The organism is Streptomyces sp. NPDC001415 (assembly GCF_053597395.1).
Genome location: NZ_JBSFIE010000004.1, coordinates 221,256 through 278,926 on the forward strand (window position 1 = coordinate 221,256; position 57,671 = coordinate 278,926).

The 57,671-nt window shown below is 70.8% G+C and carries 44 protein-coding genes (1 of these 44 only partly in view); 27 read left to right on the forward strand and 17 right to left on the reverse strand.

The genetic code is table 11. The features are described 5' to 3' along the window. The first annotated feature begins 217 nt into the window (after positions 1 to 217). The 3 genes from ACWC2B_RS07220 (at position 218) to ACWC2B_RS07230 (ending at position 4,112) form a co-directional block, all read left to right on the forward strand. On the forward strand, positions 218 to 1,222 hold the full coding sequence (locus ACWC2B_RS07220) for an urea transporter (protein WP_450715441.1): 1,005 nt from the start codon (positions 218 to 220) through the stop codon (positions 1,220 to 1,222). Positions 1,223 to 1,331: 109 nt separating this feature from the next. Further along, positions 1,332 to 3,410, forward strand: coding sequence for an MDR family MFS transporter (locus tag ACWC2B_RS07225; RefSeq protein ID WP_450715442.1), 2,079 nt, complete (start codon positions 1,332 to 1,334; stop codon positions 3,408 to 3,410). Positions 3,411 to 3,494: 84 nt separating this feature from the next. Continuing rightward, complete coding sequence (locus tag ACWC2B_RS07230) at positions 3,495 to 4,112, forward strand: TetR/AcrR family transcriptional regulator (RefSeq protein WP_450715443.1); 618 nt, start codon at positions 3,495 to 3,497, stop codon at positions 4,110 to 4,112. Positions 4,113 to 4,122: 10 nt separating this feature from the next. Here the strand turns inward: ACWC2B_RS07230 and ACWC2B_RS07235 are convergent, their stop codons facing one another. Together ACWC2B_RS07235 and ACWC2B_RS07240 are read right to left on the reverse strand one after the other, a co-directional pair. After that, the gene (locus tag ACWC2B_RS07235; protein WP_450715444.1) at positions 4,123 to 5,370 is read right to left on the reverse strand and encodes an FAD-dependent oxidoreductase; all 1,248 of its coding nucleotides are present in this window, start codon (positions 5,368 to 5,370) and stop codon (positions 4,123 to 4,125) included. A 130-nt stretch (positions 5,371 to 5,500) separates the two neighbouring features. Continuing rightward, positions 5,501 to 5,920 (reverse strand): YchJ family protein, encoded by a 420-nt coding sequence (locus tag ACWC2B_RS07240; RefSeq protein WP_450715445.1) that lies wholly within the window; start codon positions 5,918 to 5,920, stop codon positions 5,501 to 5,503. Between the two features lie 452 nt (positions 5,921 to 6,372). Here ACWC2B_RS07240 and ACWC2B_RS07245 point away from each other — a divergent pair, with 452 nt between their 5' ends. From ACWC2B_RS07245 to ACWC2B_RS07260, 4 genes are all read left to right on the forward strand, one after another. After that, positions 6,373 to 6,585 carry a hypothetical protein gene (locus ACWC2B_RS07245; protein ID WP_450715446.1) on the forward strand — a complete coding sequence of 71 codons (213 nt, stop codon included), beginning with the start codon at positions 6,373 to 6,375 and terminating at the stop codon, positions 6,583 to 6,585. A gap of 20 nt (positions 6,586 to 6,605) precedes the next feature. After that, complete coding sequence (locus ACWC2B_RS07250) at positions 6,606 to 7,853, forward strand: hypothetical protein (RefSeq protein ID WP_450715447.1); 1,248 nt, start codon at positions 6,606 to 6,608, stop codon at positions 7,851 to 7,853. Positions 7,854 to 8,128: 275 nt separating this feature from the next. Continuing rightward, a complete protein-coding gene (locus ACWC2B_RS07255; protein ID WP_450715448.1) occupies positions 8,129 to 8,734 on the forward strand; it encodes a GOLPH3/VPS74 family protein in 606 nt (201 codons plus the stop codon). 180 nt (positions 8,735 to 8,914) lie between these two features. Beyond that, positions 8,915 to 9,574, forward strand: coding sequence for a hypothetical protein (locus ACWC2B_RS07260; RefSeq protein WP_450715449.1), 660 nt, complete (start codon positions 8,915 to 8,917; stop codon positions 9,572 to 9,574). Here ACWC2B_RS07260 and ACWC2B_RS07265 read toward each other — a convergent pair. Further along, positions 9,504 to 10,814: an RNA-guided endonuclease InsQ/TnpB family protein gene (locus ACWC2B_RS07265; RefSeq protein ID WP_450715450.1), complete on the reverse strand. Its 1,311-nt coding sequence runs from the start codon at positions 10,812 to 10,814 to the stop codon at positions 9,504 to 9,506. The genes ACWC2B_RS07260 and ACWC2B_RS07265 overlap by 71 nt on opposite strands. 239 nt (positions 10,815 to 11,053) lie before the next feature. Here ACWC2B_RS07265 and ACWC2B_RS07270 point away from each other — a divergent pair, with 239 nt between their 5' ends. Then, entirely contained in the window at positions 11,054 to 12,829 is a 1,776-nt protein-coding gene (locus ACWC2B_RS07270) for a hydroxysqualene dehydroxylase (RefSeq protein ID WP_450715451.1), read from the forward strand. Positions 12,830 to 12,859: 30 nt separating this feature from the next. Here ACWC2B_RS07270 and ACWC2B_RS07275 read toward each other — a convergent pair whose 3' ends face one another. From ACWC2B_RS07275 to ACWC2B_RS07285, 3 genes are all read right to left on the reverse strand, one after another. After that, complete coding sequence (locus ACWC2B_RS07275; protein WP_450715452.1) at positions 12,860 to 13,666, reverse strand: SAM-dependent methyltransferase; 807 nt, start codon at positions 13,664 to 13,666, stop codon at positions 12,860 to 12,862. Positions 13,667 to 13,736: 70 nt separating this feature from the next. Continuing rightward, the gene (locus ACWC2B_RS07280; protein ID WP_450715453.1) at positions 13,737 to 14,003 is read right to left on the reverse strand and encodes a DUF397 domain-containing protein; all 267 of its coding nucleotides are present in this window, start codon (positions 14,001 to 14,003) and stop codon (positions 13,737 to 13,739) included. Beyond that, positions 14,004 to 14,864, reverse strand: coding sequence for a helix-turn-helix domain-containing protein (locus ACWC2B_RS07285; protein WP_450715454.1), 861 nt, complete (start codon positions 14,862 to 14,864; stop codon positions 14,004 to 14,006). It lies immediately after the preceding gene. A gap of 207 nt (positions 14,865 to 15,071) precedes the next feature. Here ACWC2B_RS07285 and ACWC2B_RS07290 point away from each other — a divergent pair, with 207 nt between their 5' ends. Next, positions 15,072 to 15,545, forward strand: a complete 474-nt coding sequence (locus ACWC2B_RS07290; protein ID WP_450715455.1) for an ATP-binding protein — start codon at positions 15,072 to 15,074, stop codon at positions 15,543 to 15,545. Positions 15,546 to 15,652: 107 nt separating this feature from the next. Further along, on the forward strand, positions 15,653 to 16,021 hold the full coding sequence (locus ACWC2B_RS07295; protein WP_450715456.1) for a hypothetical protein: 369 nt from the start codon (positions 15,653 to 15,655) through the stop codon (positions 16,019 to 16,021). A gap of 12 nt (positions 16,022 to 16,033) precedes the next feature. Here ACWC2B_RS07295 and ACWC2B_RS07300 read toward each other — a convergent pair whose 3' ends face one another. From ACWC2B_RS07300 to tdh, 3 genes are read right to left on the reverse strand one after another with little or no spacing between them, the layout of a single operon-like run. Beyond that, positions 16,034 to 16,948, reverse strand: coding sequence for a LysR family transcriptional regulator (locus tag ACWC2B_RS07300; protein ID WP_450715457.1), 915 nt, complete (start codon positions 16,946 to 16,948; stop codon positions 16,034 to 16,036). 21 nt (positions 16,949 to 16,969) lie between these two features. Next, positions 16,970 to 18,151 carry a glycine C-acetyltransferase gene (locus ACWC2B_RS07305; protein WP_450715458.1) on the reverse strand — a complete coding sequence of 394 codons (1,182 nt, stop codon included), beginning with the start codon at positions 18,149 to 18,151 and terminating at the stop codon, positions 16,970 to 16,972. 42 nt (positions 18,152 to 18,193) lie between these two features. Then, positions 18,194 to 19,222, reverse strand: a complete 1,029-nt coding sequence (gene tdh / locus ACWC2B_RS07310) for an L-threonine 3-dehydrogenase (protein ID WP_450715459.1) — start codon at positions 19,220 to 19,222, stop codon at positions 18,194 to 18,196. 412 nt (positions 19,223 to 19,634) lie between these two features. On the opposite strand from tdh, the gene ACWC2B_RS07315 reads away from it, so the two are divergent. Then, the gene (locus tag ACWC2B_RS07315; protein WP_450715460.1) at positions 19,635 to 20,549 is read left to right on the forward strand and encodes a siderophore-interacting protein; all 915 of its coding nucleotides are present in this window, start codon (positions 19,635 to 19,637) and stop codon (positions 20,547 to 20,549) included. A gap of 76 nt (positions 20,550 to 20,625) precedes the next feature. Here ACWC2B_RS07315 and ACWC2B_RS07320 read toward each other — a convergent pair whose 3' ends face one another. Beyond that, complete coding sequence (locus tag ACWC2B_RS07320; RefSeq protein WP_450715461.1) at positions 20,626 to 24,333, reverse strand: AfsR/SARP family transcriptional regulator; 3,708 nt, start codon at positions 24,331 to 24,333, stop codon at positions 20,626 to 20,628. Between the two features lie 767 nt (positions 24,334 to 25,100). Here ACWC2B_RS07320 and ACWC2B_RS07325 point away from each other — a divergent pair. Continuing rightward, the gene (locus ACWC2B_RS07325; protein ID WP_450715462.1) at positions 25,101 to 26,348 is read left to right on the forward strand and encodes a hypothetical protein; all 1,248 of its coding nucleotides are present in this window, start codon (positions 25,101 to 25,103) and stop codon (positions 26,346 to 26,348) included. 51 nt (positions 26,349 to 26,399) lie between these two features. On the opposite strand, the gene ACWC2B_RS07330 is transcribed toward ACWC2B_RS07325, so the two are convergent. Beyond that, complete coding sequence (locus ACWC2B_RS07330; protein WP_450715463.1) at positions 26,400 to 27,371, reverse strand: alpha/beta hydrolase family protein; 972 nt, start codon at positions 27,369 to 27,371, stop codon at positions 26,400 to 26,402. Between the two features lie 227 nt (positions 27,372 to 27,598). On the opposite strand from ACWC2B_RS07330, the gene ACWC2B_RS07335 reads away from it, so the two are divergent. After that, the gene (locus ACWC2B_RS07335; RefSeq protein WP_450715464.1) at positions 27,599 to 28,192 is read left to right on the forward strand and encodes a TetR/AcrR family transcriptional regulator; all 594 of its coding nucleotides are present in this window, start codon (positions 27,599 to 27,601) and stop codon (positions 28,190 to 28,192) included. A gap of 48 nt (positions 28,193 to 28,240) precedes the next feature. Here ACWC2B_RS07335 and ACWC2B_RS07340 read toward each other — a convergent pair whose 3' ends face one another. Both ACWC2B_RS07340 and ACWC2B_RS07345 read right to left on the reverse strand, forming a co-directional pair. Beyond that, the gene (locus tag ACWC2B_RS07340) at positions 28,241 to 30,388 is read right to left on the reverse strand and encodes a tetratricopeptide repeat protein (RefSeq protein ID WP_450715465.1); all 2,148 of its coding nucleotides are present in this window, start codon (positions 30,386 to 30,388) and stop codon (positions 28,241 to 28,243) included. A 115-nt stretch (positions 30,389 to 30,503) separates the two neighbouring features. Beyond that, positions 30,504 to 31,280: an MmyB family transcriptional regulator gene (locus ACWC2B_RS07345; protein ID WP_450715466.1), complete on the reverse strand. Its 777-nt coding sequence runs from the start codon at positions 31,278 to 31,280 to the stop codon at positions 30,504 to 30,506. Between the two features lie 263 nt (positions 31,281 to 31,543). On the opposite strand from ACWC2B_RS07345, the gene ACWC2B_RS07350 reads away from it, so the two are divergent. From ACWC2B_RS07350 to ACWC2B_RS07380, 7 genes are all read left to right on the forward strand, one after another. Continuing rightward, positions 31,544 to 32,209 carry a helix-turn-helix domain-containing protein gene (locus ACWC2B_RS07350; protein ID WP_450715467.1) on the forward strand — a complete coding sequence of 222 codons (666 nt, stop codon included), beginning with the start codon at positions 31,544 to 31,546 and terminating at the stop codon, positions 32,207 to 32,209. A 225-nt stretch (positions 32,210 to 32,434) separates the two neighbouring features. Continuing rightward, a complete protein-coding gene (locus ACWC2B_RS07355; protein ID WP_450715573.1) occupies positions 32,435 to 32,956 on the forward strand; it encodes a toxin-antitoxin system, toxin component in 522 nt (173 codons plus the stop codon). A gap of 3 nt (positions 32,957 to 32,959) precedes the next feature. Further along, positions 32,960 to 34,147: an MAB_1171c family putative transporter gene (locus ACWC2B_RS07360; protein WP_450715468.1), complete on the forward strand. Its 1,188-nt coding sequence runs from the start codon at positions 32,960 to 32,962 to the stop codon at positions 34,145 to 34,147. Next, complete coding sequence (locus ACWC2B_RS07365; RefSeq protein ID WP_450715469.1) at positions 34,144 to 35,571, forward strand: FAD-dependent monooxygenase; 1,428 nt, start codon at positions 34,144 to 34,146, stop codon at positions 35,569 to 35,571. The genes ACWC2B_RS07360 and ACWC2B_RS07365 overlap by 4 nt, the downstream gene beginning before the upstream one ends. Positions 35,572 to 35,639: 68 nt before the next feature. Next, positions 35,640 to 36,923 carry a VWA domain-containing protein gene (locus ACWC2B_RS07370; RefSeq protein ID WP_450715470.1) on the forward strand — a complete coding sequence of 428 codons (1,284 nt, stop codon included), beginning with the start codon at positions 35,640 to 35,642 and terminating at the stop codon, positions 36,921 to 36,923. 35 nt (positions 36,924 to 36,958) lie between these two features. Beyond that, complete coding sequence (locus tag ACWC2B_RS07375) at positions 36,959 to 37,729, forward strand: hypothetical protein (protein ID WP_450715471.1); 771 nt, start codon at positions 36,959 to 36,961, stop codon at positions 37,727 to 37,729. 389 nt (positions 37,730 to 38,118) lie between these two features. Then, positions 38,119 to 39,009 carry an NAD(P)-dependent oxidoreductase gene (locus tag ACWC2B_RS07380; RefSeq protein ID WP_450715472.1) on the forward strand — a complete coding sequence of 297 codons (891 nt, stop codon included), beginning with the start codon at positions 38,119 to 38,121 and terminating at the stop codon, positions 39,007 to 39,009. Between the two features lie 37 nt (positions 39,010 to 39,046). Here the strand turns inward: ACWC2B_RS07380 and ACWC2B_RS07385 are convergent, their stop codons facing one another. Next, positions 39,047 to 41,284 (reverse strand): glycosyl hydrolase, encoded by a 2,238-nt coding sequence (locus ACWC2B_RS07385; RefSeq protein ID WP_450715473.1) that lies wholly within the window; start codon positions 41,282 to 41,284, stop codon positions 39,047 to 39,049. Positions 41,285 to 41,802: 518 nt separating this feature from the next. On the opposite strand from ACWC2B_RS07385, the gene metG reads away from it, so the two are divergent. Beyond that, on the forward strand, positions 41,803 to 43,527 hold the full coding sequence (gene metG, locus ACWC2B_RS07390) for a methionine--tRNA ligase (protein WP_450715474.1): 1,725 nt from the start codon (positions 41,803 to 41,805) through the stop codon (positions 43,525 to 43,527). Positions 43,528 to 43,592: 65 nt separating this feature from the next. Here the strand turns inward: metG and ACWC2B_RS07395 are convergent, their stop codons facing one another. The 3 genes from ACWC2B_RS07395 to qcrB form a co-directional block, all read right to left on the reverse strand. Then, positions 43,593 to 45,656, reverse strand: coding sequence for a phosphocholine-specific phospholipase C (locus tag ACWC2B_RS07395; RefSeq protein ID WP_450715475.1), 2,064 nt, complete (start codon positions 45,654 to 45,656; stop codon positions 43,593 to 43,595). A 215-nt stretch (positions 45,657 to 45,871) separates the two neighbouring features. Further along, on the reverse strand, positions 45,872 to 46,543 hold the full coding sequence (locus tag ACWC2B_RS07400) for a DUF6445 family protein (protein WP_450715476.1): 672 nt from the start codon (positions 46,541 to 46,543) through the stop codon (positions 45,872 to 45,874). A gap of 319 nt (positions 46,544 to 46,862) precedes the next feature. After that, complete coding sequence (gene qcrB / locus ACWC2B_RS07405; protein ID WP_450715477.1) at positions 46,863 to 48,506, reverse strand: cytochrome bc1 complex cytochrome b subunit; 1,644 nt, start codon at positions 48,504 to 48,506, stop codon at positions 46,863 to 46,865. Positions 48,507 to 48,784: 278 nt separating this feature from the next. On the opposite strand from qcrB, the gene ACWC2B_RS07410 reads away from it, so the two are divergent. The 6 genes from ACWC2B_RS07410 to ACWC2B_RS07435 all read left to right on the forward strand — a co-directional run. Then, entirely contained in the window at positions 48,785 to 49,909 is a 1,125-nt protein-coding gene (locus ACWC2B_RS07410) for a polyprenyl synthetase family protein (RefSeq protein WP_450715478.1), read from the forward strand. A gap of 199 nt (positions 49,910 to 50,108) precedes the next feature. Then, the gene (locus ACWC2B_RS07415; protein WP_450715479.1) at positions 50,109 to 51,449 is read left to right on the forward strand and encodes a sugar phosphate nucleotidyltransferase; all 1,341 of its coding nucleotides are present in this window, start codon (positions 50,109 to 50,111) and stop codon (positions 51,447 to 51,449) included. A 65-nt stretch (positions 51,450 to 51,514) separates the two neighbouring features. Then, positions 51,515 to 52,249 (forward strand): SDR family oxidoreductase, encoded by a 735-nt coding sequence (locus tag ACWC2B_RS07420; protein WP_450715480.1) that lies wholly within the window; start codon positions 51,515 to 51,517, stop codon positions 52,247 to 52,249. Positions 52,250 to 52,290: 41 nt separating this feature from the next. Continuing rightward, a complete protein-coding gene (gene glgX, locus ACWC2B_RS07425) occupies positions 52,291 to 54,396 on the forward strand; it encodes a glycogen debranching protein GlgX (RefSeq protein ID WP_450715481.1) in 2,106 nt (701 codons plus the stop codon). Further along, on the forward strand, positions 54,393 to 56,552 hold the full coding sequence (locus ACWC2B_RS07430; RefSeq protein ID WP_450715482.1) for an AGE family epimerase/isomerase: 2,160 nt from the start codon (positions 54,393 to 54,395) through the stop codon (positions 56,550 to 56,552). Before glgX ends, ACWC2B_RS07430 begins: the two co-directional genes overlap by 4 nt. Before the next feature lie 59 nt (positions 56,553 to 56,611). After that, positions 56,612 to 57,671, forward strand: the 5' portion of a protein-coding gene (locus tag ACWC2B_RS07435) for an IS701 family transposase (RefSeq protein ID WP_450715483.1). The gene runs 140 nt beyond the window's last position; the window shows 1,060 of its 1,200 coding nt (coding positions 1–1,060); the start codon lies at positions 56,612 to 56,614; the stop codon falls past the right edge of the window.

Here is a 57,671-nt window from a genome sequence, read left to right on the forward strand (position 1 = left end):
CGCCCCCTCCGCGCTGTCGTCGTATACAAACCTTTCCGGCGGCGCGGATTCCGGGCGCTTTTATGCCACATTCTGGTGATGTATGTCCCTTGCTAAGTCCCCTATGCCACCCCTTACTGTGCGCTTGGCTGTTACGGGCCGATTTCTTAGCCGTCAGGTTTGCCGGTGGTCAGATTTCTTGGTGGACAGGTCTCTTGGTGGTCAGGGGGAGGGTCACGTGCGGATACCGCGGGCACGACGAGGGAGGCTGTTCGCGGTGCAGGTGCTGCGCGGCCAGGCGCAGGTGGAATTCATGCCGAGTGCGCTGACCGGGGCGATCTTCACGGTGGCGCTGTTCACCGCGGGCTGGCGGTACGGCCTCTACGGGCTGATCGGCACCGCGATCGGCACGGGTACCGCGCGGCTGCTCGGGGTGGACCGGGGCAGGGTGTCGGCCGGCCTTGAGGGGTTCAACGCCTGTCTCGTGGCGGTCGGCTTCGCGGTGTTCCTCGGGCCCGGGTACGCGTCCACGATGGTGCTCGCGGCGGGCGGCTGCGCGGTGGTCACCGTGGTGACCGCGGCCGCCACGACCCTGCTGCGCGGCTGGGGCCTGCCCTCCCTGACGCTCCCCTTCTGCCTGGTGGCGAGCGCTATGACGATCGCGGCGCCCGCCTTCGAGCGGGTGTGGCACGGCGGTCCGGCGACGGCCGAACTGAGCCGGGCCGCGAAGGGGACGGTCGCCCTGGCCGTCGACGACGTGGCTCGCGCGTTCTTCGCGAACATCGCGCAGGTCTTCCTCATGCCGCAGTGGTACGTGGGCCTGATCTTCCTCGTCGGCATCTTCGCGGCCAGCCGGACGGCGGGGGCGATGGCCTGCGTCGGCAGCGCGGTCGGAGTGCTGACCGCCTGGGTGCTCGGCGCCCCCACCGCCAGGATCGTGGACGGCACCATGGGCTACAACGCCGTGCTCGTCGCGATGGCGCTGTGCGGGGTACTGCTCGCGGCCGACCGCTGGAGCCTCGGCTTCGCGGTGGCCGGGGCGGCCACGGCGACCGTGCTCGGGCCCGCCCTCAACGCGATGTTCGCACCGGCCGGCGGGCACTCCTTCACGTGGCCGTTCGTTCTCACCACCCTGGTGTTCGTCGCCTCCGTACCCGCGCTGCCAAGGCTCCACCGCACCGGGGCGCCGGCCGTCCTGCCCCTGACCGAGCCGGTCGGCTCCGACGTCGTGCTCGGCGCCTGAGAGCCTGCGCCCGAACGTTCGGACACGGGCTCTCAGGAAGCCCTCCGGCGCTTCACTCACCCGGCCTACACCGCATGCGTGTCACCTGCGGCGGTGTGAGGGTGCCAGTGTGACCACCGCCAGCGGTACAGCACCCGTGTCCTCGCCACCCGTGCTCGATGTCCGGCAGCGGAACATCGTGTTCGGGACGATCATGCTCGGGATGCTGCTCGCCGCGCTCGACCAGACCATCGTCGGCACCGCGCTCCCCACGATCGTCTCGGACCTCGGCGGCGCCGCGCACATGTCGTGGGTGGTCACCTCCTACCTCCTGGCGGAGACCGTCGCGACCGCGCTCGTCGGCAAGTTCGGCGACCTCTTCGGCCGCAAGGTCGTCTTCCAGGTCTCCGCGATCACCTTCATCACCGGCTCGTTCCTGTGCGGTCTCGCCACGAACATGTCGCTCCTCATCGCCTGGCGGGCCCTCCAGGGCATCGGCGCGGGCGGCCTGATGGTGACCGCGATGGCGTTGATCGCCGATGTGATCCCGCTGCGCGAACGCGGCAAGTACCAGGGGGCGATCGGCGCCGTGTTCGGCGTCTCGACCGTCATCGGGCCGCTGCTCGGCGGGCTCTTCACCGACCACCTGAGCTGGCGCTGGGCGTTCTACGTCAACGTTCCCATCGCGATCCTCGTGGTGATCGCGGCGGCCCGGAACATCCCCTCGGTCCGCTCCGTGGCCAAGCCCGTCATCGACTACCTCGGCATCGGTCTGGTCGCGGCCGGGGCCAGCGCCCTGATCCTGGCGACGAGCTGGGGCGGCAACGAGTTCGCCTGGGGCTCACCCACGATCATCGCCTTGTTCGCGGGCGGCCTGATCGCGCTCGCCCTGTTCTGCTGGGTGGAGACCCGGGCCGTCGAACCGATGCTGCCGATGCGCCTCTTCCGCAACCCGGTCTTCACGGTGTGCTCGGTGCTGAGCTTCATCGTGGGCTTCGCGATGCTCGGTGCGATGACGTTCCTGCCGACCTATCTCCAGTACGTCGACGGCGACTCGGCCACCGTCTCGGGTGTGCGCACCCTTCCCATGGTCATCGGCCTGCTCATCGCGTCGATCTTCAGCGGCAACGTGGTGAGCAAGACCGGCCAGTACCGGATCTTCCCCGTCGTCGGCGCCCTCGTCATGGGTGTGGGCCTGTACCTGCTGTCGCTGATGGGGCCGGGCGTCAGCGCTTGGCTGGAATCGCTCTACATGTTCGTGCTCGGCCTGGGCATCGGGCTGTGCATGCAGGTCCTCACCATTGCCGTGCAGAACACCGTCGACTACGCGGACCTGGGCACGGCGACCTCCGGTGTCACCTTCTTCCGTACGCTCGGCAGCTCGTTCGGCACCGCCGTCTTCGGCACCATCTACGCCAACACCCTGAAGCCGAACCTCCAGGACGCGGTGGCCGCGGCCGCGAGGCTCAGCGGCGCGAATCCGGCCCAGCTCGGGCAGGCCGCGCAGTCTCCGGGCGGGCTGCACCAACTGCCCCCGGCGACGGCCGCCCCCATCGTGCGGGCGTACTCGGACAGCCTGCACACGGTGTTCCTGTGGACGGTGCCGGTCGCCGCGGTGGGTTTCCTGGTGGCGCTGTTCCTCAAGCAGGTCGAGCTGCGCGACACCGTGCGGTCCGCCTCGACCGACATGGGCGAGGGCTTCGCGCAGCCGACCACGGGCGACTCCGCGAAGGTGCTCGAACTCGCCGTCGGCAAGATCGTGCGGGGCGCGGACATGACCACCGCGCGGCGGATCGTGGCGGCGTCCGACACTCGGCTCGACGTGGCGGGGGCCTGGGCGGTCATGCAGGTCGAGCAGTACACGCGCATGGTCGGGCACGCGAGCCTCGGCCTGATCGCATCTCGCCGCCATGTGCCACCGGAGGTGCTCGTGCCGGTGTTCCAGCGGATGGTCGACGAGGGGTTCCTGAGCCGCGAGGGCAACTACTTCTCGCACACCCCGGCCGGTGAGCGCGAGGTCGCGGCCATCACCGAGTCCTGGTCGACGTGGCTGAACGAGCAGTTGGAGAAGGACCGCGGCCGCCCGCGCAGCGCGGAACTCCGCGCCGCCGCCGACGCCATCGCCAAGCGGCTGCTGGCCGAGGACCTGGCGAACGGACTGCCCTCCGTCCGCGAGAAGGTGGGTGCGGGTGCGGTAAGCCGCGTCTGAGCGGGTCGGCGGCGCCCGGACGGCGCCTGATACGGTCGAGGGAAACGGCAGGTCAGGGAGTTCGGAGCAAGGGGTGGTGGCGCGATGTGCGCTCGTCGGAGTGCCGATCCGGACCGGCCCACCTTCACCGAACAGGCCCGCCGCCGCCAGCTGATCGAGGCCACCATCGACTCGATCGCCACCCGCGGTTACCCGGCCACCTCGCTCGCCGCCATCGCCGAACAGGCCGGCGTCTCCAAGGCGGCCGTCCTCTACCACTACGCCTCCAAGGACAAGCTGACCGAGGCGACCCTGGCGCACGTCCTCGGCCAGTTCATGGCGTACGTCACCGAACGCGTCGAGCGCGAGGCCGACCCGAAGGCCGCCCTCGTCGCCTATGTGCGAGCGATGATCGGCTACCAGCAGGCCAACCGGCGCCATGTGCGGGTGATCGTCGAGATGCTGCTCGACGACCAGGGCGGCACCAAGCTGAAGACGCCGGGCTCGCACGACACCGCCGGCCGCTGGCAAGGACTGGCAGACCTACTGACGAAGGGTCAGGAGACAGGCGGTTTCCGCGAGTTCGACACGCGTACGGTGGCGCTCGCCATCGGCGGGGCGATCGACGGCGTCATCGCGCACTGGCTCGTCCACCCCGAGCTCGACCTGGACGCGGCCGCGGCCGAACTGGTGACCTTCACGCTGCTCGCCGTGGAACGCTGAGACCCCTCAACTAGCCTTTACTACGGGCGTATTGGGGTGCGTGCTCGGGCCGTACACCGACGCCTCCGAGGTACGCGGTCACGCCGCGCAGCACCGGGAACCGCCGGACCAGGCGCAGGGGCAGCGGAAGCCGGTCACCGCGGAGCGTCCCGTCAAGGGCGGGCTTCAGCAGCAGGTCGTGCTCGCCGCGCTGCTGCTTCTGCACGACGGTCACGGGCAGCCCGCGACGACGCTGGACGCGCCCCAACTCCCGTACGGTGACGGCCCGTTGACGTAGCGGGCGGGCGAGTATGCGGGCGGCGGCGACCGCGTCCTGGACGGCCAGGTTGACGCCGACTCCGCCCACCGGGGACATGGTGTGGGCGGCATCGCCGATGCACAGCAGACCGTCCCGGTACCAGCGGGGCAGCCGCCCCATCGTCACGTCGAGCAGTTTCACATCGTCCCAGGAGCGGATCGCGGCGGTCACTTCCGCGTCCCAGCCGAAGAGTTCACCGAGTCGGTCGCGCAGCCACTGAATGTCGTGGCCGCGCAGCGCCTCGTCCTGCCCCTTCGGGATGAGGTAGGCGGTCTGGTAGTAGTCGCCCCGGTCCATGGTGACGGCCGCCTGACCGCCGCCGAAGCGGGCGAAGACACGGCCCTCCTTGACGCCTCCCCCGGGTGCGGGCACTCGCGCCTGCCAGACGTCCATCGGCACCTCGAACTCGTCCTGGAACAGTCCGGCTCGGCGGGCCACGACCGAGTCCCGGCCGTCGCAGGCCACCGTGAGATCGGCGGCCAGTTCGCCGGGGCGGCCGTGTTCGTCCACGTACCGCACTCCCGTGACGCGGCCGCCGTCGGTGCGCAGGCCGGTCACCGCGGTGCGCATGCGCAGCGTGAACGACGGTTCCTTGGACGCCGCTTCGGCGAGCAGGCCGAGGAAGTCCCACTGCGGCACCATCGCGATGTACTTGTGCGGGCCGGGGATGCGGCGGAAGTCGGCCATGACGACGGTGGTGTCACCGATCTCCATGCGCATCTCCTCCAGCCTGCGCGCGGGCAGCGCCGCGAAGCGCTCTCCGAGGCCGAGTTCGTCCAGGAGGCGCAGGGTCGAGGGGTGGACCGTGTCGCCCCTGAAGTCCCGCAGGAAATCGCCGTGCTTCTCCAGGACCGTCACGTCTATGCCGGCCCTGGCGAGCAGCAGTCCGAGCATCATCCCCGCCGGCCCCCCGCCGACGATGCAGCAGGTCGTTCGCTGCCCAGGCTCCGCAGCCCTCACGTTCACCACTCCCTCTCCCGTGATGCGGATGTGATCGGGCTCGACTCTAACCGACCGGTCAGCAGTCTGACCGATCGGTAGGCAAGTTGGGGAGGCCGGGTGCGGGGTGCGCTCTCAGGCCCGCTTCGGGTCAGTCGGTGAAGACGGCGTCGAGGTAGACCCAGGCCCCGTCGACCCGCGAGAACCGGCTCTGCTCATGCAGGGAGCCGGGCTCGCCGCCGTGGGTGTAGTGCGCCCGGAAGGTCACCGTGCCGGTGGAGTGGAAGGCGCTGCCGTCGGCGGTGTCCAGGATTTCCAGTCGGGTCCAGCGCATGCCGGGGTCGAAGTCGATGCCGGTGGGCCGAGTGTCCGGGTGCCAGGTGCGCATCAGGTACGGCCCGTCCTGCACCGCGAAGGCACTGAACCGCGAGCGCATCAGCGCCTCGGCGGTGGGGGCGGCGGCCGTGCCCGAGTGATAACGGCCACAGCACTCGGCATAGGCGGCGGGCAGCCCGCAGGGACAGGACTTGGGGACGGCGGAACGTGCGGGGCGCTTGGTGCGACGGGACATGGCCTCATCTGATCACAGGGGCCGGCTTCAGCGGCATCGTCATCGGGGCACGTGCGGCCGGGCCGCCTCCCCATCTGCCTCGGCATCGGCATCGGCATCCGCTCCCAGCCGGGGTGAGTCCCCAAAAAGGGGCGATGGGATGATCTAGTCGTGGTGAGGGTCGGGAAAGCGGGTCTTCTCGTGTCTCGCTCGCAGGTACCCGGCGGGGCTCTCACCTCTGGGCCGGGACGCCGTCTCGGTGCTGCCCTGGCCGGCGCTTTTCGGGGTTCGTCGGCTTCCTTGGACACCTCGGGTTGCCTGGGTTCCTGGGATTCCTGGTCGCTGCGCTCGCGACGCGGGCACGCGCTCGGGAGGCCGCCGGGTGTGTGATGTGCGTCTCGTGGGTCAACCGAGCACCCCCTCCCAGGCGTAGGCATGTCAAAGAACCGATCACGCGAGGAGCTGGGCCGCTGTTGACCGAGGAGGAGTTCACCGAGTGCCGCACCGTCCCGGCCCTGCCGCGCCTCCTCGGTCCGAGGCCTGCCCGAGGCCGGTTCGTCCTGACCGGCGCCGCGAGCACGGACCGGGGCCTGCCGGCCGTACGGCATGGTCTGTGCGCCGCGCCGTACCACGGCTGCGACCCGCCGGCCCGCCCGTCCGCATCGCTCGACGCCCGACCACGCTGACCGCCTACCAAGAAAGCCTCATGAAGACTTCGACGACCACAGCGATCAGCGCCCAGCGAATATCGCCGGAAACCCAGCACACCGCTCCCGCCGCCCCGACCGCCCATCCCCCCAAGGGCGCGCCCCGCACCCCCGCCAGGAACACCTGGCCGCACAGAGCCTGGCACGCGGCAGGGCCGGGGCTGGTGATCTACGGCGCTTCCGCCGTCCTGCACCTCGTACTCCTTGCGCTCATGAGCCCGCCCGGCGCACCCGGCGTCCACGACAAGCTGCTCTCCTGGGACGGCGATCTCTACCGGGCCATCGCCCAGGACGGCTACCCCGACAGCTTCACCCATGACGCCGACGGAAAGGTCGCCGGAAACAACCTGGCGTTCTTCCCCGCCTACCCGGCCCTGATCCGCGCCGTCCACGCCCTGACCGGTCTCGGCTACGGCACCGCGGCACTGGTGGCCGCTCACCTCGCGATGATCGCCGCACTCGTCGCCGTCCACGTCCTCGTCAGCCGGCTCTACGACCGCCGCACCGCCACCCTGGCCACGATCCTGCTGGCCTGCGCCCAGCCCATGGCCATCTCCTTCCTCATGGCCTACAGCGAGTCGCTGTTCCTCGCCCTGGCCGCCGCCACCCTCGTGGCCGCCCACCGCAGGGCGTGGCTCACCGCCGGCATGTTCGGCCTCCTGACAGGTCTGGCCCGGCCCGCCGCCGCGGCCGTGGCCGTCGCGCTGGCCGTGGCCGTCGTGATGCACCTGATACGCGAACGCCGCCTGACCTGGCGCCCCGTCACCGCCCTCGTCCTGGCCTGCGCCGGAACCCCGGCCTACCTGTGGTGGGTGGGCCGACGCCTCGACCGCCCCGACGCATGGTTCACGATCCAGCGGGCCGGCTGGGACACCCGCTGGGACAACGGCAGCTCGTTCTGGCACTTCCTCGGCTACGCGTTCACCGAGGCCGACGGCTGGGTGCCCGTCAGCACCGCTGTCCTGCTCCTGGCGCTCATCGCCGCCACGGCCCTCGCCTGGCAGCGCGGCACCTGGCCACCGCTCCTGGTCTACGGCACCGCGATCCTCGTCCTCACCCTCGGACAGAGCAACTACTACCACTCCAAACTCCGCCTGGTGGTCCCCGCCCTGATCTTCCTCATCCCCCTCGCCCGAGGCCTCAGCCACGCCCGCCCGCGTACCACGGCGATCGTCCTGACCGCAGCCTCCCTGTTCGGCTCCTGGTACGGCGCCTACATGCTGACCGCCTGGCACTACGCCATCTGACAGGGGGATCGGAGGGCGCTACTCACGGCGGATCCACCACTCCCCCAAGGCGGGCGCCGACGGTGAGGCACACTCCCGGATCCCACCCGATCTCACTAGGATCCGCGCATGGCAGCGCGCCCCTTGCGTAACTCCTCAGCGTCCTCGGTGAACTCCCCGGCGCCCGTCCGCGCGTCGGCTTCCCGCGACCGCACGGTGGTGAGGCGCCGAGCCCGACAGGCCACACCCCGGACCCGGAACCGACGCCCATCGACGCCTCCGACAGGGAATCCGACATGACCACAGCACGGGACCTGCTGCTCGTCAGCCTGGACGTCACCACCCGCCGCCCCGTCGAGCAGGGCGACCTCTCCCTGGCCCTCGCCGGAGCCGAACTGCTCGACCTCGCCGACGCCGAGGTCCTCACCCTGGACGGCGACCGCATCGTCCCCGGTCTGCCGCGCGCGCTGGATGACCGGCAGTTGACCGAAGCGGCGGCGGCCCTCGCCCGGCAGACACCGTACGAGTCCGTCGAGGACTGGCTCTGGCGCCGGGGTCGTGGCCTGTACGCGGCCTACCTCGCCGCGCTCGAAACGGACGGAGGCGTCACCCGGCAGCACCGGCGCTGGATTCCGCTGAGCACCGGCCGCACCGCGGTGGCCGACTCGCCGGAGCGGCGTCGCGCGGTGGAGCGCTGGGCCTCGGGCGAGCCCGTCCTCACCGGTCTCGCAGCCGCCGCCCGGCTCCGCGACGAGCCGCCCGAGGAGTTCGCGGACCGCACGGGCGACGCGGTCGTGACCGTGCTGGCCGCCGTCGACGACGCGGTGACGGAACTGGCGGGCGTGCGGCAGCGGCGCAGCATCGAGGACGCGGCCTTCGACAACGTCTGGCGAGGCCAGTGACCCGCCGGTGACCCAAGCCCGGGCGGGCGTCGCGCCTCGCCCGCCCCCTCACCCTCCGGTACAACCACTCGATATCGGCCATACGTGGAGTTACCGCGATTAACCCTGCGCGAGAGCCCTACGGTGATCCAGATGCGCCATCGGCGCAGCAACGTGAGCCATGGGGCAGGGAGTTGAGGCATGAAGCAGAGGTTGCGCGTCCTGGTCGCGGTCGGGGCCCTGACGCTGGGAGTGGCGGGTGCGGGAACCGCCGAGGCCGCTCCGACGGGGCACGGCTGTCCGACGGCGGAGGTCTTCGCCACGAACAACACCGCGATCATCACTGATCCGGCCGACCCGCGGCTCAGGACCCGGCTCACCCACTTCGACCACGAAGTGCGCGGGATCATCCGTGCCAACGGGGCCCGGCCCGGCGCCTCGAAGCTGCTCGACGGCGTCTTCTGGTCCGGTGACCTGAAGCAGGCCACCTATGAGCGCTCGCGCGAGTTCGATGTCAACAGGGTCGGCCGCGACGGCCTTCACCACATCGCCGGGGTCATCGCCAAGCAGTACCACCAGGAGTCGGTGCTGACCTTCCGGTGCCTGCCGCGTACGTCACCGGAGACCGACGCGGTGGAGATCCAGGCGCCCGGCGTCTCCGCGACGCAGCTCCATGACGCACTGGTCGCGGACCCGGAGGCCCGCGACGAGCTGGGCGGCGGCTCGGTGACCCTCGACGGCCGGCTCACCCTCATCGCCCCGCTCGCCGACCTGCCGCTGGCCCAGAAGTTCACCAAGTCACTGGGCGTCGACTGGACCAAGGCCCAAGTCCGTTACGGAGACGAGGAGTTCGTCTCTTGACGTGCTCCCCTACCTGACGGTCGGGGATTCCTGCTGCGGTCGGCTGACCGTCTGGGTGGCTTCCTGCTTCAACGCGCTGTGCCGGGACTTTCGTCCTGGTCTTATCTGCGCTCTGCGAGGCGTTTAGCCTGTCCGCCCGTCCGGCGGCCAGGGTGTTCTGGGAGGCGTTGTCGTCGCGGTCGTGGACGGCTCCGCACGCCCGGCACGTCCATTGGCGGACGTGGAGGGGCTTGGGGCCGTCCTTGACGCCGCACGCGGAGCAGACTTGGGAGGTCGGCTCGAAGCGTCCGATCTTCCCGAAGTACCGCCCGTGCTTGACTGCCTTGTACTCCAGCATGTTCACGAACGCCGACCAGCCGGCGTCGTGCACGGACTTCGCCAGCCGGGTGCGGCCGAGGCCGGACACCGCGAGGTCTTCCACATACACCGCTTGGTTGTCGCGAATGATCTGCGTGGATGCCGTGTGGTGCCAGTCCCGGCGACGGTCGGCCACGCGGGCGTGCTGCCGCGCGACCTTGACACGAGCCTTGACTCGATTCTTCGAACCCTTGGCCTTGCGGTTGAGGCCCCTCTGCAACCGCTTCAGCTTCTTCTCGGCGCGGCGCAGGAACCTGGGCGAACTGATGCGCGTGCCGTCGGAGAGAACGGCGAAGGTGGTCAAACCCAGGTCGATGCCGACTTCCGTATCCAGCACGGGCAGGATGTCGAGTTCGGTGTCCACGACGAAACTCATGAAGTACCGGCCCGAGGAATCCTCGGTCACAGTCAGGGATGTGGGTGCGGCTGGCAGGGTCCGCGACCACTTCACCTTGATGTTCCCGACCTTGGCCACATAGACCGTACCGTTTCCCTGGACGGAGAACGCGTTGGCGTTGAGGCGGATGGACTGCCGGGAGTCCTTCTTCGACTTGTACCGAGGAGGAGCCACCCTCGGGCCTTTGCGCTTGCCCTTGACCGAGCCGAAGAAGCCCTTGTAGGCAGTGTCCAAGTCTCGCAGGGACTGCTGCAGAACGACCGCCGACACCTCGGCGAGCCAAGCACGCTCCTCGGTCCGCTTCGCTTGCGCGATACGAACCCGGGACAACTCTGCCGACTTCACATACGGCAGCCCCGCCGCATGCGCTTCCCTCCGGTCACGCAGGCAGTCATTCCACACCACACGTGCACACCCGAAGGCACTCGCCAGCGCACGACGCTGCGAAGTGTCCGGATATGCACGGTAGTCGTAGCGCAAGTGCATGCACACGAGCCTACGAGAACTGACCTCCTGGATCAGGAGAATGAGCGAGCCGAGGGAGCCCAACGGCGAACGTGACTGTGGGAGATGCACGCCATTCCCGCCATGAAGGGCGGGACGTTCACACAAGATCGCCAGGTAACTGCCGTTAATCAGCTGCCCCATCCACCTTCCGGGATCGACGCGGCGACCGTATGCTCCTGCGCCGGACGTGACCGTTACCACCGGTAATAGGGGGCACCGTGGCGCGCACGGGCAGCACGAGACGGACTTTTGTCGCGGGTACGGCAGCGGCGGGCGCGGCGGCCGCCCTCGGGTTCGAGGCGCCCGCCGCCTCGGCCGCTGCGAGCACATCGGCGGCGGGCGGCCGGAGCGTCGCCGTGCTCGGCGGCGGGGTCGCCGGACTGACGGCCGCCCACGAACTGGCCGAGCGCGGCTTCCGGGTGACGCTCTTCGAGCGCCGGGCACTCGGCGGCAAGGCCCGCTCCATGGACGTACCGGACAGCGCGAAGGGCGGCCGCAAGCCACTGCCCGCCGAGCACGGCTTCCGCTTCATCCCCGGCATCTATCACAACCTGCCGGACACGATGCGGCGGATCCCGTTCCCCGGCAACCAGCACGGGGTCTGGGACAACCTGGTGGCGCCCAAGGAGATGATGTTCGCGCGGACCGGCCAGGAGGATCTGCGCCTGCCGATGCCAGGGGCCGGTACGCCCCAGCCGCTCACCCTCGACGACATCCGCCGCGCCCTGACCGGGGTGCTCGGAACCTTCCAGCGGCTGCCCGCCCGCGAGGTCGCCTACTTCGTGGACCGGCTCGCGGTCTTCCTCACCAGCTGCCAGGAGCGCCGCGACCACCAGTGGGAGTCCACGCCCTGGTGGACGTTCACCCGGGCCGCGCAGATGAGTTACGACTACCAGCGCATCCTCGCCGTCGGCGTCACCCGCAACATCGTGGCCACCAAGGCCGAGGAGGCCAGCACCCGCACGGTGGGCAGCCTGCTGGAGGCCTTCGTATTCAATGCGCTGGGCCGAGGGGCGGACGGGCCCCTCGACCGCATTCTCAACGCGCCGACCAACGAGGCGTGGATCGACCCGTGGGTCACTCAACTGCGTTCGCTGGGCGTCGAGTTCAAGGTGGGCTGGACCGTACGCGAAGTCACGTACGGCAGCGGCAAGGTGACGGGTATTCAGGTCGAGGACGAGAGCGGAACCGTCCGGACCGTTACCGCCGACCACTACGTCTCGGCGCTGCCCGTGGAGCACGCGCGGCTCACTTGGAGTGCGGCGATGCGCGCCGCCGACCCGCAGCTGGCACGCTGCGACCAGCTGCGAACGGACTGGATGACGGGCATTCAGTTCTATCTGACGGAGCGGCCCGACATCGTGCACGGGCACGTCGACTGCATCGACTCTCAGTGGTCACTGACCGCCATCGCGCAGGCCGAACACTGGCCGCGGCAGCCCTTCGCGGCCGGCTACGGCGACGGGACGGTCGCCGACTGCCTCTCGGTCGACATCTCCGAATGGGACAAGCCCGGGATCCTGTACGGGAAGACGGCCAAGCAGTGCACGCGCGAAGAGGTCGCGCGCGAGGTGTGGGCGCAGCTGAAGGCCGCGCTCAACGACACCGGAAAGACGGTCCTCAGCGACTCCAGGCTGCACTCCTGGTTCCTGGACCCGGGCGTCTCCGGCATCGGGACGCCGAACCCGCACAACGAGGACGAGCTGCTCATACACCCCACCGGCACCTTCCACAACCGCCCGTCGGCCGCCACGAAGATCCCCAACTTCTATCTCGCGGGCGACTACGTGGCCGTTCCCATCGACCTGGCCACGATGGAGGGCGCCAACACCTCGGGCCGCCTGGCCGCCAACGCCCTTCTGGACAGGGTGGGTTCGACGGCGCCGCGCTGCACGGTGACCCCGCTCTACAGCGCGCCGGAGCTCGACTTCCTGAAGGGAGACGACCGGCTGCGCTACCGGCTCGGTCTGCCGAACGTCTTCGACGTGGGGTGAGAGGTGAGGGCGCGGGCCCGCCCCGCGCCCTCATACCTTGCGAGCCACGCCCGAGTACACCGGGATCGTCGCGTCGCCCTCGGCCGCCGGCTCACCCAGCTCCGGGTGCCAGGCGGCGGCCAGGCCGACGCCCGGGGCGGCCAGTTCGCGGCCGTCGAAGAACCGGGCGACCTCGGCCTTGGTCCGCGGCCGCAGCGTGACGCCGCCGCTCTTGTAGAGTTCCACGGCCCGGGCCGCGCTCTGCGGGTCGAAGTCGCCGGTGATCTGCGACAGGACCAGATAGCTGCCCGGCGCGAGGACACCCAGGAGGCGGTCGACGACGCCGTACACATCGTCGTCGTCCCCGATGAAGTGGGTCAGCGCGATCAGCGAGAGCGCGACCGGACGGTCGAAGTCCAGGGTTCCCCGGGCCAGTTCGAGGATGCGCTCGGGTTCGCGGACGTCGGCCTGGATGTACTCGGTGACGCCTTCGGGGGTGGAGCGCAGCAGGGCCTCCGCGTGCCGCAGCACGATCGGGTCGTTGTCCGCGTACACGATGCGGGCGTCGCTCGCGGTGGCCTGGGCGACCTGGTGGAGGTTGGGCTCGGTGGGGATGCCGGTGCCGATGTCCAGGAACTGGCGCACGCCCTGTTCGGCGAGCCAGCGCGTGGCGCGGTGCATGAAGGCCCGGTTGACCCGTGCGATGTCCCGGCCGCGTGAGTCGAGGGCGAGGAGCTGCTCGGCGAGCGCCTCGTCGACCGGGTAGTTGTCCTTGCCGCCGAGGAACCAGTCGTACACCCGGGCCGGATGGGGCTTGCTGGTGTCGATCGTCACGGCGGTGCGGTCTTGCCCGGTCATGTGCGCTCCATGGGGATGAAGGTCAGTGAACAGGTGGGGGAATCAGGGCAGTTGAGGCGTGAGAAGGGGATCACGTCAGCAGGAAGTCGGCCTGGCCGGACTTCGCGCCCTCGATGAAGGCCGCGATCTCACCGGGGGTGTAGATCAGCGCGGGCCCCTCGGGATCGGCCGACTGGCGCACCGCGACCCTGCCGTCGGCCAGCTTCATGGCTTCGAAGCAGTTGCCGCCGTTGCCGCCGCTCCAGGGCTTGTGCCAGCCCTCGGCGCCGAGTTCGGCGGCGGGCATGCCGTTGTAGATGTGCCCGTCCGCCGGCCCGCCGTCGTATATGTGATCCATTCACAGCTCCTTGCGGAGATCCTTGAGGATCTCCTTCGTGCGTTGTGCAGTCGCGGCCTGAGCCGCCATGCGGTCCATGACCTCCAGGTGGGTGGCCACCTCGGGGCGCGCGTCGAGGTAGACGGCGCCGGTCAGGTACTCGCTGTAGACCATGTCCGGCAGTTCGGGCACGGCGAAGCGGAAGAGGACGAAGGGTCCGTACGTCCCCGGATGGTGCCCGGTGGCGAACTCGGCCAGTTGCACGGTGACGTTGGGCAGCTTCGACGCCTCCAGGAGGCGGTCGATCTGGTCCCGCATCACCTGCGCCGAGCCGACCGGGCGGCGCAGCACCGTCTCGTCCATGACGACCCACAGCCGCGGGGCGTCCTGTCGGGTGAGCAGCGACTGACGCTCCATGCGCAGGGCCACGTGCCGCTCTATGTCGGCCTCGCTGGTTGCCCCGAGCGCCCCGCTGCGCATCACGTGGCGGGCGTACTCCTCGGTCTGCAGCAGCCCGGGCACGAAGTGCGGCTCGTACGACCTGATCAGCGAGGCCGCGCCCTCCAGGCTGACGTACATGCTGAACCAGTCGGGCAGGATGTCGTGGAAGCGCTGCCACCAGCCCGGCTTGTTGGCCTCCTCGGCGAGGGCTATGAAGCCTTCCGCCTCCTCGTCGCCGATGCCGTACGCCTGCAGCAGCAGCACTACGTAAGGGATTTTGAGGGAAACCTCGGCCATCTCCATGCGCCGGACGGTGGCCGGGGCCACCCGCAGCACCTTGGCCGCCTCCTCGCGCCTGAGGCCGGCCCGCTCGCGCAGGTCCTGCAGGCGTCTGCCCAGCACGACCTGGCCCACGGTCGGGGCGGACCGGGGTTCACTCACTTCAGACCTCCCCACGCGCTGTTGCGAGCAGTGTGCCATGTCGTTGCAGAGAGGAGAACGGCACTCTGCAATTTTCAGAGTGCCCCTTGCCAAGTGTCCGCCGTGGGTACAAGGTAGGTCGGGTGAACCAGTTCACACGCGGTGTTCGTGCGCAGCCTTGGGGGAGGCCGCGCCGGGTGTCGCTTCCCCACTGTGAGGATTCCGGTCGTGGCTCCTGGTAACGCGCTCATCCCCCAGCTGACAGGCGCATGCTCCGGGACCGCTGTGCGGCGGTACGCCTTCGACGTGCCGGCCCGTACCGATTCGGTTTCCCTCGCCCGGCGGCGCAGCAGGGAGATGCTGACCGGCTGGGGGCACCACGAGGACCTTCACGAGACCGCCGCCCTGGTGATCTCGGAGCTCGTCACCAACGCCGTCGTGCACACCGCCGGCGACCACATACTGTGCGAACTGACCGATCTCCAGCGGGTGTTGCGGATAGCGGTCAGGGACCTGGGCTGCGGCTCCGCGGGGCCGCGCCTGTGCTATTCGGACGACGACGAGGAGCGTGGACGCGGGCTGCTGCTCGTGGACGCGGTGAGCAGCGCGTGGGGTGCGCACGACGCCCCGTACGGGCCCGGCCGGATCGTCTGGGCCGAGCTCGCGCACGGCGGGCCGGGCGAGGCGGGCCGGCCGTGCTGAGAGAAATGCTTCCCTGGGGACCCCGGTCCGGGCGACAGGGCCCGCGACCCGATGGGTCCGGAACCGCCGGGCCCCGTGGCCCCGTGCGCAGTGGGGGTGCGCACGGTGTGCCCGGGCCCGGCGGCTCCGCCGCTCCAACGGGCGGCGGGGTGCTGCTGCCGGCCGTCCGGCCGGCGACGCTGGGCCGGGACGCGGTGGGGGTGCCCGCCGCGCACGGATTCCGGCTGCTGTCCCGGCTGCCCCGGTCCGGCTGCGTCTTCGCCTCGGCCGACTGGTGGTGGTGGATCGTGCCGGCCGGCTCCGACCACGATCTGCCCTGGCCCCGGCCGGTGCGCTACGCCCCCGGGGCCGTGGTCCCGGACGCCGACCGGCCGCGCCTGATCAACTTCCCGGAGGGCACGACGCCCTACACCCCGCCGATCCCGCTGTACCTGGTGGTCTGCCAGCTGACGGGCACGGCGCCGGCCTGGGTGTGAGGACGTAGGGGGTCAGTCGGTCGGCAGGCCACCGGCCGCCTCGGCCAGCGCTTCCAGAACCGGGCGGAACAGCGGATGGCCCTCCGCCCCCCTGCGGACCGCGGCGAACACCCGGCGGGTCGCCGCGGGGCCCGCCACGGGACGTACCACCGTGTCCTTCCGCTCCATGCCGCTCAAAGCGGACCGCGGCACGAGGGCCACACCCGCGCCCGCGCCCGCCAGCGCGACCACCGCCCGGAAGTCGTCGGACCAATGCACCAACTTGGGCTGGAATCCCGCGAGTTCACAGGCGAGCAGCATCACGTCGTGGCAGGGGTTGCCCGGGTAGGGCCCGATCCAGTCGTCGTCGGCGAGGGCCGAGAGGGGCACCTGCGGGGACTGGGCGAGGGGGTGCGCCGCGGGCAGTACGGCATCGAACGGCTCGGCGTACAGCGGGACGCGCGAGAGTCTGCTGTCGTCCTCGCGGGGCGCGCCCCGGTATTCGACGGCGAGCGCGAGATCGGCCTCGCCGTCCAGGACGAGCGGCAGCGCCTCGTCGCCCTCGGCGTCCCGTACGCGGACCCGGATCGCGGGGTGGCTCGCGCGCAGCCGCGTGATCGCGGGCGCCAGGACCTCCGCGATGCCCGTCGCGAAGGCGGCCACGGTGACCTCTCCGGCCGCGCCGCCCGCGTAGGCGGCCAGCTCCGCCTCGGCCCGCTCCAGCTGGGCCAGGACCGCGTTGGCGTGCTCCAGGAGGATCTCGCCGGCGGCCGTGAGCCGTACGCCCTTGCCGCTGCGGGTCAGCAGGGTGTGCCCGGTCTCCTGCTCCAGGGCGGCGAGCTGCTGGGAGACGGCGGAGGGGGTCAGATACAGCGCTGCTGCCGCGGCGGTCACCGTGCGGTGGTCCGCCGCGGCACGCAGGATGCGGAGCCGGCGGGGGTCGATCACCCAGCCATTGTCGCCCGGGCGTCAGCCCTTCATCGACGCGCGCGCGTCGATGAAGGCGGCCACCGTCTTCTCGATGTCCTCGGTGGAGTGCGCGGCCGAGAGCTGGACGCGGATGCGGGCCGCGCCCATCGGGACCACCGGGTAGGAGAAGCCGATCACGTACACGCCGCGCTCCAGGAGCAGCTCGGCCATGCGGGCCGCCTCCGCCGCGTCGCCGATCATGACGGGCGCGATGGGGTGCTCGCCGGGCAGGATCTCGAAGCCCGCCTCGGTCATCTTCGTACGGAAGAGCAAGGTGTTGGCGGCGAGCTTCTCGCGCAGGTCACCGGCCGATTCCAGGAGGTCGAGGACCTTGAGCGATGCGGCGGCGATGACCGGGGCGAGCGAGTTCGAGAACAGGTACGGGCGGGAGCGCTGGCGCAGCAGGGCCACGATCTCGGCGCGGGCGGCGACATAGCCGCCGGAGGCGCCGCCGAGCGCCTTGCCGAGGGTGCCGGTGATGATGTCGACGCGGTCGCTCACCCCGTGCAGGGCGGGAGTGCCGGCGCCGCCGGGGCCGGTGAAGCCGACGGCGTGCGAGTCGTCGACCATGACCATCGCGTCGTAGCGGTCGGCGAGGTCGCAGATCTCCTGGAGCGGCGCGATGTAGCCGTCCATGGAGAACACGCCGTCGGTGACGATCAGGCGGCGCCGGGCCCCGGACGCCTCCTTGAGCTTGGCCTCCAGGTCGGCCATGTCGCGGTTGGCGTAGCGGAAGCGGGCCGCCTTGGACAGGCGGATGCCGTCGATGATCGAGGCATGGTTCAGGGCGTCGGAGATGACCGCGTCCTGGGCGTCCAGGAGGGTCTCGAAGACGCCGCCGTTGGCGTCGAAGCAGGAGGAGTAGAGGATCGTGTCCTCCTGCCCGAGGAACGCCGACAGGCGGCCCTCCAGCTCCTTGTGGACGTCCTGGGTGCCGCAGATGAAGCGGACCGAGGCCATGCCGTAGCCCCAGCGGTCCAGGGCGTCCTTGGCGGCGGCGATCACGTCGGGGTGGTCGGCGAGGCCGAGGTAGTTGTTGGCGCAGAAGTTGAGTACGTCGCCCGACGGAACGGAGACGGAGGCGCTCTGCGGGGTGGAGATCACGCGCTCGGGCTTGAAGAGACCGGCTTCCTTGATCTCGTCGAGGGTCTTCTGGAGGTCGTCGCGGACGTTCGCGTACATGCTCGGGGGCTCCTAGGGGTGTCCGGTGGGTCCGGGCGGGGCTCAGACGGTCCAGTCGAGGATGATCTTGCCGCTGCGGGCGGTGGCGGCCTCGTCGAAGGCCGCGTCGAAGTCCTGGTAGCCGTACTTGCCGGTGATCACGGGGCTGAGGTCGAGGCCGCCTTCGAGCAGCACGGTCATGGCGTACCACGTCTCGAACATCTCGCGGCCGTAGATGCCCTTGATGGTGATCATCGAGGTGACGATCTTCGCCCAGTCCACGGCGAACTCCTGCGCGGGCAGGCCGAGCATCGCGATGCGGCCGCCGTGCGTCATGTTCGCGACCATGTCGCGCATCGCCTCGGGGCGGCCCGACATCTCCAGGCCGATGTCGAAGCCCTCCTTGAGGCCGAGCTGGCGCTGGGCGTGGGCGATGTCGTGCTCGGCGACGTTGAGCGCGAGGGTGGCGCCGGCCTTGCGGGCGATCTCCAGGCGGGACTCGCTGACGTCGGTGATGACGACGTTGCGGGCACCGGCGTGCTTGGCGACGGCCGCGGCCATGATGCCGATCGGGCCCGCGCCGGTGATCAGTACGTCCTCGCCGACCAGCGGGAACGACAGCGCGGTGTGCACGGCGTTGCCGAACGGGTCGAAGATCGCGGCGACGTCGAGGTCGACCTGGGTGCGGTGCACCCACACGTTGGAGGCGGGCAGCGCCACGTACTCGGCGAACGCGCCGTTGCGGCCGACGCCCAGGCCGATGGTGGCGCGGCACAGGTGGCGGCGCCCGGCCAGACAGTTGCGGCACTTCCCGCACACCAGGTGACCCTCGCCGCTGACCAGGTCGCCCACCGCGATGTCCTGGACGTCCGCGCCGATGGCGGCGACCTCGCCGACGAACTCGTGGCCCAGGATCAGCGGGGTCCTGACGGCGCCCTGCGCCCAGCCGTCCCAGGAGCGGATGTGCAGGTCGGTGCCGCAGATGCCGGTGCGAAGGACCTTGATCAGCACATCACCGGGCCCGGTCTCCGGCTCGGGAACGTCCATGAGCCACAGTCCGGCTTCGGCGTGCTGCTTGACAAGTGCCTTCATGGGCGGGGCTCCCGGCGTACGGAGAGGGGCGGCCGGCCACGGATCAGTGGCCGGACGTAGGGACTGAGGGATAGGACGGATCGGACGGACCGGATGGATCTGACACAACCCGACGGACCCGCTGGGACTGACGGGCGGGCCTGACGGGCCCAGCGGGTCCGTCGGATGATCTTGCGCATGGGGGCGACCCGGCCGATCTTGCTGATCACCAATCTGCCGAGCCCGGGCCGCCGAGTCCATCGAGGATTTCTTAAGCGGGCCAACAGCCGAGCTTCACGCGCGCCCCTCGCGCCCCACGCGTGGCTCTGCTGAACCGTCCTTGTAGCCGGGATGTCGGCCATCTGTAGGCGCCCGCTGTGACCGTGGGGGCCCGGGCGTGAGACGCACGCCGGGGACACGGAGGAGGACCCGGATGGAGCAGCGGATTCCCGGGCAGAAGGCATCGATTCCGGGGCAGGGGTCGGGACAGTCGCTTCCGGTCCGGTTCATCGAGGTGGCGGGGGTTCGCAGGATCGCCGAGCACATGGTGAGGGTGACGTTCGGCGGCGCCGGCCTCGCGGACTTCCGCGCCAAGGGCCCCGATCAGCAGGTCAAGCTGTACTTTCCACGGCCCGGCCAGTCCGCGCCCGTGCTCCCCGTACCGGGCGGGAGCGGGGACTTCATGCGCTGGTACCAGGCTTTCCAGGAGATCCCCGAGCCGGAGCGGCCGTGGATGCGGAGCTATACCGTGCGGGCGCACGATCCGGCGCGCGGCACGATCGACATAGATTTCGTGCTGCATGCCGGTGCGGACGGCCCGGCGACCCGCTGGGCGCGGACCGCCGCGCCCGGCGCCGTCCTCGGCATGTTCGGACCGTCGGCGTACTTCGCGACTCCGGTGCCGATCGGTACCGCGGACTGGATGCTGCTCGCGGCCGACGAAACGGGCCTCCCAGCGCTCGCGACGATCGCGGAGGCCCTGCCGAAGGGGGCGCGTGCGGTCGCGTACATCGAGGTGAACGGCCCGGAGGACCAGCTCGCTCTGGAGACGGAGGGCGACCTGACCGTGCACTGGCTGCACAGGGCGCCGCAGCCGCCGGGGACCGGCGAGGTGCTGGTCCGGGCGGTGCGGGCGGCCGGGTTCCCGCCGGGTTCGGTGCACGCGTGGCTCGCCGGAGAGGCAGGCGCGGTACGAGCCGTCCGCCGCCACCTCGTCGCCGAACGGGGCCTGCCCAAGCGGTCGGTGAGCTTCGCCGGCTACTGGCGCCACCGCCTCACCCAGGACGACGCCCCGACCGAGGCGGACCTGGCGGAGGCGCGGGAGAGGGCGGAGGGGTGGGCCGATTAGGGGCTGGGAAGGACGCGGGGCGGGTCGGACCGGGGTAGCTGTGCGAGGTCACCGCGCCGCGCGCCCGCGGGGCGGCTCAGACCAGGGCGGCGGCCTGCCTCACATCCAGCTCCGCTCCCTGCGCGTAGGCGCGCTCGTACGCCGCCGGGTCGAGCACCGCGCGCAGCGCGGCCTCCGCGTGGCGCCGCGTCTCGGACTCGGCGGGCAGCGGCCGGAACCCGAAGCTTTCGCGGCCGGTTGAGTTCCGGTCGTACGCGCCGAGCAGCCGCGCGCCGTCCGGAGCGGCCCCCAGCGCAGCCTTCGCCCGGGCGGAGGACAGGAATTGACTGAGGATCAGATTGGGGGCGACCAGATAGGCCTGGCTCTCCAGGTGGCGTACCGCGTCCCGGATACGGCCCTGGGCATCGGCGTACTTGCCGTCCAGACAGTCGAGCCAGCCGTACATCCCGGCGACGAGACCGTGGAAGAGGTCGGGTGTCAGGTCAGTGAACTCCTCTTCCATCAGCTGGAGTTGGCATCGGGCCAAAACGGTGCGGTCGGTGCGGCCGTAGTGCTGGGCGAGGAGCATCCGGGCGGTTCCGAGATCCTCCCTCGGGAACTGCCGTGACTCCTCTACGGCTTCCGCAAGCAGTCGTTCCGCCTCTTCTGTCTCGGCCGGAGTACGGGCCAGCTCAAGGCGGGCCGATGCCAACCGGCCCTTGAACACCGGCACTTGGGTATGGGCGCCGATCCGCGTGACGCTCTCCAAAGCCCGCTCGAAGTCGACGGCGGCCTCCTCGTACCGCCCCTTCCGCTCGTAGGACTCACCGCGGGCGGAGAGGGATTCGGAGATCCCCCACGGGTCGCCGACGCGCTCGAAGAGGGCGAGGGCAGCGTCGGCGTCGGGACCGCCCAGCAGTTTCGCGCGGAGCAGGAGGGCGAAGGCGAGGTCCCAGGGGTCGCCGTGCTGCCGGGTGTCGGCGACCATCTCGTCGACGACCCGGTCGAACCCGGTGAACTCGCCGGTGAGGAGCCGGGCGAAGTACCAGACGGAGCCGGGCTGGCGGCTGTTCTGCGGGAGGCCGGACCCGTACGCCTCGACGATCCGGCGCAGATACGTCACGGTTTCGGGGCTGTTGAGCTCCGTGTCGCCCCCGCCGCTGGCCGCGAACACCATGAGCCGCACCCCGCGCCGAGCCTCCCAGAGCTGTTCCTCGGACCAGGGCGGCGGGCGATCCGTGCAGCGGTCGGCGAGGGGGACGGCGGGCAGCACGGGCACGACGAAGGGATCCGGGCCGAGCCCGGCGACGGCCCCGGCCCAGCCGCGCGCGTCCGCCTGGCGCCCCCGCAGCTGCCAGAACCAGGCCATGGCAAGGACGAGACACAGCGCTTCCTGCTCGTGACTCCCGTCAACCGCCGTACGCAGGGCGGCAGTTATGTTGTCATGCTCGGCTTCGAAGCGCTCGATGACGTCCTGCTGACGCGGGCCGCGCAGCGCTGCCTCGCCCGCGCGGACGAGTTCGCGGTAGGTGATGAGGTGCCGCGACTCGACCTCGGCCCGCTCACCGGCTTCGGCGAGCCGCTCGGCGGCGTACTCGGCGACGGTCTCCAGCAAGCGGTATCGCATCGTCCCGCCGTCACCGGAGGGCGCGGCCGTGACGAGCGACTTGTCGACGAGGGAGCCGAGGAGGTTCAGGACCTCGGCGGCCGGGACGGCAGGCCTCCCGCCCGAGGACGGGGCTGTGGTCGCGCTCTCAGGGCGAGATGGAGGGGCAGTCCTAGGCGCGGCTCCCAGCGCCGGGCCCGCCTCCTCGGTGCCCACCACCTCGGGCTCCGCCTCCCCCGGCTCCGCGCAGACGGCTTCCGCCTCCGACAGGGCGAAGCCGCCCGCGAAGACGGCGAGGCGCCTGAGGACGGCGCGCTCCGGGGCGTCAAGCAGATCCCAGGACCAGTCGACCACCGCGCGCAGAGTCTGCTGTCGCGGCTGGAGGGTACGACTGGTCCGGGTGCCGGCGCTGAGCAGCCGGAACCGGTCGTCGAGCCGGTCCGCGATCTGACGCGGCGTGAACAACCGCAGTCGTGCGGCGGCGAGCTCCAGGGCGAGCGGGAGCCCGTCCAGGCGTCGGCAGATCTCCGCGACCGCGTCCGGATCGTCGTCGGTACTGAAGTCCGTCCGGGCCGCGGCGCCGCGCTGCCCGAACAGCCGGAGGGCGCTCTCATGCGGCAACGGCCCGATCGCCATCACCCGCTCCCCCGGCACGCCGAGCGGCTCCCGGCTGGTGGCAAGAACGGTGACGCCCGGGCATGCGGTGAGCAGCTCCTGCACCAACTCGGCTGAGGCACCCACGACTTGCTCGCAGTTGTCGAGCAGGATCAGCGTGCGGAGCCGTCCGCAGTGGGAGAGCAATTGCGCGAGCGGGTCTCCGGGTGCCGTCTCGGCCGGGCCGACGAGCCGCGTCTCCCGGACGCCCAGCGCGGTGAGCACGGCCTCGGCCAGGCCCGCCGCATCCCGTAGGGGCGCGAGCTCGACCAGCCACACCCCGTCGTCCCACTCCCCCGCCACGGCGTCGGCCGCCTCCACCGCGAGGCGTGTCTTTCCGGCGCCGCCGGGCCCGGTGAGCGTGATCAGGCGCTCCCGCCCCAGGCCGTCGTGGAGGGCCCGGACATCGCGCTCCCGGCCGACGAAGGAGGTGAGGCGAGCGCGGAGGTTGCCGAGCGGGCGGACTGTAGGGACTTCTGGCTCGGCTCCGCCCGCCCGGCCTGCGGCTGAGGTGACGGCTGCGGCTGCGGCGGTGGTTGCCTCATGTGGCGCCTGATCCATGGCGTGAGACGGAGGGATGTGGGGCGGTGCTGTGTGGGGTGAAGCCATGTGGGGCGAGCCCGGGGGCGGTGCCGCAAGGGGACGCGGGCCCATGTGCGGCGACGCCATGTCGCGCAAGCCCATGTAAGGCGGGCCCATGTCGGGCGGGCACATGTGAGACGAGCACATGTCGGACGCCCCTATGTGAAGTGACGCCATGTGGGATGAGCCCATCTGCCGCGAACCCTTGCAGGCGCCCTCCCCACCGTGCTCGGGGTTGAGCAGCTCAGCATGCAAGGACTGCAGCTCCGGTCCCGGGTTCGTGCCGAGGCGTTCTGAGAGCGCTTCCCGTACGGATTCGTAGGCGGCGAGCGCCTGGGCCGGGCGGTCGGCGGCCCGCAGCGCCCGGATGTTGAGGGCCTGGAGCGGTTCGTCCAGCGGGGCGGCGGCCGCGAGCGCGGCCAGCTCGCCGAGAGCGCTCCCGGCACGGCCAAGCTCGACCTCGACCGCCAGCCGATCGCGGCGGGCATCGGCCTGGTGCCGCTCGGCCCGCACCACCAGCGGGTCGCCCACCCGTGCCGGGAGGTCGGCCAGCGCAGGGCCGTGCCACAGCGCGAGCGCGTCGTCCAGGAGTGCGGCCGCCCGCACCGCGTCTCCGGCAGCCAGCGCGGTCGCACCCTCCGCCGCAAGGCGCTCGAAGCGAAAGAGGTCGATCTCGTCAGCGTTCGCGGCGAGCCGATAGCCGCCCGTCACGGACTCCACCGTCTCCTTCCCGAGCACCCGCCGCAACCGTCCCACCAGGGCCTGTACCGCCGCGGCCTCGTCGGCAGGAGGCGCAGCCCCTTCGCCCCACACCTGCGCGATCAGTACGGACTGCGGCACGGCGCGCCCTGCGGCGGCCGCGAGCGCGGCGAGGAGCGCTCTCAAGCGGGCTCCCCCGAGCCGCGCTTCACTCCCGTCAGGGCGCAGAGCCTGCGTCGGTCCGAGTACGCGGTAGCGGGGCATCACCCGCCCATTCTCCCCGGCGAGCCGCCACGGATCGTCCCGGGACCCGGTCCACACCGCACAAGCCCGCCACCCCCGCGGGCGCGGCTCAGCCCCTTGGCTATCGTGGCCGGACCACAACGAGGGGATGGCGGCCGTGGAGCTGGGGGTGGCGCGGTGAACGGGACCGGCGGCCGGCAGATACGGGTGCCGGTCGGGCACGACGCCGCCCGCTGGGCGACGCGCGGCCGGTGCCGGCGCGTGCTGTTGGTGGTGCACAACGTGACATCGGCGACCCGGCTGCTGGACGTACTGCCGCTGTTCCACGACGACCTCCGGATACAGCTCCTGGCCACCTGCACCGGTTCATCGCCATTCATGGACGGCGTGGAGGCCCTGCTCGCCGAGACCGGGCTGCCGGTGCTGCCGTGGGAGCAGGCACTCGAAACCAAGGTCGACCTGGCGATCACGGCCAGCCTCGGCGGTCAACTCCACCGTATTTCAGGGAAGTTGGCCCTGCTCTCACACGGCGTCGGCTACAATAAGACGCTCGCCATACCGGACACCGGACACCGGACACCGGACACCGGACACCGGACACCGGACACCGGACACCGGACACCGGACACCCTTCGCCCGGAGCCTCAGGCTCGGGGTCGGGGTCGGACTCAGACCCCGCCGCACATCACCAGCGCTCGCCTGAACCCGAGAGCGCTCTCACCCCACCTCCCGTCTTTGGTCTCTCCCCCGAGTGGCTGCTCCACGAAGGCATACCGGTCGCGGATGCCATGGTGCTCTCGCACCCCGAGCAGTTGGACCGCTTGCGCGCCGCGTGCCCCGAAGCCGTTCCCACCGCTGAACTCGCGGGCGACCCGTGCTTCGACCGGACGCTGGCCGAACGGCCTTACCGAGAGCGCTTTCAGAAGGCGTTCGGGGTGCGCCGGGGTCAGCGTCTGGTTCTGCTGAACTCGACCTGGAACCCCGAGTCGCTGTTCGGGGACGGAGGCGGAGACGACGTACTCCCTTCGCTGCTGCCCCGGCTCACGGCGGAGCTGCCCGCCGACGAGTACCGGGTCGCCGCGGTGCTGCACCCCAACATCTGGCACGGGCACGGCCTCGGCCAGGTCCGGGCCTGGCTCGACCGGGCCCAGCGCGGCGGTCTCGTGCTCGTCGACCCGCTGCACGACTGGCGCCAGGCGCTGCTCGCGGCGGACGCGGTGATCGGCGACCACGGCTCGGTGAGCTATTACGCGGCGGCCCTGGGCACCCCGGTGCTGCTCGGCGCGGTCCCTGCGGGCGGCCTCGACCCGCAGTCGCCGGTGGCCGAATTCGTAAGGCAGGCACCCCAGTTGGACCCGCACCAGCCACTGGCCACGCAACTGGAAGACCTGATGGCGAAGCACCACCCGCTTCCGGGCCCGGCCCACCTCACCACCTCCTCCCCCGGCGCGTCCGCGGCCCTGCTGCGCGCCCTCTTCTACCGCCTGATGAACCTCCCCGAGCCGCCGCACCCCGCACTCCTCGAACGACTTCGCCTGCCTCCGCTCCAACTCCCGCCCCTCACCGCCCCGTTGCATGTCCTCACCCGAGTGGCGGCAACGGGCCCGCCGGAGGTCTGCGTGACCCGGTACGCCGACCCTTGGTACGGCCCCGCCGGAGAGGGCCATGCCCACATGGCCGTCCACGAGGACACCCGGGATCCGAGTCAACTCGCCCTTGCGGACGTACTGTTGCGACATGGAGCGCCGGACGATCCGCGCTTCGGATCACCCGAGCAGTGGACGTCCGAGGTACTCGCCCGCCACCCGCACAGCGCCCTGGCCGCCTACATCACGGCCCCGGGCGAGTGCACCGTACGGACGCGCTCCGGCTCACTGCTCCGCCTCACCGGCGACCCGGCCGGGCTCGACCCAGCGGCCGCGGCCTCGGCCCTGCACGCCTGGCTGGCGACGGGGCGGACCCTTGAGCAGGCGGCCGAAGCCGGACTGGCCGTGCGCACGGGACTCACCGTGCACCGGGTGACGGTCACGAAATGACGGCCGAGAGGCCTTACTTCGACATACCGAACTTCGACATATCGAGAGGCCTTACTTGGATTCGACCCGGCCCAGCGGATCGGCCGCCCCCGCCGCGAGTGCGTCCTGCGCCAACTCCCAGGCCGGGTCCCCCGGGTAGAGCTCGGAGCGGAGGTAGGCCCAGGTGAGGCGCTGTACCGCGGACACCCGCTCGGGGTTCTCGTCCGTGGTCTCGGCGACGTCGTAGCCGGAGATGCCGCCAAGACCGTGCTCCGCGTCGAAGAGGGTCAGCAGGGACTTGGGGGCCGGGGCGAGGGAGTACGGATCGGTGTGCCAGTCGGGGCCGTTCACCGTCAGATGGGCGGATGCGTCCTTGTCGCCGGCCACCACCAGGGTGGGGGTCGTCATCGGGGAGAAGTCCGGGGTCCGGAGGAACCCGAAATTCTCGGCCACGTGCCCGGTGAGGGCGTCGCCTCCCCTGCCGGGCGCGGCGAGCAGTACGCCCGCCTTGATCCGGGGCTCGGCCAGGTTCACCTCCGTACCGTCGTCCGGATCCGTGAGCCTCGCACCCAGGAGCAGGCTCGCGGTGTGGCCGCCCATCGAGTGGCCGGCGACGGCGGCCCTGGTTCGGTCCAGGCGTCCCAGGAGCTGGGGGACGGCGGCCTCGATCGCGTCGAGCTCGTCCAGGACGTGCTTCATGTCCTCGACCCGCGATCGCCAGAACATCGGCGCACCGGGGGTGGCCGGATCCAGGCTCAGTGTGCTCGAACTCAGATGGGTGGGCTGGATGACCACAAAGCCGTGCGCCGCCCAGTAGTTGACGAGCGGGGCGTAGCCGTTCAGGGAGGAGAGGTGGTTCGAGTGGCCCTGGCCGTGGGAGAGGAGGATGACGGGCAGGTCGGTCCCGGTGACGGGGGCGGAGACCCGTATCTCCAGGTCGACGGGTCGGCCGGGAGCCGGCAGCACCACCGGGGCGACCGAGAGGACGGGCGTGGGCGGCGGGGTGAAGGTGTGGGCTGCGTACGTCGATGTCGGTTCACTCATGGTGTGTGTCCCTTCGATGCGCCTTCATGTGCCTACATGTGCTCTATGCGCTCTATGCGCTCTATGTAGCCTTCGATGGCCTGGCGGCGGCTTTATAGGGCTCGCGGCTCAGAGGGGAAGGCAGTCGTGGCGCGTCCGGCTTGGGCTAGGCTACAAGCGGAACGTCGTTCCGTTTAATATACGGAGCACTGTTCCGTTTAGTCAACGGCGGTCGGAAGGAGTGCGCGGTGCCCAGGACAAGTCCCGCCGGTGAAGGTGCGGCCCGGAGCAAGCGGGCCGACGCGCTGCGCAATCAGCAGACGCTCCTCGACGCCGCCGCCGCCGTGTTCGTGACCTCCGGCGTCGACGCGCCGATCCGTGAGATCGCGGCCAGGGCTGGCGTCGGGATGGGGACGATCTACCGCCACTTTCCGACGCGGGCGGACCTCGTCGTCGCCGTCTACCGCCACCAGGTCGAGGCGTGCGCCGAGGCCGGGCCGAGCCTGCTGGCCGAAGGCGACTCCCCGCTCGCGGCCCTCCGCCAGTGGGTGGACATGTTCGTCGACTTCCTGGTCACAAAGCACGGGCTCGCCAAGGCGATGCAGTCGGACAGCAGCGGCTTCGACGCGCTGCTCGCCCACTTCCAGGACCGACTGGTGCCCGTCTGCGCCCAGTTGCTCGACGCCGCGGTCGCCTCGGGAGAGATCAGGTCCGGTACGCAGGCGTACGAGCTGATGCGCGGCATCGGCAATCTCTGCATCGGCCGCGACAGCGACGCCCGCTATGACCCCCGCCGACTCGTCGAGCTGGTCCTTCGGGGGCTGGAACAGTCCCGGTCATAGGGGCGCCGCTCCTTCAGACACCGGCGCGCCTTCAGATACCGGGCTCCCTCACTCCCCCGCCGAGCCCGCACACCGCTCGCGAAGCCTTCGCAGGTGGATCAGCTGGTACTGGGCTTGCTCGTTCGCCAGGGCCGCGATCGCCTCGTCGATCAGCGGCAGCGCGTCCGTCGCCCGGCCGCTCGCCTCGAAGGTTTCGGCGAGGTCGGTGAGCGTACGAGCCGTGTTGTACGCCTCGTGGGTGCCGCGGAAGAAGGCGAGAGCGCTCTCAAGGCGGGCTTCCGCCTCCGCCCACTGGCCGAGGCCGCGCAGGGCCCGGCCCCGGTGGCGCTCCAACAGGGCGCGGGCGCGCGGGAGATCGCCGCTTCCCTCGCCGTCGGCCGTCACGCCGTCGAGAATGCGGTCCGCCGCCTCGAAGCAGTCGTACGCCTCCCGGTAACGCCATTCGCGCAGCCGCAGCAGGCCGAGGGATTCGACGGCGGTGGCGTGGCCCCGGGTGTGGCCCACGGCCTGTTCGATGCGGGCGGCCGCGGTGAAAGCGCTCTCAGCCTCGGCCCATTGCCGGAGTTCCGTGAGGTTCAGACCCAGCAGGGTCTGCATTCGGGCGGCCTCGCGGGAGTCGGGGGCGTGGGCTGTGGTGGCCCGGACGCCCGCGCGCAGGGCGGGGAGCAGTTCGTCATGGCAGCCCATCTTCAGCTGCACCGGCCACAGAGCCTGGTTCAGCCGGAAGACGGAGTCCGTGTCTCCCAACTCCTCGGCTGCGCCCACTGCTTGGAGCAGATTGCCCAGTTCGTCATGCAGGGCCTTGAGCGCCTCGCCGGCATTCGTGTACCACCCACCGCCCGGTGTCGGCTGCTCCGGATCGCCGAGACGCCAGCCTTGACTGAGGGCGGCTTTGCTCGCCGGTTCGGCGAAGGTGACGCACCAGCGCACCGCGCGCCGCACGGCCTCTTCCACCGCCGCGAGGCCGTCCTCACGGAGCGCCTCCGTCGCGGCGTACTCCCGGATCAACGGCCGGAGCCAGTACCTGCCGTTGGTCGAGTACGTGCCGTTGGCCGCGCTCTCAAGGAGACGGCTGTCAGCCAGTTCGCCCAGGATGCGTTCAGCGGTCGGCTCGTCGAGACCCAGCGTGGCCGCGGCCATCGGCGCGCCGATGGCCGGCCAGTCGCGCTGGGCGAGCAGCCGCAGGGTCCGCGCCGCGTCCGGGCCGAGGTCGCGCATGCCGTCGGCGGCGGCCGTGCGGGCCGCGTCACCGCCCGGGCCTCCCTCCTGCCGCCAGTGCTGCGCGGTGAGGCGGGCCGCGGCGGCGCGCAGCGCGAAGGGGGAACCGGCGCAGCGGGCGAGCACGGCGGGCAGGGCGGCCCGGTCCAGTGTCACGTTCCCGGCCCTGGCGACCTCGGCGAGCAGCCGTCGCGCGTCCTTGTCGGCGAGCGGCCCGACCGGAATGCCCACCGCGTCGAGGCCGGGCAGCGGATGGCGGGCCGCCACGATGACGAACACGCCGGGCGCGGAGGTGAGTACGGGAAGGATCTGTGCGGCGGACCGGGCGTGGTCGAGGACGATCAGCATCCGGCGGTCCGCCGTGCAGGCGCGCAACAGGGCCTGGCGGTCGTCGGCGCCGGGCGGGATCTCCGCTGCCGGGAAGCCCAACTGCTGGAGCAGCAGGCGCAGTACGGTCGACGGGTCTGCTCCCGAGGCTGAGCCGGTGCCGCTGCCGCGCAAGTCGGCGTACAGCTGTCCGTCGGGGAAGCGGCGCAGTTCGGCGCAGCCCCAGTGGATGGCGAGCGCGCTGGTGCCGATGCCCTGCGGGCCGTGCAGTACGGCGATGCGGGGCCTCCCGTCCGCCTTGCGGGAGGCCTCCCGGCTCAGGGCTTTGCGCTCGCTGTCGCGGTCGGTGAAGAAGCGGGTGGAGGCGTGGAGTGCGGGCGCCTCGTTCGGGTGGCCCGGACGCGGGGCGCTGCGGGCGAACGCCGTCCAGGCGCGGGCGAGGGCGGGGTCCCGGCGTAAAGCGTCATGAACCTGCCGGGCGACGCCGTCCAGTTCGTCGCGTCCGCGCGGGGCACGGACCTCGCGGCCGACGATGCGGCGGACCAGGCCGCCGGCGCTTTCCCAGGCCGCTTTGCCCGCTTCGTTGGCGAGGCCCGAGCCGACCGCGCCCAGTACCGCGGCGACAGCCGTCGCCGATGTGGGATCCAGCATGTCCCGCCCCCGATTCACCTACCGCCCGGCCTGCCGCGGTCACGCTAGCAAGCAACATCCTTTACAGCAGGCCGAGTTCACTCGGAGTTGGCCGAAACCGTACGGCCCGGGGGTGCTAGTGGGTCGGCACGACGCTGAGGTGGGCGCGGCCGCGCCGGGCGACGGCCGGCTCGGTCTCGCGCAGCACGAGGGTCAGCCGCCGCAGTCCGAACTCCCGCAGCGTGCGCGGGGATTCGCTGACCAGGCGGCAGCTGGTGCGGCCGCGCTCCGGGTCGGGGTGGCGCACGTGGCGTACGGCGCCGTCGTGGTGGACCGCGGCGTCGCCGACGGCCTGGACCCAGTGCGGAAGGCCCAGGCGGAAGGCGGCGTCCATGATCGGGTCGTCGGCGATGTCCTGGCGGATGCCCCGAAGGGCGGGAGCGCTCTCGTCGTCGGCGAACGCCTCGGCGAACTGCGCCAGCATCGGCAGGCACCAGGCCGTCTCGTGCTCGGCCAGCACGCCGGCCGCGTCCGGGTGGAACAGCACGAAGCGCAGGAAGTTGTGGCCGGGCATGGCGGTGGGGTGCGGCCCGACTCCGCCGAAGAGTGCGTCGTACGCCGGATTGGCGTGGGCCACGCCCCAGCCCGGATCGAGGACCACGGACGGGAAGGGCAGGGCGTCCGTCATCGCGAAGTAGTCGTCGACATAGGCCCTGAGCTCGGGGTCGTCCGGGAGCTCCCTGGCCACAGGGGCGTCTGTTCTTGCGGTCGTCGTGTCGTCGGCGGCACGCTCCCCCGCGGCCGTCTGCTGTCCGGGCCGCTCCTGGACCAGGGCGAACGGGCGCCCCACCACCGGAGCGTGCGCTGCCACAACCTTGGTCACCGAATCCTTCGCCACCGATTCTTCCGCCATCGAGTACGCGACTCCTCTTGCTGGCCCGCGAGTGCGGCGGCCGGCCTTCGGGCCCGCCCGGGGCTCGGAGGGCGATCTTCACACCGCGTGGCGATCCTGATACCGCCAACACAATGATGTCAAGCATCGTGGCATTCCGGCCCCCCGAAGCGTTGATTGCGCCACAACTGTGGCAAGTTCTGGTTGTTGTTGCCGGGACCCGCTAACCTCCGGAGCATCCACTGTTGTGCCCACCGACCTCGCATGATCTAGGAGAACTACTGGTGACGGACGGCTTCTTGGTTCCGGGACCGGCGGCCACGGGCCCCCTCGCGGCCGTCGTCGCCCGTGTGGCCGAGCTCGCCGGAAAGCTCGGCTTGAGCCAGGCGGACGTGTTCGACGTCCACCGGCTCTCCGAGGCCTCGGGCGTTCCGGCCGACGTCGTGGGCGCGCTGCTCGACGGGCAGCCGGCCGGCGAACCCGATCTGCAGGCACGCTTTCTGCAGCGGTTCAGCCTGCTGCGCAGCACCCGGCGCAAACCCAACGGCCGCCCGCACACCCAGCAGGAGATCGCCGACGGCGCGGGCATGTCACGCCAGCAGGCGGGCGCGCTGATCAACGGCGACAGGCGGCCGACGATGGAGCACTGCGACGCGATCCAGCGCTTCTTCGGCGTCCATGCCGGGTTCCTGACCGCCGACGACACCGATGCCCTCGGGGGCGCCCTGCTGCGCACCGAGCAGGAGTTGCTCCAGCAACTCGCGGGCCGTGAGCGCGAGGGGGCGCTCGCCGGGACGCCGGGCGGGGACGCGCTGGAGCGCCTGCTCCAGGACCACGGGGTCCGGGGCATCGCCTGGCGGGCCGCCCAACTCCCCACCGACAAGCACCGCGACAAGGTCACCGAGTGGCTCGACATGCTCCTGGAGAGCGTCAAGCGGTCGGAGTCCTGACATGATCCGCACCCTGCGGCGGCACCGCGCCGCACCCATCAGCCTGCCCGGACGTCGCCGTCCGTTCATTTCCAGCCGTCACATGATGCCGAGTTCAACGAACTCCGGCTCAATGTTGACTGGATCAATCGCCTACGGCTCGGCAGGCTGCACAGAGACGGGCTGCTCGACGAAGTGCTGCATCATGAACGGCTGGCGGGGAGAACGGTGGGCATAGGCAAGGAGATGCGCCGGCTGTGCGGCGAGCTGGTCGCGGGAATCACGATCCCCGCCCCGGCGGAGCCGACCGCTCTGTACGCCGCCCTGTGCGAGGGCATGAGCAAGCGCCGCGGCCGCCCCGTCGAGTTCCGCATGGCGGCCTTCCCGCCCGGCACCGCGAGCGGGCTCTGGCTCGACATGGCGGACCGGGATCTGGTGGTGGTGGAGGAGCGGACCGCGCCGGACCACCAACTGGTCATCCTGGGCCATGAGTTGTGGCACATGAACGCGGGGCACGGGAGCCACCACGTCGAGGGCGCCGCGGTCGCGGCCCGGCTGCTCTCGCCCGACGCCGATGTGAGCGACACCGTACGCAAGGTGGCCGCGCGCACCCGCTCCCACCTCGCGGAGGAGACCGACGCCGAGAGCTTCGGGCTGCTCCTGGGCAGCAAGTGCCGCCCCTGGCTGGAGGCTGCCCGAGGGCCCGATCGCGACCTGCTCGCCGGCCGCATCGAGGCTTCTCTGGGCTATCGCTGGTCACAAGGCTGATACGTGAAGGACCCGGAATTCAATCTGCCGGCCATCCTGCTGCTCACCGCCTTCGCATGCCGGCTCCCGGGCATGCGGCACACCTGGCGGGACCCACTGCTGCGGACGGTCAACGCACTGCTGGCCGTGGCCAGCTCGGTGTTCTTCTTCGCCGCCCCCACCACCATCGCGGCGGTCAACAGGATCACCGGGGTGCCGAACTTCTCAGCCCCGCTGGTGTACTCGATCCTCACCGCCTTCAGCGCCTCCTGCCTGGTGCTCATCATCAACTGGCGGGGCGGGCCCCCGGAGGCCGCGCGCCGGGCGACACTCCGGTGCATAGCCGCGTACACGGTCGTGATCGTCTCCCTGTTCACGCTGTTCGCGCTCGCCGACGCCCCGGTCGAGCGACTCCGCGATCTGGACACGTACTACGCCAACACTCCGTACATGCGCGAGATGATCGTCCTCTATCTGGTGGCACATACGGTCGCGGCGCTGGTCACCACGTGGCTGTGCTGGGGATGGTCGGTGAAGGTGCACGGCTGGCTCCGCGCCGGCCTCGTCCTCATCGTCACCGGCTATCTGCTCAACCTCGTCTTCGACGCCGTGAAGTACACGGCTGTCACGGCGCGTTGGTTCGGGCGGAACCTGGACTACCTCAGCACGGGGGCAGCCCCGCCCGCGGCATCGATGTCCGCGCTGCTCATCGGCTCGGGATTCATCATCCCGCTGATCGGGCCCCGACTCTCGGACACGTGGCGGACCTGGTCCGCCTTCCGCAAACTCGGTCCGCTGTGGCGCGCCATGCACGCGGCGCCGGCGTCGCCGGGCGCCGCGGTCAAGATGGCCTGGTGGTCGCCGGTGGAACTGCGGCTGACCCAGCGCGAGTCAGGCATCCTCGACGGATTCCTCACGCTCGCCCCCTACTTCGATCGGTCGCTGCGCTCCGATGCCAGAGGCGCCGCGATCCGCTCGGGAGCCGAGCCGGCGCAGGCCGAAGCGGTCGCGGACGCCGCCATGATCGCCGCCGCCCTCGCCGCCAGGGCCAGGGACCCCGAGGGCACCGCCCTGGACTCCGCCGACCAGGACACGGCCCCCTCCGTCGAGCGCGCTCGCGATCTGGTAGGAGTCTCACAGGCGTACCGCCGTTCAACCATTGTCGAAGCAGTCCGCCGCAGCGCGGCACGGTCGGAGAACACGTACTCATGAGCCCATCGGACGACACCCCGTCGGAACCGTCCCACAGACGCAGAGCGGTAGTCGTCGGCGGTGGCCTCGCCGGCATGCTGGCCGCCGCCGCGCTGAGCGGCTCGGTCGACGAGATCACCGTGATCGAGCGGGACGCCCTTCCGGCCGGCCCCGAGCCCCGCAAGAACCTGCCGCAGGCCCGGCACGCCCACATCCTGTGGTCCGGCGGGGCTGAGGCGATGGAGCGGCTGCTGCCCGGCGTGACCGGGGCCTGGCTCGCCGCGGGCGCCCACCGGATCCCGCTCACGTCCGGAATGGTGGCGCTCTCCCCCCAAGGCTGGTACCGGCGCTGGCGCGACTCCCACTACCTGATCTCCTGCGGTCGCGACCTCTTGGACGCCACGGTCCGCGACCTGGCCCTCGCCCTTCCTGGCGTCAGCCTCCTGGACTCCACCCGGGTGCTCGCACTCGAAGGCGACGCGAGCCGGGTCACGGGAGTCCGCGTGCGGACGGCGGACGGCGAGCAACGGCTGCTCCGGGCCGACTTGACGGTGGACGCGAGCGGCCGCGGCACGCACACCAGACAGTGGCTCGACGCCCTGGGCGTGCCCGCCGCACGCGAAGAGGTCGTCGACCCCGGTGTGGTCTACGCGAGCCGGATCTTCCGCTCCCCGGCTGGGGACCAGCCCTTCCCGGTGGTCAACGTGCAGGCCAACGCGCGTGCCGCGGAGCCCGGAAGGACCGCGGTGATCCTTCCCATCGAGGCCGGCCAGTGGCTGGTCACGCTCTCGGGCACCCGGGGTGACCGACCCACCGGGGACCCCGACGCCTTCCTGCCCTTCGCCCTAGGCGCCCGGCACCGGGTCGTGGGCGAGCTCATCGGCGACGCCGAGCCCCTCAGCGAGGTGGCCACCTTCGCGAACACCGCCAGCCGTCGGCTCTTCTTCGAGAAGGTCAAGCAGTGGCCCCAGGGGTACGTCGCGCTCGGCGACGCGGTCGCGGTGTACAACCCGGTGTACGGCCATGGCATGTCGGTGGCGGCCCAGGGCGCGCTCGCGCTGCGCGAGACGCTGGCCGTGCACGGCGCCACCGCCCCGGGGCTCGCCCGGCGGGTCCAGCGCGCCGTGGCCCGCCCGGTCAGTACGGCATGGCTGCTCGCCGGCCAGGACATCTTCTACCCGGGCGCCATCACCAGACGCCCCCGTCCGGCCGATCGGGCGCTCGGCCGCTGCGTCGACCGTCTCATGCGCACCTCGACCGGCAACTACACCGTCGCCACCGCGCTGACCGACGTCATGACACTGACAGCTCCCGTCACCGCGCTGGCGCGGCCCAGGGTGCTGCTGGCCACACTGGCCGGCTCCAGGCGGCCGCAACTGACGAGCCCTCCCCTGACGGACCGTGAACTCACCCTGGTGAAAGGCTCCTCCCAGAAGACCTCCTAAGGCTTGGCCATACGCCCTGCGTTCCAACGGATTTGGGCGCCGGATCCGATCTTCCATAGGATCCGGCGATGATCACCAGAAAACGGCTGGCGGCCGGAGTGTGCGCGCTGGTCGCCACTTTCGCCACCGGCATCCTCCCGGCCGCGGACACGGCCTCCGCGGCCGGCCGGCCCGACGGGCAGTCCGAGCAGGCCGCACCCAAGGTCGACCTGGTCCTCGACGTGTCCGGTTCCATGCGGACCGCCGACATCGACGGCAAGTCCCGGATGGCCGCCGCCAAGCAGGCGTTCAACGAGGTCCTCGACGCGGTTCCGCAGGAGGTCCAGCTCGGGATACGGACGCTCGGGGCCAACTACCCCGGCGAGGACCGCAAGGTGGGCTGCAAGGACACCCGCGCGCTCTACCCGGTCGGCCCGCTGAACCGTACCGAGGCGAAGACCGCCGTAGCCACGCTCGCGCCCACCGGCTGGACACCCATCGGCCCCGCGCTGCAGGGCGCGGCCGAGGACCTCAAGGGCGGTGACGCCACCCGCCGGATCGTGCTCATCACCGACGGCGAGGACACCTGCCAGCCGCTCGATCCGTGCGAGGTCGCCCGCGACATCGCGGCCCAGGGCATCCACCTCACCATCGACACGCTCGGCCTGATCCCGGACGCCAAGACCCGCGAGCAGCTCACCTGCATCGCGGAGGCCACCGGCGGCACCTACACCTCGGTGCAGCACACCGACCAACTCTCCGGCAAGGTAAAGCAGTTGGTGGACCGGGCGGCCGACCCGGTCGCCGTGCCCGTCGCCACCACCGGCACCGCGAGCTGCGAGAACGCCCCGCAGCTCAAGCCCGGCCTGTACACGGACCGCGAGAAGTTCGCCGAGCACCGCTCGTACAAGGTGGACGTGAAGCCCGGCCAGGAGCTGCGCGCCTCCGCCAGTATCGGCGTGGACCGGCAGACCAATCCCGACTACGGCGTCCTGCTACGGGCGGTGACCGCGCACGGCCGCGAGATCGTACGCGGCTCCGAGGCGGGCGACGGGCGTACGGACCTGATCTCCACGGGTCTGCGCTACCCCAAGGCGCCCGCCGACGACTCGGACGACAAGACCCCGGAGACCGTCTGCCTCCAGGTCTCCAACTCCTTCTCCGCGCCGCCCGGCGTCAAGACCGACCCGGGTCTGCCGGTCGAGCTCGCCATCGACGTGGTGGACGGCCCCGACCACGCGTCCGACGTGGCCTCCTTCGGCCTCGGCCGGGGCTGGTGGCTGCTCGGCGCGCTCGCGCTGAGCGGACTCGTCGCCGGCCTGGTGTGGGGCTGGATCTCACGCTGGCGCATCTCGGTCTGGCGGACCAACTGATGCCCGACAACACCTCTCGATTCGGGGGCCAACTGATGCGTACCGTACGGATGTTGGCCGCTGCGGCAGTGGCCGGCGCGGCACTCCTCAGCGGGGCCGGGAGCGCTCTCGCCGACTCACCCTCGCCGAGCCCCTCCGCCTCCAAGAGCGCCGCGGCACCCACCGAAGCCGGCACCGCGTTCCGTACCGCGGTCGCGGTGCGGCAGGGCCAGAAGGCCACCGCGTCCGGGTCGACCGGCGACTACCTGTACTGGATGTTCCCCGCCGACGCCGGGCAGCGCCCGACCGTCACGGCCAAGGTCACGCTCCCCGACGCGGCCTCCCGGCACGGCGCCTCCACCTGGCGCATCGACGTGTACGACGGTCTGCGCCGCCGCCAGCCCTGCATGTACGGCACGCAGTCCCGCTCCGCGGCGCAGGACGCGGCCACCGTCGAGCTGTCGTGCACGCTGCGGCCGACGGTCGCCTGGGCCGACACATGGTCGAACGATCCACTGCCGGGCAGCTACTACGTCCGGCTGACGGCCGTCTCGCTGCCCGAGTCCGACCGGGGTCTGCCGTTCAAGACGGAGGTCGAGCCGACCGTCCTGGACACCGGCGGCGCGCACGCCGTGGACGGCAGGCTGGCCACCCCGCTCGGCGCGAAGTCCGCGGTCGAGCCGGAGGGCGGCTGGGCGTCGGGCTGGTGGACCGACCGCTGGCTGTGGACCGCAGCGGGCGGCCTGCTCGCCGCGCTCGCGGGCGTCGGCGGCTACAACCTGACGCGGGGCCGCGGGCGGCCTTCACGGGTGCCTCGGGGGGTGTGAGAGCGGGGGCAGGAGGCGGTTGGCGCGAGAGCGCTCTCGATCACGAGGGGGCCGCCTCGCCCTCGGGCCACAAGGCGCCTGAGAGCGCTCTCGGCACGAGTCGGCCACCCTTCCGCGGGTGCCTGGAGTTGCGTGAGAGCGCTCTCGGTCCCGCGGCAGCCCGCCCCGCACGGAGCCGCGGCAGGCGCGAGAGCGCTCTCACGCACCCGTGCCGCCCCGCCCCTCCCCACCTCTGCCCGCCCTTCCCCACCCCGGGAAGGGCGGGCAGAGCCATCCCGGGATCGGCGGGCAGCTTCATTCGCGGCGGTGCCGTACACCTCCCGGCGGCTCCATCCGTATGAGACTCGGAGGTGCGCGACCGAGCGCCACCCACCGCGAAGGAGTTCACCGTGTCCTCAGCTTCGAGAGCTTCCAGCACGCCCACCGTCGCCGTACTCGGAACCGGCATCATGGGGTCCGGCATGGCCCGCAGTCTGCTGCGGGCCGGGCTGGCCGTGCGGGTCTGGAACCGGACCCGGGCCAAGGCCGAGGCGCTGGCCGGCGACGGGGCCAGTGTGCACGCGGACGCCGACGCGGCGGTGTCCGGCGCCGATGTCGTCCTCACCGCGCTGAACGACGGCCCCTCCGTGTCCGCCACCCTCGAAGCCGCGTCTCCGGGCCTGCACCGCGGCCAGCTGTGGCTCCAGACCTCCACCGTCGGGCCGGATGCCACGCTCGAACTGGCCGCCAGGGCAGCCGAGTTGGGGGTGGTGTACTGCGACTCACCCGTCCTCGGCACGCGCAAGCCCGCCGAGGAGGGCAAGCTGACGGTCTTCGTCTCCGGGCCGCCCGAGGCGCGCGAGCGCCTCGCGCCCGTCCTCGACGCGATCGGGCAGCGGACCGTCTGGGTGAGCCACGAGCCGGGCGGGGCCTCGCGCCTGAAGCTGGTCGCCAACACCTGGGTGATCAACCTGGTGGGCGCTGTAGCCGAATGCCTCGGCCTCGCCGAGGGGCTCCATGTGGACCCCCGCCTCTTTCTGGACGCGATCGCGGGCGGCCCGCTGGACACGGCCTATCTGCACACCAAGTCCGCCGCCCTGCTCACCGGCGACCTCACGCCCAGCTTCGCCGTCTCCACCGCCCTCAAGGACACCCGGCTGATCCTCGAAGCGGCCGAACAGGCAGGCGTACGGCTCGACTTGACCGAGGCGTCGGCCGATCGGTTCGCCCGGGCGGAGGCTGCCGGGCACGGCGCCGAGGACATGGTCGCGACGTACTTCGCGGGCCACCCGAAGCGGTGAGTGACCCGCGGTCCGGAGCGGTGTCGGACACAGGCTCTTACGGTGTGCGGAAGGTGTAGAAGCCGCGGCCGAACGTCGCCGCGACCAGGCGGTGGTTGGTGTGGTCGTAGGAGAGGTCGTCGACCGGGACCAGCGGCAGGCCGCCGCCGAGGCGCAGCCAGCGGGCTCGACCGTCGAGCACGGCGCCGACGAACACGCCCTGGTCGGTGGCGGCGTACAGCACGCCTCCGGCGCCCAGGACCACGTCGTTGACCGGCGCCTGCGGCAGGTTGCCCGACAGGTCGCTCCAGCTCGCGCCCGCGTCCTTGGTGCGCAGCAGATGGGGCTGCGGGGAGCCGGCGCGGTAGCCGGACAGCGAGACGTACGCCGTCGCCGGGTCGGCGGGGTCGACGGCGATCCGGGTCACCCAGGGCTGCCCGGCGAGGACCTGGGTCCAGTGTCCGCCGAGGTCCCTGGTGACCCATACCCGGCCGTCGTCGGTGCCCGCCCACACGGTGTGCCCGTCGCGGGCGGCGGCGACGGTGGTGATGGTGCCGTACGGGTAGGTGTCGCGCCCGGGGCCGCCGGTGAGGTCGGGGCTGATGGGCTTCCAGGTGGCGCCGCCGTCGGTGGAGCGGTTGAGCCGGTTGCCGCCGTAGTAGAGGACGTCGGGGGCGACCGGGTCGAACTGGACGGGGGTCAGCCAGTTGCGGCGGTCGGCGGTGGTCGAGTCGGTGTACTCGGTCAGGGTGGTCCCGCCGTCGGTCGAGCGGAAGCAACTCCCGTACTGGTAGCAGGCGTACACCTTGTTCTTGTCGGTCGGGTCGATGAGGTTCTGCAGTCCGTCGCCGCCGAGGTACTCGTTGAACCGGGGGCCGCCCCAGGACCGGATGGAGCCGTTGTCCTGGGCGCCGCCGGATATCCGGCTGGTGTCCTGCGGGGTGGCGGCCACGGTGTAGAGCTGGGTCCACGGCTGGTACGCGGCTTTCGTCCAGCCGCCGTCGCCGCGTGCGTCGGAGCGGTAGACGCCGCCGTCGTTGCCGAGGTAGACGCGGCCGGGGTGTTTCGGGTCCCAGATCATCGCGTGCTGGTCGGCGTGGACGGCGGTTTCCTCGGCGGTCCAGGTGGTGCCGCCGTCCTTGGTGGTCATGAGGGCGACTCCGGCCACGTGTACGTGGCGGGCGTCGGCCGGGTCGACCCATACCTTGCCGAACCACCAGGAGTAGCTGGACTGTGAGTCGGCGAGGGCCGGGTTGTCGGGCAGCCGGGTCCAGGTGTCGCCGCCGTCGGCGGAGGTGAACAGGCCGCCGAAGCCGCCGTCGGTGGCGCCGACCATGGCGTACAGGCGGCCGGGCTCCGAGCGGGAGATGCCGAGGCCTGTGCGGCCCGTGTCGGCGGTGGGCAGTCCGCCGCCGAGCCGCCGCCAGTGGGCTCCGCCGTCGTCGGAGCGGTAGACGCCGGAGCCGGTCCCGCCGTAGGCGCGTTTGTCCGGTTCGCGGCGGTGGTCCCACAGGACTGCGTACACGCGCTCCGGGTTCGCGGGGTCGCGCCGCACGTCGACGGCGCCGGTGAAGCCGTTCGGCACGTCCAGGACCCGCCGCCAGGAGGAGCCCGAGTCGTCGGAGAGGTAGACGCCCCGGTCGCCGCCCGCGTTGTAGAGCGAGCCGGTGGCGGCGGCGAGGACGCGGCGCGGCCGGCGCGGGTCCACGTCGAGGGCGCCGATCGCCCCGGAGTCGCGCAGCCCGGCCCGCTGCCAGCTGCGGCCGTGGTCGGTGGAGCGGTAGATGCCGGTGCCTTCGTAGGTGATGCTGCCGCCGCCGGGGTTGGGTTCGCCGGTGCCGGCGAAGAGGGTGCCGTCCGGGGCGGCGGCGACCGCTCCCATGGCCTGGGTCTGCTGGGCGGGCCAGACCGGTTCGAAGGTCCGGCCGGCGTCGGCCGAGCGCCACAGGCCGCCGCTCGCGGCCGCCGCGTACACGGTGTCGGGCCGGCCCGGGTCCAGGGCGAGGGAGACGACCCGGCCTCCGATGTTGGTGGGCCCGGCGGACTGCCAGGTGCCGGGGGTTGCGGGCAGCGCGGCCGCCTGTGACGCCGCGGTGTCGTAGGCGTGCCGGGGCAGCGACTGCCCGGGGATGGCCTTCTGCACGTAGCTGTACTCGGCGGGCGCGGCGGGCCCGCCGTCCTCGTCGTCCTCCTGGATCCCGGCACCGGCCGCGTGGGCCCCGGGCGCCAAGAGTCCGGCGATCGCGAGGGCCAGGGTGGCGGTGACCCGTGCCCGGCTCGATCTCCATGCGCGCATGGTTGGCTCCTTCCGCGTCCGGCGGGCCGGAGCGCGTCAAGTGGAAGAGCTGGCCGATCGCTTCCGACGGCTTGCGCGCACTCCTGGTGATGCGGCAGCCCATCGGGGAGAGAGTTTTCATCAACTGCCGCTTTGGCACCAGCAGTTGAGCACCCTCACCTGTCGGGTTCACGCCAAACTGGAGCGCCGGTCCCTGGCGCGCGTACTCCGGTCGGCTCCGGTGGCTCGTCCCCGAGCGCCACCGGTCCTGGGATCTCTGCCTCGCCCGGGAGACGGGCGTCCGGCGAGGGCCGCGCGCGGCGGCGGGCCTCCACGACGGGGACAGCCGGACCGCCGCCGCGCCGGCGGCGCCCGGGCCCGGAAACTGCGGCGAGAAGCGTCCGGCCGGTTCGATAGCATGGCTCTGCCCGACGGGCGGGGGTGTCACCTGGTGTGATCCTCCGCGCTGGGCCTCCCTACCTGGGTTCGCCGCGGCCGCGCCGCGGTGCCGCACGCACGAACATAAGGAGCATCCGAGGATGTCTCGACACCTGATCACCAGCGCGCTGCCGTACATCAACGGAATCAAGCACCTGGGCAACATGGTCGGGTCGATGCTCCCCGCGGACGTCTACTCCCGTTACCTGCGCCAGCGCGGCCACGACGTCCTGTACATCTGCGCCACCGACGAGCACGGCACGCCCGCCGAGCTGGCGGCCAAGGAGGCCGGGCTCTCGGTCGCCGAGTTCTGCGCGCAGTCGCACGACACCCAGAAGGCGATCTACGACGGTTTCCACCTGGCCTTCGACTACTTCGGCCGCAGCTCCTCGCAGCAGAACGTGGAGATCACACAGCACTTCGCGCGGAAGCTGAAGGAGAACGGGTTCATCGAGGAGCGGGCGATCCGCCAGGTCTTCTCGATCGCCGACGACCGCTTCCTGCCGGACCGCTACATCGTCGGCACGTGCCCGCACTGCGGCTACGACAAGGCGCGCGGCGACCAGTGCGAGAACTGCACCCGCGTCCTGGACCCGACCGACCTCCTGGAGGCCCGCTCCGCGATCAGCGGCAGCAGCGACCTGGAGGTCCGCGAGACCCGGCACCTCTTCCTGCTCCAGTCCAAGCTCCAGGGCGAGGTCGAGGAGTGGATCGACCGGGTCGGCGGGGAGTGGCCGCAGCTCGCGTCGTCGATCGCCCGCAAGTGGCTGACCGAGGGCCTGCACGACCGCTCGATCACCCGTGACCTGGAGTGGGGCGTGCCCGTCCCGGCCGACACGTGGCCGGAGCTGGCCGCCGAGGGCAAGGTCTTCTACGTCTGGTTCGACGCCCCGATCGAGTACATCGGCGCGACGAAGGAGTGGGCCGACCTCGACCCGGCGAACCGCGACTGGAAGTCGTGGTGGTACGAGCCCGAGGGCGCGGCCGACGTCCGCTACACCGAGTTCATGGGCAAGGACAACGTCCCCTTCCACACCGTGATGTTCCCGGCGACCGAGCTGGGTGTGCGCGAGCCGTGGAAGAAGGTCGACTACGTCAAGGCCTTCAACTGGCTCAACTACTACGGCGGCAAGTTCTCCACCTCGCAGCGCCGCGGCGTCTTCACGCACGACGCGCTGGAGATCCTGCCCGCCGACTACTGGCGCTACTTCATGATGGCGAACGCCCCGGAGTCCGACGACACGTCGTTCACCTGGGAGCACTTCACGGCGACGGTCAACAAGGACCTGGCGGACACGCTCGGCAACTTCGTGAACCGCGTCCTGTCGTTCTCGCGCAAGCGCTTCGGCGACGACGTCCCGGCGGGCGCCGCTGCCGGCGCCGCCGAGGCGAAGCTGGGCGAGGAGATCGCCGGGCTGCTCGCCGAGTACGAGGGTCACATGGAGGCGCTCCAGTTCCGCAAGGCGGCCGCTTCGCTGCGCGCGCTGTGGTCGGCGGGCAACTCCTACCTGGAGGAGAAGGCGCCCTGGCTGGAGATCAAGACCGATCCTGAGGCCGCCGCCCTCACGCTGCGTACGGCGATGAACCTGATCCACCTGTACTCGGTGGTGTCCGAGCCGTTCATCCCGTCCTCGGCGAAGGCGATGCGCTCCGCGTTCGCGCTCCGCGACGACAACGCCACCTGGGTGACGTCCGAGCAGGCCAGGGTCCTGGACACGGTTCCCGCCGGTACGGCCTTCACGGTGCCGCCGGTGCTCTTCGCGAAGATCACGGAGGAGGACCTGGAGTCCTACCGCGAGCGCTTCGGCGGTGCGGACGAGGTCTGATCCGTACTGCTGTGAGGGGCCCTGCCCGGTCGGGCGGGGCCCCTCAGTCGTGTGCCGGGACGGGGTCAGGCCGTGAGCAGCGCCGGGTCGCTCACGCCCGTCGCGCCGGTCTCGACGTGTCCGGCGAACCGGCGCAGGAACGTGGCGTCCGCGTCGGAGGTGACCGACACGTCGTACCAGCTCTTGCTGGAGCGCAGGTCGACCGTGAACTTGACGGTGGCGCCCGCGGCCACGGTGAAGGTCTGGGTCGCCCCGCCGTAGACGCTCGCGTTCGCGACCTTGAGGTGGACCGTGGTCCTGCCCGCGTTGGTCAGGGTGAGGTCGAGGTTGCCGGTGCCCGCGTTGTGGCGGGCGGTGACCTCGGGTCCGGCGGTCTTGCCGGGGCTCTTGAACGTGCGCAGGAAGCCGTTGGGCCCGAACACGCTCAGGTTGGTGGCCCCGCTCGAATAGGCCGTGTTCCACGCGTCGGAGATCGTCTTGCCCGCCTCCGTGGTGTAGGTCCACGGGCCGTCCGTACGGTTCGCCGACGTCACGAGGAACTGCGCGCCGGCCGAGGCGCCGCCGCCGAACGTGAGCGAGTACTTGCCGGTGCTCACGTTCGCCGACCCGTCCACGAACGGCGCGTACGGCAGCGGACGGGTGGGCCTGGACCCCGCCTCCTGCCTGGGGAGCGTGCCGGTGGCGGGCGGGACCGGCACGAAGTCGGGGTGCCTGTTGTGGTCCGGCGGGATGTACGCGGTCGTCGAAGGCAGCGACGGGGCCGAGGAGTTGGTGCGGCTGAAGTCGAACGCCGAGGTCAGGTCGCCGCAGATCGCGCGCCGCCAGGGCGAGATGTTCGGCTCGCGCACGCCGAAGCGGCGCTCCATGAACCGGATGATCGAGGTGTGGTCGAAGGTCTCGGAGCAGGTGTAGCCGCCCGTGCTCCAGGGCGACACGACGAGCATCGGCACACGCTGGCCGAGTCCGTACGGCCCGGCCGCGTAACTGATGTTGCCCGGGAAGTAGTCGGGGGCGGTCGCGACCGTGGACAGGCCCTGGGCGGCGCCGGAGGGCACGAAGGGCGGGATCACGTGGTCGAAGAAGCCGTCGTTCTCGTCGTACGTGATGAACAGCGCGGTCTTGGCCCACACCGCCGGGTTGGAGGTGAGCGCGTCCAGGACCTGCGAGATGTACCAAGCCCCGTAGTTGGCGGGCCAGTTGGGGTGCTCGGTGAAGGCTTCGGGGGCGGCGATCCAGGACACCTTGGGCAGGGTGCCGGCCTTGACGTCGGCCTTGAGGATGTCGAAGAAGCCGTCGCCGTTCTTCGCGTTGGTGCCGGTACGCGCCTTGTCGTACAGGGGGTCGCCGGGCTTGGCGTTGCGGTAGTTGTTGAAGTAGAGCAGCGAGTTGTCGCCGTAGTTGCCCCGGTAGGCGTCGCTGATCCAGCCCCAGCCGCCGGCCGCGTCCAGGCCGTCGCCGGCGTCCTGGTAGATCTTCCAGGAGACGCCCGCCTGCTCCAGGCGCTCGGGGTATGTGGTCCAGCCATACCCCTTCTCGTCGTTGCCCAGGACGGGGCCGCCACCGGTGTTGTCGTTCCCTGTGTAGCCGGTCCACATGTAGTAGCGGTTCGGGTCGGTGGATCCGATGAACGAGCAGTGGTAGGCGTCGCAGATGGTGAAGGTGTCGGCGAGCGCGTAGTGGAACGGGATGTCCTCGCGGGTGAGGTATGCCATCGTCGTGGACGTCTTGGCGGGGACCCACTGGTCGTACTTGCCGTTGTTGAACGCCTTGTGGCTGCCGGCCCAGTCGTGGTTCAGGTCCTGGATGAACTGGAGGCCGAGCTTGTCCGCCTTGGGCCGGAACGGCAGCACCTCCTTGCCGCCGCCGACCTGGTGGAACACCGACTTGCCGCTGGGCAGCGTGACGGGCCGAGGGTCGCCGAAGCCGCGGACGCCCTTCAGGGAACCGAAGTAGTGGTCGAAGGAACGGTTCTCCTGCATCAGGACGACGATGTGCTCGACGTCCTGGATGGTGCCGGTGCTGCCCGCGGCCGGGATGGACGCGGCCCGCGCGATGCTCTGGGACAGCGCGGCGAAGGCGGCGGTGCCGCCCGCGAGCTGCATGAACCGGCGCCGGTTGAGTTCAGCCATGAGTGAGGGCCTCTGCAAGCGTGAGGGAACAGGGGGGCGAGAGGGGTGTATCAAGAACACCCATGGCCGCGAAAGACCCCATGTCATCACTGTGACGTTCCGCGGTACGGGAAACGAACAGAAACCCCATATGGCGGCCCGCACCACAGAGTTGTGGGGTTCCACAGAGTTGTGGGGTTCCTGTGCTCGCCGCCTATGCCGTGCCTATGCGATGCCTATGCCATCCAGAAGAAGACCGCGGTCATCCGCTTGTCGTCGATGGTGCTGCCGCAGTAGCCGGTCGCGCTGTGCATGGTGTTGGCGGTGTAGAGCAGCAGCCGGTTGTAGCGGTGCGCGACCCGGACGTCCTCGGTGAAGGAGTCCGGCGGCACGAAGCGCGTACCGAGCGCCTCTACGAGATTGTTGTGCGGGGCCGTGACCATGTTGCCGCCGAGAACGCCGCCGGGCAGGCTCTGCCGGAAGAAGCTGGTGCCGCAGTCCTTGGGCGCCTTGGGGTTGAGGTAGAGCACCGCCGCATAGCGGCACAGCGCCCGCGAATCGGTGTGCGGTCGCGGCTCGCTCTCGCCGGCGCCGACGACCTGGATGCAGTTGTGGTTGAGGGTCGCCCCGCCGGGGGCGGTGGCCTGCCACAGTTCCTTGGCCCCGGTGTTCTGCTTCACCAGGCGTTCCACCCTGGCGAGCTCGGCGGGTGCGAGGCCGGGCATGGTGCGCAGGCCCGGCCAGGACTCGGGCTTGTGCGGGTATCCCTCGACCCAGTCGTCCTTGGCCACACAACGTGCCCTGACCTCGTCGATATTGGGCAGCACATCGTCCAACACCCAGTAGTCCCGGCCGAGTTTGGGCTTGCGATAGGGAAGAACCGGGAGCACCGGACGGTTGTTGGGCATGCGGCCGACCATACTGGCGGGTCACCTGCGACTCCGCCATCAAAGGGGCAACCTTTCGCCAATACAAGGGAATTGACGTGGGTGGGATTTGCGCGTCGGCTCGCAAATGTCCGGCGGATGAATGCACACAGGGAAGAGGAAAGCCAAGGAAAGGTCATGACCGGGTAACGGTTCACTCCGTGTTTCGCCAGGGGACCGCCGTTCGGCCGACGGGCTCGGCCGGGGCCGCGGAACGGGCCGGCGGGGAGGTTCACCGGGGTCGGGTCGCACCCCGACAGGCACGGTCGGGTGGCACCCCGACAGACGCGCTCCCCCGCCCTCAGTGGTGCCCGTCCCCCCGGTTGAGCTCCAGGTACTCCTCGGCCGTCGGCTTGGGGATCTGGCTGCCGGGGCCGTACATGGCCTTCGCCAGGCGGGCCCGCAGCCGGTCGGAGCGGCGCACTTTGCGCACCACGCCGTTGGCGTCGACGGTCGGGCCGAGCTCGTAGGGCCTGGGCTGTTCGTGCGCCGTGAGCGTGTACAACTCGGCCTGGGTGAGCGGGTCGTGGACCTCCACGTACTCCCCGTGCGGCAGGCGTTTGACGATCCCCGACTCGCGGCCGTGCAGGGCTTTGTCGCGGTCGCGGCGCTGGAGGCCCTGGCAGATCCGCTTGGTGACGACGAAGGCGATGACCGGGCCGACGAAGACCGCGATGCGTACGAACCAGGTGATCGCGTTGATCGACACCTGGAAGTGGGTGGCCCACAGGTCGTTGCCGCCGCCAATGAGCAGCACCCCGTACAGCGTCAGCCAGGCGACGCCGAGGCCGGTGCGCACGGGTGCGTTCCGTGGCCGGTCCGCGATGTGGTGCTCTCCTCTGTCCCCGGTGATCCACGCCTCGATGAACGGGTAGACCGCGATCGCCGTCATGATCAGCGGGAAGAGCATGAAGGGGATGAAGACGCCGAGTTGGAGGGTGTGGCCCCAGGCGTTGATCTCCCAGCCGGGCATGACGCGGATCAGCCCCTCGGAGAAGCCGAGGTAGAAGTCGGGCTGGGCTCCGGTGGACACGAGGTCGGGCCGGTAGGGTCCGATCGCCCACAGCGGGTTGATGGTGGCGACCGCGCCCATCACCGCGAGCACCCCGAACACCAGGAAGAAGAAGCCACCCGCCTTCGCCATGTAGACGGGCAGGAAGGGCGCTCCCACCACGTTCCTCTCGTTCCGTCCGGGCCCGGCGAACTGGGTGTGCTTGTGGTGGAAGACCAGGATCAGATGGACCACGACCAGGCCGAGCATGATGCCGGGCAGCAGCAGGACATGGATCGGGTAGAGCCGCGAGATGATGTCGTGGCCGGGGAACTCGCCGCCGAAGAGGAAGAACGAGAGGTACGTTCCGATCACCGGGATGGACAGGATCGCGCCCTGGGCGAAGCGGATGCCGGTGCCGGAGAGCATGTCGTCGGGGAGCGAGTAGCCGGTGAGCCCGGTGAGAAGGGCCAGCATGAGGATGGTCCAGCCGAACAGCCAGTTCACCTCGCGCGGTTTGCGGAACGCGCCGGTGAAGAACACCCGCATCATGTGCACCATGAGTCCAGCGACGAAGACGATCGCCGCCCAGTGGTGGATCTGCCGGATGAGCAGCCCGCCCCGCACGTCGAGGCTGATGTTCACGGCGGATTCGTACGCCCGCGTCACGCGGACGCCGTTCAGGGGCGCGTACGAGCCGTGGTAGACGACTTCGACGCCGCTCGGCTCGAAGAACAGGGTCAGCCAGATGCCGGTCAGGATGAGGATGAGGAAGCTGTAGAGGCAGATCTCGCCGAACATGAACGACCAGTGGTCCGGGAAGATCTTGCGCATGTTGGCCTTGGCCAGGGTGTGGATGCCGAGGCGGCCGTCCGCCCAGTCCGCCAGCCGTTCGCCCTTGCCGGTCTCGGGCGGCCGTCCGTTGGATCGGGTGCGCTCGATGCGTCCGCTCATGCGTCTCCCCCTCAGGCGGATACCAGGGTAGGCACGGGAGCAGGCGGCGGCCAACAGCGCCTGCGGTAAAGGAATGTGATCGGCAGTCAGGTGGTGGCCGCATTCGGGTGGGGCGCGGCACGTTCGCCGGGGGTGGTGCGTTCGGTTCGTGCGGCGGTGCCCGGCCCCGGCCGCCGCAGGCGGTGTCCGGGCGGCCATTCCCGCTGATTGCGGCGGCCGTCCGCGAGAATGCCGTACCGCGGTCTTCGGGGGTTCGCTCAACAGACGGGACTCGGCACATGACCGAAATCGAAGCGTCGCGCACGGCCGTCGAAGCGTCTCGCGCGGCAGCGGAAGCATTTTCGGCGGGCTTCAGGCTGCGCGACGTGGTGGTGCGTGAGCTCGACGCACGCTGGCCGGCCGGGGCGGGCGGTCTCGACGAGGTGTGCCGGCACTCGCTGCTGCCGGCCGGGAAGCTGTTCAGGCCCTGTCTGCTGCTCGCGAGCGCGCAGGCGGTCGGCGGCGATCCGGTGAGCGTGCTTCCGGCGGCGGTGGCCGCGGAGTTCGGGCATGTCGGCAGCCTGATCCACGACGACATCATCGACGCGGACGCGGTGCGCCGCGGCCGTCCCGCGGCTCATCGCAAGTACGGGGCCGGCGAGGCCATCGTCGCGGGTGACCTGCTCTTCTTCTCGCTCTTCGAGTGCCTTGCGGAGTGCCGCGAGCGGGGTGTTCCGGCCGACCGGGTGGTGACCGCGGTCGCCGCCATCTCGCGGGCCGGGACGGACCTGTGCCGGGGCCAGAGCCTGGAGGCGCGGCTCACCGGGTGCCGGGTGTTCGAGGTGGGCCCGTATCTGGAGATGGTCCGCCTGAAGACGGCGGCGCTGTTCCGTGCGGCGTGCGAGGTCGGCGGGATTCTGGGCGGCGCCGGCCCGGCCGAACTCGCCTCGCTGGTCTCGTACGCGAACCACCTCGGCGTCGCCTTCCAGGTCCACGACGATCTGCTGGCCTACACCGGCGACGCCGACAGCGCGGGCAAGGCGCCGACGAGCGACGTCAGGAACGGGCGGCCCGTGCTGCCGGTCATCCTCGCCCACCGCGATGCCGACAGGCCCACCCGGCGTGAGATCGAGGACTGCCTCTCGGGGCGTACGGATCCGGCCGAGGCGCTGGCCGTGCTGGCCTCGATCCTGCGGGCGGCGGGGGCGATCGACGAGTCGCTCGCGCTGGCCGCCGGGCACGCGGACGCGGCCGTCGCCGCGCTCGACGCGCTGCCGCCCGGCGAAGGGCGTGATCTGCTGGCCGAGTTCGTGGCCCGGGCGCTGGCCGCCCTGCCGGGTCCGGAGACGGGTCCGAAGAGGGGGCCGCAGGCGGGTCCGGAGGCGGGCGCGGCGACGGCCACCGCCGGGAACCGGCTGGGCTGAGCCATCGGGGCCGAATCCGATCGAGGGCTGTGACCACCCGTCACAGCCCTCACGCGTGCCCCTTCAGCACCGTTCTCCAGCGGCTGTAAGGCTCCCTCACACCGTCCCCAACCAGCCATGTTTACTTGTTACTTGACTCAAGATGACTGGCTATGTTGAATTTGTTGGGTCGCAAAGTCAGCCGAGGAGGCAGGACACGATGGGGGACGACAGCACCGCCGGAATCATCCTGGCGGGCGGCAGGGGGGAACGGGCGAAGCCCATCACCCTGCAGTCCGCCGACTACATCCGCAGCAAGGCGCTCATACCGTTCGCCGGCCGGCCGCTCATCGAGTGGATCGTCGAGGCCTGCCGCGAGCAGGGCATCCGACGCTTCTACGTGGTGGCCCAGGGCATGGAGAACCGGAGCCAGATCAAGCTCGTACTCGGTCACGGCGAGCGGTACGGCGTCGAGATCAACTACTCGCGGTCCCGGTTCGACCAGTACAACGTCGGCTCGGGCGCGGCCACTTTGCACAATCTGGAGCAGTGGGACCTCACCGGGCCCGCGCTCGTCATGCCGGTCGACTCGCTGTTCGACTTCTCGCTCGACCGGCTGCTCACCACCCACACCGCGGCCGACGCGCTCGTCACCGTCGCGGCCGTCACCCGCACCCCGCAGGAGACCGCCAACAAGTACGGCGTGATGCGCACCACCGACCAGGGGCTCATCTCCGGCTTCGTCGAGAAGCCCCGGCTCCAGCTCATCGAGCACCTCTTCCCCGAGGCGCTCGCCACCCCCGAGGCCCGCACCATCGCGACCAGCGCGGGCATGTACCTGATCGACTGCGGCAGGCTCCGACTGGCCGCCCGCAACCCGGAGTTGATCCGGCTCGCCCAGCAACGCCTGGACTGGGGCGGCGACTTGCTGCCGTGGCTGGTCGGCCACGACCTTCCGGTCGCCGTCGAGCCGATCGACCGGCTCGGCGACCTCGGCAGCATCGGGGACTATCTCGCCACCCTGGGAGAGGTGTTGACCGGCCAGTACCCGCAGATGAACCGGGCGATGGAGAGCCCGCTCAGCACGGAGCCGCGGTACTGGATCCACGAGTCCAGTCTGCGCACCAAGGACAACGTCACCGGAACCACCCTCGCCCAGAAGATCGCCGACGGCAGTGTCGTCATCGGCCCCGGGGTGCGCATCGGCCGCCACGCCGAGATCGGGGCGGGCGTCCACCTCCAGTACACCGACATCGGCGACGGCGTCGATGTGCACGAGGGCGTCCACCTGAACCGCTCCGCGCTGGGGGATGCCGCGGTGGTCGGGGCGTACGCCCAGATCAGCGACTCCTACATCGGGCCGATGGCGCATGTGCACTCCGAGCGGCGCAGCCCGGTCCGCCTGGACGACCACTCGGCTCTCGGCGACGGCGCCCATCTGTGGCCCGGTACCCGCCTGTCGGGGGTGAGCGTCTACCCCAGGCTGCGCGTGCCGGCCGTCTCGGGGCTGCCCGCCGGGACGCAGCTCACCAGCTCGGACGACATCCTGCAATGGGTCTGACCCGGCAATCCGGGTCTCAACTCCCTGACCGATCAACGGATCTGACGCTCTTTCAGGAGACTTCCGTGAACAGTCCGATCGCAGTGATAGGCGGTACCGGCCGGGTAGGCCGGCTCGTAACGCAACGGCTCCTCGACCGCGGCGAGGCGGTGCGGGTCGTCGGCCGCAGCACCGAGCGCGGCCGGGAACTGCCCGAGCGGGCCCAGTTCTTCCTCGGTGACGTACGCGAACCGGAGACGCTGCGCATTCCGCTGCGCGGCTGCTCCGCGATCGTCTACACGGTGGAGCCCGGCACAGATCCAGCCGGCCCGGACAGTCCCGAGTCCACCTTGCACACCGGGGTCCGCAACGCTCTGGCCGCGGCCCGCGGCGGGGCCGTGCTTCCGCAGTTCGTGCTGGTCAGCCAGCGTTATGTGACGCGCAGGGACCACCCGATGAACGCGTACGGCCGGATGCTGGACTGGCGGCTCGCCGGCGAGGACGCGGTGCGTGTATCGGGCCTGCCCTACACGGTCGTGCGGCCCAGCTGGCTGACCGATCTGGACGGGGACTCCCGCATCACCCTCGAACAGGGTGACCGCAGGGACGGCTACGTCTCGCGCCGGGACGTCGCCGAGGCCTGTGTCCAGGCCCTGTACTGCCCCTCCGCGCGCGGGGTCACCTTCGAGATGCGCAGCGAGCCCGGCAGCGCGCCCGCCGCATGGGAGCCGCTCTTCGCCCGGCTGCGCTCCGACGAGCCGGCCTATGAGGCCGGTGTCCACCAGTTATCCGATCCGGTCGCCGACCGGGCCATTGCTTGACCATCCGCTTGACGTCGAGTCATCAGACCAGGGAGGCACCCGTGACCGAGGCGCCGCAGATCACCGCAGGACGGCCGCAGCCGCTGGGGACCACTGTCGACGCCGACGGGGTGAACTTCTCCGTCTTCTCCGAGCACGCCACACGCGTGGACCTGCTGCTGTTCGACCGCTGCGACGACCCCGAGCCCTCCCGGACCATCCAGCTCCACCCCGACCGGCACCGCAGCTTCCACTTCTGGCACTGTCATGTGCGGGGGCTCGGCGCCGGGCAGGTCTACGCGTACCGGATGGACGGGCCGCACGACACCAGCAGGTCGGGCGCCCGCTTCGACCATCGCAAGGTGCTGCTCGACCCCTATGCCCGGGCCAACATCAACAGCCGCTGGCAGCGCACCCAGGCCATCGGCCTGGACGACAACGTCGCGCACTCCATGCGCAGTCTCGTCGTCGACCTCGACGACTACGACTGGGAGGGCGACGAGCCGCTGCGCACGCCCATGTCGGAGACGATCATCTACGAGCTGCACGTCCGCGGCGCGACGGCCTCGCCGACCTCGCACGCGGCGAACCCCGGCACCTTCTCCGCCCTGACGGAGAAGATCCCGCACCTCAAGGAGCTGGGGATCACCGCCGTGGAGCTGCTGCCCGTCTTCGACTTCGACGAGACACAGGTGCTGCGCACCGGTCCCGACGGGAGCGAGCTGCGCAACTACTGGGGCTATGACCCGTACGGCTTCTTCGCCCCGCACACCGGCTACTGTTCCGAGCCCCATCTCGCGGGCCACATCGCCGAGTTCCGCGACATGGTCAAGGCGTTCCACAAGGCGGGGATCGAGGTCATTCTCGACGTCGTCTTCAACCACACGAGCGAGGGCAACGAGTACGGTCCGACGATCAGTTTCCGCGGTCAGGCCAACGAGGCGTACTACCACCTGTGGCCGCAGGACCGCAGTCACTACATGGACTTCACGGGCTGCGGAAACGCGGTCAACGCCAACCATCCGATGGTCACCAAGTTCATCCTGGAGTCCTTGGAGTACTGGGTCCGCGAGCACCATGTGGACGGGTTCCGCTTCGACCTCGCCTCCGAGCTGTCGCGGGGCGCGCTCGGGTACGAGATGGCGGTGCCGCCGGTGCTGTGGGCGATCGAGCTGTCGCAGGTGCTGGCCGAGACGAAGATCATCGCGGAGCCGTGGGACGGCGGCGGCCTCTACCAGGTGGGCCGGTTCCCCGGGAAGCGCTGGGCGCAGTGGAACGGCCCCTTCCGGGACGACGTACGCCGCTTCGTGCGCGGCGACGCCGGGCTCGTGGGGGACATCGCCGCCCGGCTCGGCGGCTCCGAGGACCTGTTCGGTCCGCAGCAGGAACTCCCCACCAACAGCATCAACTTCATCACCTGCCACGACGGCTTCACCCTCAACGACCTGGTCAGCTACGACGAGAAGCACAACTACGCCAACGGCGAGGCCGGGGCGGACGGCGCCGGCGAGAACTTCAGCTGGAACTGCGGCGTCGAGGGCCCCACCGACGACCCCGAGGTCGAGCGGCTGCGGGTGCGCCAGATGAAGAACCTGCTCTCGGTGCTGATGCTCAGCCGGGGCGTGCCGATGCTGCTCGCAGGAGATGAGTTCCGCAACAGCCAGGGAGGCAACAACAACGCCTACTGCCAGGACAACCCGACCTCATGGCTCGACTGGGACCAGGCCGAGAAGGAGCAGGAGACCTGGAACTTCACCCGACGACTGATCGAACTCCGCAGGCGCTACCGCACCTTCCGTGAACCCCGCTTCTACAACGGGCACCTCAACTCCCGTCTGCTGTCCGATGTCACGTGGCACGGCACCAAGCTGGAGCAGCCCGGCTGGGAGGACACCCACGCCCGGGTCCTGGCCTGCACGCTCGGCGGCTTCAACCAGGACCCCGACCTGCATCTGATCCTCAACATGTACCACCTGGGCCTGGACTTCGAGCTGCCCCGGATCCGCGGCCGCCGCTGGCACCGCGTGCTGGACACCGCGCGCCCCGGACCGTACGACATCCTTCCCGCCGGACAAGAGGAGCTGATCGACGACCACACCTTCCACGCCCACGGCCGCAGCGTCGTGTTGCTGGCGGCCCTGTCTGACGAGAAGGGCACCTTACGATGAGTGGATCTGCCGAACGCCGCACGTTCTCCGACACCCTGGCGGGCTATGTCACGTACTACAGCCCCACCCAGCACCGATTCGGTCTGCGCACCTCGGACGACCGGGAATTCACCGTCCACCTGCCCCGCAATGTCTCCTCGCGCATCGTGCGCAACCTCGGCGACGACTACCGCGACACCACCGCGAGCACCCAGGACATGCTCGCCGAGGGCCGTTACCTGTTCGCGTACGGCATCACCTACCAGTGGGAGGGCGGTGAGCGGTTCGAGGCGAAGGAGATCACCTTCCCCGAGGAGAGCCGCGGTTCCTACGTCTTCGAGCACCCGGCGTGGTGGGTCCAACAGGCCGCCGCCGTCGCCGACTTCTATCTGCGCGGGCACTTCCCCGACGGCACGTACGACTGGCGCAACTTCCGCACCCACCTCACGCTCAGCGGCACCCATCTGCCGGACTTCGACGGCGCGGACGTGCGCCAGGAGACGGACACCATCTCGCGGCTCGTGTACGGGCTTTCCACCGCCTATCTGCTGACCGGCGAGGACCGCTTCCTCCAGGCCGCCGAGAGCGGCACCGAGTATCTGCGCGAGCACATGCGGGTCACCGACGCGCAGGACGGGATCATCTACTGGTACCACGGCATCGACGTGACGCGGACCGGGCAGCGCAAGGTGTTCGCCTCGGAGTTCGGCGACGACTTCGACGCGATCCCGATGTACGAGCAGATCTACGCGCTTGCCGGGCCGACCCAGACGTACCGCATCACCGGTGACCCGCGGATCCTGAACGACATCGACGGCACGGTGGCCCTGTTCGAGCGGTACTTCAGGGACCGGAGCCTCGGCGGGTTCTTCTCGCACCTGGACCCGATCACGCTGGACCCGAACGCGGACTCGCTCGGCCGCAACCGGTCGCGCAAGAACTGGAACTCGGTCGGCGACCACGCCCCCGCATACCTGATCAACGCCTATCTCGCCACCGGCCGCGAGGACTTCGCGGCGCTCCTGGAGGAGACCGCGGACACGATAGTGGAGCGCTTCCCGGACGAGGCGACCAGCCCGTTCGTGCAGGAGCGCTTCCACGCCGACTGGAGCCCCGACCGCACCTGGGGCTGGCAGCAGGACCGGGCCGTCGTCGGGCACAACCTGAAGATCGCCTGGAATCTGACCCGGATCAAGGCTCTGCACGACAAGGCGGAGTACGCCACCACCGCCGACCGGATCGGCGAGATCATGCCGGCCGTGGGCAGCGACCAGTTGCGCGGCGGCTGGTACGACGTGGTCGAGCGGCGGCCCGACCCCGACAGCGGCATCCACCGCATGGTGTGGCACGACCGCAAGGCCTGGTGGCAGCAGGAGCAGGCGATCCTCGCCTATCTGATCCTGGCCGGCACCTCGGGCGATCCCGAGCAGTTGCGGCTCGCTCGCGAGGCGGCCTCGTTCTACAACGCCTTCTTCCTCGACTACGAGGACGGCGGGGTGTACTTCAACGTGCTGGCCAACGGCATCCCGTATCTGCTCGGCACCGAGCGACTCAAGGGCAGCCACGCCATGGCCGGCTACCACTCGCTGGAACTCTGCTATCTCGCGGCCGTCTACACCGGCCTCCTGATCAGCAACGATCCGCTCACGCTGCACTTCCGGCCGCGCCCGTCGGATCTGCCGGACCGCGTGCTGCGCGTGGCGCCCGATCTGCTGCCGGCGGGTTCGGTGGAGCTGACGCGGGTGTGGGTGGACGGCGAGCCGTACCACCGCTTCGACAACAAGGAACTCACCGTCACGCTGCCCGAGGGGGACGTGCCGGTGCGGGTCCGCGTCGAGCTGGAGCCGGCGCAGATGCGGCTGCGGATGCGCACCGAGTTCGACGGCGACACCGCGCACATACGCTGCGACGGGGTCATCGACGCGGCCGAGCTGGAGAAGTTCCGCCGCATTCTGAGCGAGGTCATGGCCGCGGAGCCGCAGCGGGTGGAGTTCCATCTGTGCCAGGTCACCGAGATGTGCCGGCCCGCCATCAACGAGCTGCTCTTCCAGCGCACCAAGGCCGGTCTCGACGCGGACTTCGTCATCGTGGGGTGCACGCTGCCCGACGTCGCGGACGCCCTGCTCGCCACCGACGCCTTCCTCCTTGAGGGCGGTGACGAGTGCGCCCATGAATGACCTCTCATCTCCGCTGGGCTCCAGCGCCACCGATCGATTCGGACACTCCCGGGGGCACCGTGTCTTCCATCCTCCAACTCTCCGAGGCCCGCAGGGCCCCTGCGACGGCGGACTTCGCCGGCTACTGCCAGGACCTGTTCGTCGCGCTGACGCGCTCCGACCAGCGGCGCTGGGGCGAGGTGTATCTGCGTGGGCTGCTCGACGTACCGGGCCGCAAGACGCCCACCAGGATCTCCGAGCACGTCCTGGGACACCGGGCCGTGCAGCAGCTCCAGCAGTTCGTGCACCAGAGCCCGTGGGACTCCGGGCCGGTCCGCCGGCGGATCGCCGAGCGGACGGGCGCGGTGTTCCGCACCGAGGCCTGGGCCGTCGACGAGGTGGTGTTCGCGAAGAACGGTGACCGCTCGGTCGGCGTGGCCCGCCAGTACGCCCCCTCGCAGCAGCGCACCGTGAACTGCCAGCTGGCGTACGCGACTTCACTGGTGGGCTCGGGAGGCGGCCTGCCGGTGAACTGGCGGCTGCTGCTCCCCCAGCGCTGGGACCAGGACGAGCGGCTGCGCGGCCAGGCTCATCTGCCGGACGAGGAGCACTGCCGGCCGCGTTGGAGCTACGTTCTGGAAGCGCTCGACGAGATGACCGAGGAGTGGTTCCTGGAGCCGCAGCCGGTGCTCGCCGACTGGCGCTCCGAGAGCGATGTGGAGCCGCTCCTTCGGGGCCTGGAGGCGCGCGGCCACGGCTATTTGATCGAGGTGTCGCCCAGCACCGGGGTGACCCTGCCGCGCCCGCACGCCGCCTCTCCCTCGACGCGGGGCACGGTGACCGAGCTCGCCGAGCATGTGGCGCGACGCGACGAGCGCACCCCGATCGCCTGGCACGACCGTACGACGGAGCGGATGCGGCGCTCGCAGTTCCTGTCCGCTCCGGCGCTGCTCTGCTCGGACGGGCCGCAGCACGCGGTGCACCGGCAGCGGCCCCGGCACCTGGTCACGGACTGGCCGTACGGCCGGCCCGCGCCGCGCTCCTACTGGCTGACCAATCTGCCGGCCCGCCGACTCGCCGAGGCGATTCCGCTGGCGCAGTTGCGGAGCCTGTCCGCGGACGGGTTGCGCAGATTGCAGG

Bases quoted from the DNA above. Each gene is read 5' to 3' on its own strand.
- ACWC2B_RS07240 (WP_450715445.1), bottom strand. From the start codon at position 5,920: ATGTCCCGTCGCACCAAGCGCCCCGCACGTTCCGCCGTCCCCAAGTCC.
- ACWC2B_RS07260 (WP_450715449.1), top strand. From the start codon at position 8,915: ATGAAGCAGAGGTTGCGCGTCCTGGTCGCGGTCGGGGCCCTGACGCTG.
- ACWC2B_RS07375 (WP_450715471.1), top strand. From the start codon at position 36,959: ATGCGTACCGTACGGATGTTGGCCGCTGCGGCAGTGGCCGGCGCGGCA.
- ACWC2B_RS07325 (WP_450715462.1), top strand. From the start codon at position 25,101: ATGGTGCTCTCGCACCCCGAGCAGTTGGACCGCTTGCGCGCCGCGTGC.
- ACWC2B_RS07345 (WP_450715466.1), bottom strand. From the start codon at position 31,280: ATGGCGGAAGAATCGGTGGCGAAGGATTCGGTGACCAAGGTTGTGGCA.
- ACWC2B_RS07265 (WP_450715450.1), bottom strand. From the start codon at position 10,814: ATGCACTTGCGCTACGACTACCGTGCATATCCGGACACTTCGCAGCGT.
- ACWC2B_RS07320 (WP_450715461.1), bottom strand. From the start codon at position 24,333: ATGCCCCGCTACCGCGTACTCGGACCGACGCAGGCTCTGCGCCCTGAC.
- ACWC2B_RS07355 (WP_450715573.1), top strand. From the start codon at position 32,435: ATGCGCCGGCTGTGCGGCGAGCTGGTCGCGGGAATCACGATCCCCGCC.
- ACWC2B_RS07415 (WP_450715479.1), top strand. From the start codon at position 50,109: ATGGGGGACGACAGCACCGCCGGAATCATCCTGGCGGGCGGCAGGGGG.
- ACWC2B_RS07250 (WP_450715447.1), top strand. From the start codon at position 6,606: ATGAAGACTTCGACGACCACAGCGATCAGCGCCCAGCGAATATCGCCG.
- ACWC2B_RS07275 (WP_450715452.1), bottom strand. From the start codon at position 13,666: ATGACCGGGCAAGACCGCACCGCCGTGACGATCGACACCAGCAAGCCC.
- ACWC2B_RS07230 (WP_450715443.1), top strand. From the start codon at position 3,495: ATGTGCGCTCGTCGGAGTGCCGATCCGGACCGGCCCACCTTCACCGAA.
- ACWC2B_RS07370 (WP_450715470.1), top strand. From the start codon at position 35,640: ATGATCACCAGAAAACGGCTGGCGGCCGGAGTGTGCGCGCTGGTCGCC.
- tdh (WP_450715459.1), bottom strand. From the start codon at position 19,222: ATGAAGGCACTTGTCAAGCAGCACGCCGAAGCCGGACTGTGGCTCATG.
- ACWC2B_RS07315 (WP_450715460.1), top strand. From the start codon at position 19,635: ATGGAGCAGCGGATTCCCGGGCAGAAGGCATCGATTCCGGGGCAGGGG.
- ACWC2B_RS07365 (WP_450715469.1), top strand. From the start codon at position 34,144: ATGAGCCCATCGGACGACACCCCGTCGGAACCGTCCCACAGACGCAGA.
- metG (WP_450715474.1), top strand. From the start codon at position 41,803: ATGTCTCGACACCTGATCACCAGCGCGCTGCCGTACATCAACGGAATC.
- ACWC2B_RS07400 (WP_450715476.1), bottom strand. From the start codon at position 46,543: ATGCCCAACAACCGTCCGGTGCTCCCGGTTCTTCCCTATCGCAAGCCC.
- ACWC2B_RS07280 (WP_450715453.1), bottom strand. From the start codon at position 14,003: ATGGATCACATATACGACGGCGGGCCGGCGGACGGGCACATCTACAAC.
- qcrB (WP_450715477.1), bottom strand. From the start codon at position 48,506: ATGAGCGGACGCATCGAGCGCACCCGATCCAACGGACGGCCGCCCGAG.
- ACWC2B_RS07395 (WP_450715475.1), bottom strand. From the start codon at position 45,656: ATGGCTGAACTCAACCGGCGCCGGTTCATGCAGCTCGCGGGCGGCACC.
- ACWC2B_RS07255 (WP_450715448.1), top strand. From the start codon at position 8,129: ATGACCACAGCACGGGACCTGCTGCTCGTCAGCCTGGACGTCACCACC.
- ACWC2B_RS07430 (WP_450715482.1), top strand. From the start codon at position 54,393: ATGAGTGGATCTGCCGAACGCCGCACGTTCTCCGACACCCTGGCGGGC.
- ACWC2B_RS07305 (WP_450715458.1), bottom strand. From the start codon at position 18,151: ATGTACGCGAACGTCCGCGACGACCTCCAGAAGACCCTCGACGAGATC.
- ACWC2B_RS07340 (WP_450715465.1), bottom strand. From the start codon at position 30,388: ATGCTGGATCCCACATCGGCGACGGCTGTCGCCGCGGTACTGGGCGCG.
- ACWC2B_RS07410 (WP_450715478.1), top strand. From the start codon at position 48,785: ATGACCGAAATCGAAGCGTCGCGCACGGCCGTCGAAGCGTCTCGCGCG.
- ACWC2B_RS07385 (WP_450715473.1), bottom strand. From the start codon at position 41,284: ATGCGCGCATGGAGATCGAGCCGGGCACGGGTCACCGCCACCCTGGCC.
- ACWC2B_RS07330 (WP_450715463.1), bottom strand. From the start codon at position 27,371: ATGAGTGAACCGACATCGACGTACGCAGCCCACACCTTCACCCCGCCG.